Genomic DNA, 56,702 nt, shown 5'->3' with positions numbered 1-56,702 from the left:
CCAGACACAGATCCAGAATTTAAAGATGCTGATTCCCGCAAACTGTTAACGCATATTTGGGAATATGTGAAAGAACAAGGCTATGAGCTCGGCAATATTGATTGCACAGTTATTGCGCAAAAGCCGAAATTGGCCCCTTACATTGAGCAAATGCGTGAATCGATTGCGACCTTATTAGAAGCTGATGTTTCGCAGGTAAACGTCAAAGCCACGACTTCAGAGCATCTTGGATTTACTGGACGTGAAGAAGGAATTGCTTCATTAGCAGTGATTTTGTTAACAAAACGTCCGGTTTCACTTGATGTCCCGGAGTGATAGAATAGCAGAAGGATAAGACATTTTAGGAGGAAATTAAATGACACAAGAAGTACGCGTACGTTATGCACCGAGTCCTACAGGTCACCTGCATATTGGAGGCGCCCGTACAGCTCTATTTAACTATTTATTTGCACGCCACAATAATGGTAAATTCATTATCCGTATTGAAGATACAGATACGGCTCGTAACATTGAAACCGGGATCATGTCGCAGTTGGATAATTTAAAATGGTTAGGTATTGAACACGATGAATCAATTGATATTGGCGGAGAATATGGTCCTTACCGTCAAATGGAACGGTTGGATACGTATCAAGAGCATTCTGAGAAAATGCTTGAAAAAGGATTGGCTTATAAATGTTTCTGTACGCCTGAAGAGTTGGAAACAGAACGCGATGCACAAAAAGCATCTGGTATTGCAGCACCACAATACAGTGGCACTTGTCGCAATTTAACAGCCGAAGAAGTTGCTGAAAAAGAAACAGCAGGAAAAACATTCACTCTTCGTGCAAAAGTTCCGGCTAATACTACGTATGAGTTTAATGACTTAGTGCGTGGGCAAATTTCATTTGAGTCAAAAGATGTTGGCGACTGGGTCATGGTTAAAACGAACGGTATTCCTACGTATAACTTTGCAGTTGTTATCGATGATTATTTGATGAAAATCTCACATGTCTTCCGAGGCGAAGAGCATTTGTCGAACACACCAAGACAAATGATGATTTACGATGCATTTGGCTGGGACTACCCGAGTTATGGTCATATGACGTTAATCATCAACGAAGACCGCAAGAAATTATCGAAGCGTGACGAGTCGATCTTGCAGTTTATTTCGCAGTACAAAGATTTAGGGTACATTCCAGAAGCCTTATTTAATTTCTTTGGGCTACTTGGTTGGTCTCCAGAAGGTGAAGAAGAGATTTTCTCGAAAGAAGAATTTATTCGGATCTTTGATGTGGAGCGCTTATCTAAATCACCATCAATGTTTGATAAACAGAAATTAATGTGGATGAACAACCAATACATCAAGCAATTGCCGCTTGAAGAAGTCGTGAAATTGTCTCTACCGCATTTGCAAAAAGCAGGCAAACTGCCAGAAGAAATGACGGATGAGCAAACAGAATGGGCTAATAAGCTAGTTGCTTTGTACCACGATCAAATGAGCTATGGTGCAGAAATCACTGAGCTGTCTGAACAGTTTTTCACTGACGAATTGACGTATGGCGAAGCGGAAAAAGAAATTTTGGCTGCTGAGCAAGTGCCAGAAGTGATGACGGCTTTTAAAGAACAGCTAGCTGCACTTGAAAATTTTGAGCCAGCTGAAATCAAAGCAGCAATCAAAGCCGTTCAAAAAGCAACAGGGCATAAGGGCAAAAACCTATTCATGCCGATTCGTGTAGTGATCACCGGACAAATGCACGGACCTGAATTGCCAGACTCTATTTCTTTATTAGGTAAAGACAAAGCCATCGCCCGTGTTTCACAATATGCAGGTGCCTAACATTGACTTATTAGGCTGACGGTGTAAAATAGATTTACCATCTATAAAACGTTGACGAGAAGAAGTACATGCAGCAAGCTCTCAAGAGAAGATCCTCATCGGCTGAAAGGGATCCGAGCCGCTGCCGCATCGAAATGCCTCTCCGAGTGCTGAGTCGAATCAAGTAGACCAGACGTTTTGCCTGCGTTATAGGCTTTCGAGAGAAAAGGACGAGCTGTTCTTTTAATCAGAGTGGAACCGCGCAACTAAGCGTCTCTGTCATGTATATGACAGGGGCGCTTTTTATTTTGGATCAGAAAGGAAGCGAGACAAATGTTTAAGTTATTGAAAGATGATGTGGATGTCATTTTTGAACAAGACCCGGCGGCGCGTAATTATTGGGAAGTTATGTTAACTTATTCCGGTCTCCATGCTATTTGGGCACATCGATTAGCACATTTCTTTTTTAAGAATAAATTGTTTTTTATTGCCCGTGTGATCTCGCAAATTAGCCGCTTTTTTACAGGCATCGAAATTCATCCAGGTGCCGTTATTGGCCGCAGGTTTTTTATTGACCATGGTATGGGTGTTGTTATTGGAGAAACTTGTGAAATCGGTGATAATGTTACTTTGTATCAAGGTGTCACATTAGGTGGTACAGGTAAAGAACGTGGTAAACGTCATCCGACATTAGAAGATAATGTTTTAGTTGCGACAGGCGCCAAAGTGTTAGGTTCTATTATTATTGGTGCTAATTCCAAAGTTGGAGCCGGATCGGTCGTTTTAAAAAATGTTCCGATGAATTCTACGGTAGTCGGAATTCCAGGCAAAGTGGTCATTCAAAATGGTATGAAAGTAAAACAAGATTTAAACCATCAACATATGCCAGACCCTGTTATGGATAAATGTGATGGGATGGAAGCAAAAATTGCTAAATTGCAACAGGAAATCGAACAACTAAAACAAGTAACACAGGAAGAAGGGCGTCGTTTATGACAATCCAAATTTTTAATTCATTATCCAGACAAAAAGAAACCTTTATTCCATTAGAAGAGGGTAAAGTGAAAATGTATGTCTGCGGACCGACTGTTTATAATTATATTCACATTGGTAACGCGCGTCCGGTCATCGTTTATGACACCGTTCGTCGTCATTTAGAATACCGCGGTTATGACGTGAAGTATGTATCCAATTTTACAGATATAGACGACAAATTAATCAAAGCAGCAAATGAACTGGGTCAGGAAGTTCCTGAAATTGCAGAGCGTTTCATCGCTGCTTATTTTGAAGATACACAGGCACTGGGGTGTGCAGAAGCAGATGTTCATCCGCGAGTAACCGATCACATGGTGCAAATTATTGAGTTTATCGAGGCATTGATTGAAAAAGGCTATGCTTATGAGTCTCAAGGCGACGTTTACTATAGAACGCGCAAATTTGAAGGTTATGGCAAGTTGTCTCATCAATCAGTTGATGAGTTGAAGATTGGTGCTCGTATTGAAACAGGGGATAAAAAAGAAGATGAGCTAGATTTCGTGCTATGGAAAGCGGCCAAACCAAAAGAAATTTCATGGGATAGCCCATGGGGGAAAGGTCGTCCAGGTTGGCATATCGAATGTTCTGTGATGGCACGCGAACATTTGGGTGATACGATTGATATTCACGCAGGTGGACAAGATTTAACGTTCCCGCATCACGAAAATGAAATTGCTCAATCTGAAGCGTTCACTGGCAAGCCATTTGCGCGTTATTGGATGCACAACGGGTATATCAATATTGATAATGAAAAAATGTCGAAGTCGCTGAATAATTTTGTGTTGGTAACCGATATATTAAAAGAGATGGACCCACAAGTGCTACGTTTCTTTATGTTGTCGGTTCATTACCGTCACCCAATCAACTACTCGCAGCAATTAGTAGAAGATGCAGTTGCTGGACTAGAGCGACTGCGTACAGCTTATGCTAACTTAAATCACCGATTGAGTGTGTCTGCTGACCTCGGCGACCATTCAGATAGTTGGATTAACAAAATCGACACGATTAAAGCGGCGTTTATTGAAACAATGGATGATGACTTTAATACAGCAAATGCGATTTCTAGTCTTTTCGACTTATCTCGCTTATCCAATACGTATTTATTGGAAAAACAAACAGCAACAACGGTTTTGGAAACATTCCTCGCAGTGTTTGATGAGTTGGCTGGTGTTTTAGGCTTACCGTTCAGTCAGAAAAAAGAACTGCTAGACGAAGAAGTAGAAGCTTTGATGATCGAACGCATTGAAGCGCGTAAAAATCGTGACTTTGCACGGGCAGATGAAATCCGTGATTTATTCAAAGCAAAAAATATCATTTTAGAAGATACAGCGCAAGGGACACGCTGGAAACGAGGGCAATAAATTGACTATTTTACGAAAAAACGATGTAGATCAACTCAATGCACTTGCACTTGCCTATATGGGAGATGCGGTTTATGAGCAAGCAGTACGTGAGCATTTATTGCGCTCTGGCCGTTCAAAACCGAATATTTTGCATCGCCAATCAACTACTTTCGTTTCTGCTAAAGCGCAAGCAGTGGTGTTAAAGCGGCTGACAGAAGAAGGGTTTTTAACAGAAGCCGAATTGGCGATCATGAGAAGAGGACGCAACGCCAAGTCTGGGTCCGTACCAAAAAATACCGATGTACAAACTTATAATTTCAGTACCGCTTTTGAAGCGGTACTGGGCTGGTTGTATTTAAAAGAAGAACAAGCGCGTGTGGACGAAATCATTTCCTATGCGATTGAGATCATTGAAGAGCTGGGAGGCGGATTGAAATGACTGAAGAAGAGTTGGCACCGGAAATAATTGGCGGTAAGAACCCCGTACTCGAAGCGTTACGAGCAGACCGGGATATTAATAAAATCTGGATTGCTGAAGGTGTCCAGAAAAAAGGCATTACTGAATTATTGCAGTTGGCAAAAGACAGAGGCGTCATTGTCCAGTCAGTTCCAAAGAAAAAAATTGACGGTTTGACGGATACTAATCATCAAGGAATCGCAGCAGCAGTAGCTGCTTATAATTACGCAAGTCTGGATGATTTGTTTGACGCAGCTTCGGCAAAGAGTGAAGATCCATTTTTCTTGATCTTAGATGAGCTAGAAGATCCGCATAATTTAGGGTCTATCATGAGAACAGCGGATGCAATTGGCGTTCATGGTTTGATTATTCCAAAGCGTCGTGCAGTTGGTTTGACTGGGGTTGTGGCAAAAGCTTCAACGGGCGCGATTGAGCATGTGCCAGTCGTGCGCATTAATAACTTGTCACAAACTGTAGATGAACTAAAAAAGCGGGGGGTATGGATTGCCGGTACTGATGCAAAAGAGTCGGTTGATTACCGAAAAATGGATGCATCTTTGCCACTAGCCGTTATTATTGGCAGCGAAGGCAAAGGCATGAGTCGGATTTTGCGTGAAAAATGTGATTTTCTTTATCAATTGCCTATGGTAGGTCATGTCACGTCGCTTAATGCGTCAGTAGCAGCAAGCTTGTTGATGTACGAAGTTTATAGAAAGCGCAATCCATTGGATTAATGCCATGAATATTCTGCTGGTTGATGGATACAATATCATTGGAGACTGGGTCGAACTGCAGGAACTGAAAAAAGATAAATTGGCGAATGCCAGAGATCGTCTTATTGAGCGGATGGCTGAATACCGGAGCTATAAGGGATGGCGTGTTATCATCGTTTTTGACGCTCATCTTGTTCCGGGAATTGAAGCCAAAAATCTGCACCACGATGTTGAAGTCATTTACACAAAAGAAAGCGAAACGGCAGATGAACGGATCGAAAAATTGGCGACAAGCTTGCATACTCGCCGCGACCAAGTTTATGTAGCGACTTCGGATTTAACGGAGCAATGGGTTATTTTTGGTAAAGGAGCTCTACGAATTTCAGCAAGAGAACTAGAAATTGAAATGACTGAAATACAGGAGAACATCACTAAAAAAGTAAAAGAAATCCAGGAGCAGCGCGGGATTTCAAAAATACCGCTGTCTGGAGAAGTAGCGGAAATTTTCGAAAAATGGCGAAGAGGCTTGAAATGAACGGTTGACGCTCATTTTTTTCTTCCTGTATACTGAAGATATCGAGGCTCACGCAATCGGAGGGATCACCCGTGGAAAATCATGATCAAGTTCAGCCCCAACGATTCACCGGTATGACAGATGAGGAACTTGTCAGTTTAGTCCACAGTGGAAATACGGAAGCACTGGATTTTTTGATTACAAAGTTCCGTCCTTTTGTTCGAATGAAAGCCCGCTCGTATTTTCTGATCGGCGCTGACAAAGAAGACATTATTCAAGAAGGCATGATTGGTTTATACAAGGCGATTCGGGATTTTAAAAGTGATAAATTATCTTCGTTTCGTGCATTTGCGGAATTATGTATTATTCGTCAAATCATCACCGCTATTAAAACAGCAACTCGACAGAAGCATATTCCGTTAAATTCGTATATCTCGTTGGACAAGCCAATTTACGATGAAGAGTCTGACCGGACTTTAATGGATGTACTGACGGGCAATGGCGTAGACGATCCGGAAGATTTGGTCATTCATAACGAAGAGTTTCAGTATATGGAAGAAAAAATGGGAGAAGTACTAAGTGAACTGGAACGTGAAGTGTTAGCCCTTTATTTAGATGGTCAATCTTATCAAGAAATTTCAGAAAAGCTTGAACGCCATGTAAAATCAATTGATAACGCATTGCAGCGAGTCAAGAGAAAACTTGAGCGTCACTTACAGATCAATGAGATGCCAAGCTCCTGAAGTGCGGTTGACAGGGCTGTTTTAAGGTGATAACCTTGAAAAAGCTTTAAATATAAATAAGGTGATACTGTGGTCAAAAAAATTGTATTAAGCTGCTCAAAATGTGCATCTCGTAATTATACGGTTCCTGCGAAAGCAGAAGCTAGCACACGTTTGGAACTCAAAAAATTCTGTGCTCATTGCAATGAGCATACCGTGCATAAACAAACGATATGAATTTAACTGAATGCCGGGCGATATAGAGTGATTTTGAAATTCGGAGGTTTTTAAAATAATGGGTAACATTAGCGGTTTCTTTAAAAATGTCGTTTCGGAAATGCGGAAAGTAAGCTGGCCGAAACGAAAAGAACTAACTCGTTATACAATCGTTGTTCTTTCTACTTGTATTTTTATGGCTCTCTTTTTCACAATAGTCGATGCAGGCATCTCGGAATTATTCCGTTGGTTCGTAGCATTATAAGTTGTTCGATAAGAATAACGCATAAAAAATAGCCCGTCATTCTATGAGAACGGGTTTTTTCATTTGGTTAAAAAGGAGGGATGGACGTTTAGTCCGCACGATTATGGAAAAAAATTGGTATGTAGTCCACACGTATTCCGGGTATGAAAACAAAGTTAAAGCAAATTTAGAAAAGCGTGTCGAAACAATGGGTATGGAAGATCTGATCTTTCGCGTCATCATTCCCGAAGAACAAGAAACAGATTTTAAAGATGGTAAAAAGCGTACAGTAATGCGTAAGACCTTCCCAGGATATGTTTTGGTTGAATTGATCATGACAGATGAGTCTTGGTATGTCGTTCGAAATACACCAGGTGTTACTGGATTTATCGGTTCATCAGGTGGAGGAGCAAAACCAACGCCGTTATTAGATGAAGAAGTTGAATTTATCTTGAAACAAATGGGCATGACAGAACGCAAAGTGGACATTGACTTTGCGGTTGCGGATACAGTTGAAGTAATGGAAGGGCCATTTGCTAATTTCCAAGGAAAAGTCGAGGAAATTGATGATACAAAAGGCAAAGTAAAAGTAGCGATTGACATCTTCGGTCGCGAAACCAAAATGGAACTGGATTTCGAGCAAGTTCAAAAAGTATAAAAGTCCCTTGCTATTCTGAATTATTAATGGTATTATTTCAAAGGTCAGACTGTCATAGGACACTCTGTACAATTTAGCTAATTCTATCAACATCGTTGACAGACAGATATTGAGTGGGAGGGGCAACCCTATTACCACATCACGGACTTAAGGAGGTGTGTTTCGTGGCTAAAAAAGTTGTTAAAGTTGTAAAATTGCAGATACCTGCAGCAAAAGCTAATCCAGCGCCACCAGTTGGTCCAGCATTGGGTCAAGCAGGTGTTAACATCATGGGATTCTGTAAAGAGTTTAACGCGCGTACGGCAGATCAAGCAGGACTGATCATTCCAGTTGAGATTTCAGTATTTGAAGATCGTTCATTTACATTCATTACGAAAACTCCGCCCGCAGCTGTTCTATTAAAAGTAGCAGCCGGTATTGAATCAGGTTCAGGCGAACCGAACCGCAATAAAGTAGCGACTGTGAAACGCGACAAAGTTCGCGAAATAGCAGAAACTAAAATGCCAGATCTAAATGCTGCTTCAGTAGAAGCTGCAATGTTGATGGTTGAAGGTACTGCTCGCAGTATGGGCATTACAATCGAAGACTAATTCTAGTAGTTGTTTTTGGATGGGTTGCGCAGTTCATCATGAACCGCGCAGCCTTTAATCGTGGGAGGTTCATTCCGTTATACCACAACAAGGAGGACGTTTAAAATGGCTAAAACAGGCAAAAAATTGCAAGACGCACAAAAATTAATCGACCGTTCAAAACAATACGAAGCAAAAGAAGCAATCGAACTTGCGAAAAAAGCAAGCACGGTAAACTTTGACGCTACAGTGGAAGTGGCTTTCCGTCTAGGAATCGACACGCGTAAGAACGATCAGCAAATCCGTGGGGCAGTAGTACTTCCAAACGGAACTGGTAAAACTCAAAGCGTATTGGTTTTTGCTAAAGGCGAAAAACTTAAAGAAGCTGAAGCAGCTGGTGCTGATTTCGTAGGCGACGCTGAATATATCCAAAAAATCCAACAAGGATGGTTTGAATTCGACGTGATCGTTGCAACTCCTGACATGATGGGTGAAGTTGGTAAACTTGGACGCGTTTTAGGACCAAAAGGCTTAATGCCAAACCCTAAAACAGGTACAGTTACTTTTGACGTAACGAAAGCTGTTCAAGAAATCAAAGCGGGTAAAGTGGAATACCGTGCAGACAAAACAGGTATTATCCATGCGCCAATCGGGAAAGTTTCTTTTGATGACAGCAAACTTGCTGAAAACTTAGAAGCGATCTATGACGTAGTATTAAAAGCGAAGCCATCTTCTGCTAAAGGTACGTACATCAAATCATTAAACGTTACTACTACAATGGGGCCTGCTGTTAAAGTGGATCCATCTAAAGTAGTTGCTAAATAATATATTGACATCGTATTTCTGCTCTGCTATACTAGCGGAGTTGTGAAATACCCATTTGTACCGCAGACAGTAGGGGCGCTAGTCGCTTAATTTATCCCTGCCGAGGACATGATGAATTCAGTAAACATCTTTTTGATGCTGATTTTATGCCTCTGTGTCTGTAATGGACCAGAGGCTTTTCTTATGGACGGTATAAATGAAAAATCTATAGGAGGTGCCAAAATGAGCAAAGCAGTTGAAACGAAAAAAGTTGTCGTGCAAACAATCGCTGATAAATTCAATGCTGCAGCGTCAGTTGTAGTTGTTGATTACCGTGGATTGAACGTTGCACAATTAACAGAACTTCGTAAACAGCTTCGTGAAGCAGGCGTTGAGTTTAAAGTTTACAAAAACTCAATGACTCGTCGTGCGACTGAAATGCACGGACTTGAAGCAATCAACGAACACTTTACAGGACCAAACGCAATTGCATTTTCTAACGAAGATGTAGTAGCACCAGCAAGAATCATCAATAACTTCGCTAAAGCGAATGAAGCGCTTGAAATCAAAGCGGGCGTTATTGAAGGTGTAGTCGCATCTGCTGACGATATGAAAGCATTGGCAGAACTTCCATCACGTGATGGCTTACTATCTATGCTACTCAGCGTACTACAAGCTCCAATCCGCAACTTTGCAGCTACAACAAAAGCAGTTGCAGATCAAAAAGAAGAACAAGGCGCTTAATAAGTTAGCCGGCTAAGCAAGACAAAAAATATTACCTATCAATAGGAGGAAACTATAATGACACAAGAACAAATCTTAGACGCAATCAAAGAAATGACAGTTCTTCAACTAAACGACCTAGTAAAAGCAATCGAAGAAGAGTTCGGCGTAACTGCTGCTGCTCCTGTTGCTGCTGCTGGTGCTGGCGCTGCTGCTGAAGAAGAACAAACTGAATTTGACGTTATTCTTACTTCTGCAGGCGATTCAAAAATCAAAGTAATCAAAGCAGTACGCGAAATCACTGGTCTTGGTCTTAAAGAAGCGAAAGCACTTGTAGACGAAGCTCCTAAAGCAATCAAAGAAGGCGTATCTAAAGAAGACGCTGAAGAAATGAAGGGCAAACTTGAAGAAGTTGGCGCTTCAGTAGAAGTTAAGTAATTTCATGAATTCATAAAAAAGAAAGGAAAGCTCGTCAGTGTATACCGACGGGCTTTTCTTCTTTTTAAATTTATTTGCAGGGCGGACATTGTCCGTAATAAGGTGAATGCAAGGAGGACGTTATATGTCTCAACATTATTATTCTAAAAATCCTCAAATAAAAAGCAATCCTCGAGAGTGGACAGATGTGTTACGCGGCGAAAAATTCCGATTCCAAACCGATACAGGAGTTTTCAGTAAAAGTGAAGTCGATTTTGGTTCGCGTTTATTAATCGAGACATTCAGAGAAGCTGATATTGATGGACCTATGCTGGATGTGGGTTGTGGTTACGGGCCGATCGGGATGGCAATCGCAAAAGCATTTCCTCAAAAACAAGTTCATATGATAGATGTGAATACACGAGCTATTGAACTAGCGAAAACAAATGTTGAAAAAAATGAGATCTCCAATGTCCAGATTTATGAAAGTGACGGATTAGCTGCGGTTGAAATTGATGATTTCTCAGCTATCCTAACAAATCCGCCAATTAGGGCTGGAAAAGAAACTATTTTCCGTTTTTATGAAGAAGCAGCTGCAAAGTTAATGGATGGTGGATCATTGTGGGTAGTTATTCAGAAAAAGCAGGGTGCTCCTTCTACACAAGTGAAATTAGAAGAACTTTTCGGAGAAGTAAGAGTGGTTGATAAGAAGAAAGGTTACTTTATTTTTGAAGCCAGAAAAATTTGACTTGACAAAACGCCTGTGTTATTATAATGAAATGCAAAATTTATTATTTTGAGGTCGTTTGCCCTTTTTCGGGCTTGGCATGGCGACAGAGCTAATCACGTGTAAACCGAAAATGAGCTATTTTAGCCTCGTTTTCTTTTTGTCTTTTCGATATCATACACTATTTTGTAGAAATCGCAAAGACCTATAATCGTTTTATTGAGGGGTGAATAAGTTGGTAGGTCAACTAGTTCAGTACGGTCAACATCGTCAACGCAGAAGTTTTTCGAGAATCAGTGAAGTGCTGGATCTTCCGAACTTGATCGAAATTCAATCATCATCTTATGAATGGTTTCTCGAAGAAGGGCTTCGCGAAATGTTCCGAGATATTTCACCGATTGAAGATTTCACAGGGAATCTATCACTCGAGTTTGTTGATTACAGTCTCGCGGAACCGAAGTATCCAGTCGATGAATCGAAAGAGCGCGACGTTACTTACGCAGCACCTTTGCGTGTTAAAGTGCGTCTGCACAACAAAGAAACAGATGAAGTAAAAGAGCAGGATGTCTTCATGGGAGATTTCCCATTAATGACAGAAACGGGTACTTTCGTCATCAATGGCGCAGAACGCGTTATCGTTTCCCAGTTAGTTCGTTCGCCAAGTGTTTATTTCCACGACAAGACAGATAAAAATGGTAAAAAAGGCTTTGGAGCAACTGTTATACCTAACCGTGGAGCATGGTTGGAGTACGAAACAGATGCGAAAGATGTCGTGTATGTCAGAATTGATCGTACACGTAAATTGCCAGTAACAGTTCTTTTAAGAGCTCTTGGATTTGGATCAGACCAAGAAATCATTGATTTGCTTGGAGATAACGAATTCCTTCAAAACACACTTGAAAAAGATAATACAGAGAGCACAGAAAAGGCGCTTCTTGAAATTTATGAACGCTTGCGCCCTGGTGAGCCACCAACGGTTGAAAGTGCGAAGAGCTTACTATATTCACGCTTTTTCGATCCAAAACGCTATGACTTAGCAAATGTTGGTCGCTACAAAATGAACAAAAAGCTCCATATTAAAAACCGTCTTTTCAACCAAACAATTGCCGAAACATTGGCAGATCCTGAAACAGGTGAAATTTTAGTTGAAGCAGGGACATTAATTGATCGTCGTGTACTGGATCGTTTAATTCCAAACTTAGAAAACGGTGTTGGTTTCCATACGGTTTCTCAAGTAGGTGGCGTTCTAGAAGGTGAAGTTACTTTACAGTCGATTAAAATTTATGCGCCGAACAACGAAGATCAAAAAGAAATCACTGTGATTAGTAATGCTTATATAGAAGATAAGATTAAAAATGTAACGCCAGCGGATATTATTTCTTCTATTAGTTACTTCTTTAACCTTCTTTACGGTGTTGGAAACACAGATGACATTGATCATCTTGGTAACCGCCGTTTGCGTTCAGTAGGTGAGCTTTTACAAAACCAATTCCGTATTGGTTTGTCTCGTATGGAGCGCGTCGTACGTGAGCGTATGTCGATTAACGATACACAAGCCATCGTACCTCAGCAATTGATCAATATCCGCCCGGTTATTGCATCAATTAAAGAGTTCTTCGGTAGTTCTCAGCTTTCTCAGTTTATGGATCAAACGAATCCACTTGCTGAATTGACACACAAACGCCGTCTATCGGCTCTTGGGCCCGGTGGTTTAACGCGTGAACGTGCAGGTTTTGAAGTGCGTGACGTTCACTATTCACATTATGGCCGTATGTGTCCAATTGAAACCCCTGAGGGCCCGAACATTGGATTGATCAATACACTTTCAACATTTGCGAAAGTGAATAAGTTCGGTTTCATTGAAACTCCTTATCGTCGTGTAGATGGTGAAACTGGCTTAGTTACACAGCATATTGATTACTTGACTGCGGATGAAGAAGATAACTATGTAGTCGCTCAAGCCAACTCGAAATTAAATGACGATGGATCATTTGTTGAAGAAGGCATTGTGGCACGTTTCCGCGGGGAAAACACAATTTACAAACGCGGCAGCATTGACTATATGGATGTTTCTCCGAAGCAGGTCGTTTCCGTAGCAACAGCTTGTATTCCGTTCCTAGAAAACGATGACTCCAACCGAGCATTAATGGGAGCGAACATGCAACGTCAAGCAGTTCCTTTGTTAAATCCGGAAGCTCCTTTTGTAGGAACTGGAATGGAACATTTGGCTGCACGTGATTCTGGTGCAGCTGTGGTGGCAAAAAATGACGGTATTGTAGAGTTTGTGGAAGCAAAAGAAATTTCAGTTCGCCGCATCGAAGTTGTGGATGGCAATGAAGTTAAGGGTGACTTGGATGTCTACAGATTGCAGAAATTCGTTCGTTCGAACCAAGGGACAAGTTATAACCAACGCCCAATCGTTAAAGTTGGAGACCGTATTTCTAAACGTGATATTCTAGCCGATGGACCTTCAATGGAGCGCGGAGAGATGGCATTGGGAAGAAACGTACTGGTAGCCTTCATGACGTGGGACGGCTTTAACTACGAAGATGCGATCATCATGAGTGAACGTTTAGTGAAAGACGATGTTTACACATCTGTCCACATAGAAGAGTACGAATCTGATTCACGTGATACAAAACTTGGACCAGAAGAAATTACGCGCGATATTCCGAACGTAGGGGAAGACGCATTACGTAACTTGGATGACCGTGGAATTATCCGTGTCGGAGCTGAAGTAAAAGATGGAGATATTCTAGTTGGTAAAGTAACACCTAAAGGCGTTACTGAATTAACTGCTGAAGAACGTCTTCTTCATGCTATTTTTGGTGAAAAAGCACGCGAAGTTCGCGATACATCGTTGCGAGTTCCTCACGGTGCTGGCGGTATTGTATTAGACGTTAAAATCTTCAACCGTGAAGATGGAGATGAGTTACCACCGGGTGTTAATCAGCTAGTCCGCGCATACATCGTTCAGAAACGTAAAATTTCTGTGGGTGATAAAATGGCCGGTCGTCACGGAAACAAAGGTGTTATTTCAAGGATTTTACCTGAAGAAGATATGCCATTCATGCCTGATGGCACGCCAGTCGACATTATGTTGAACCCACTGGGTGTACCGTCTCGTATGAATATCGGTCAGGTGCTTGAATTGCATCTTGGAATGGCTTCTCGTTCACTTGGAATTCATATGGCTTCATCTGTATTTGATGGAGCGAATGAAGAAGATGTGTTGGAAACAATGGAAGAGTCAGGTATGCCACTTGATGGTAAGACGATTCTCTATGATGGCCGTTCTGGGGAAGCGTTCGATAACCGTGTGTCTGTAGGGATCATGTACATGATCAAACTTGCTCACATGGTTGACGATAAATTGCATGCCCGTTCAACTGGACCTTACTCATTGGTTACTCAACAACCACTGGGTGGTAAAGCACAATTCGGTGGACAGCGTTTTGGTGAGATGGAAGTATGGGCACTAGAAGCATATGGTGCTGCACATACATTACAAGAAATCTTAACAGTCAAGTCGGATGATGTTGTAGGTCGTGTGAAAACGTATGAAGCAATTGTTAAGGGCGAAAGTGTACCGGAACCAAGTGTACCGGAATCATTTAAAGTTCTAATCAAAGAGCTTCAAAGTTTAGGTATGGACGTTAAGATGTTGACGATTGATGATGAAGAAATTGAATTACGCGATTTGGATGAAGAAGAAGATCTTCAGCCTGCGGATTCATTAAATATCCTACCAATCGCAGATAAAGAAGCACCGGTTGGAACAATTGATTAATAACGATTGGATTCGAACGGCTGTAACCGGCCGTTCTCCATTTATTCGCTTAGCCATTACCGAGGAAGAGCCGTACAGAAACTCGAGACAAAAGGGAGGTAGGCTCCTTGATAGATGTTAATAATTTTGAGTATATGAAGATCGGATTAGCGTCACCCGATAAAATTCGCTCATGGTCTTATGGAGAAGTCAAAAAGCCAGAAACAATCAATTACCGTACACTAAAACCTGAAAAAGATGGTTTGTTCTGCGAACGTATTTTCGGTCCTACGAAGGATTGGGAATGTCATTGTGGTAAATACAAACGTGTTCGTTATAAAGGTGTTGTCTGTGATCGTTGTGGCGTTGAAGTTACACGTTCAAAAGTTCGCCGCGAGCGCATGGGGCATATTGAATTAGCTGCTCCAGTTTCACATATTTGGTATTTCAAAGGAATTCCGAGCCGCATGGGACTTATCTTAGATATGTCACCGCGTTCACTTGAAGAAGTAATTTACTTTGCTTCTTATGTAGTAATCGATCCTGCAGATACACCACTTGAAAAGAAACAGCTTTTATCTGAAAAAGAATACCGCGCTTACCGTGATAAGTTTGGCAAGAAATTCCAAGCGGCTATGGGAGCAGAAGCAATCAAACGTCTGTTACAAGAAATTGACCTTGAGCGCGAAACGGATTCTTTAAAAGAAGAGTTAAAAACGGCACAAGGTCAACGTCGTACTCGTGCGATTAAACGTCTTGAAGTCGTTGAGTCATTCCGTAACTCAGGAAACAACCCTGATTGGATGATTTTAGATGTGCTTCCTGTTATTCCACCTGAACTTCGTCCGATGGTTCAATTAGATGGAGGCCGCTTTGCGACTTCCGATTTAAATGACCTTTATCGTCGTGTAATCAACCGGAACAACCGTTTGAAACGTCTTTTGGATCTTGGTGCACCAAGCATTATCGTTCAAAACGAAAAACGCATGCTTCAAGAAGCTGTTGATGCATTAATTGATAATGGTCGTCGTGGCCGTCCGGTTACTGGACCTGGTAACCGTCCATTGAAATCTCTTTCTCATATGTTAAAAGGTAAACAAGGACGCTTCCGTCAAAACCTTCTTGGTAAACGAGTAGATTATTCAGGCCGTTCAGTAATCGTAGTTGGACCTAACTTGAAAATGTACCAATGTGGTTTGCCAAAAGGAATGGCAATTGAATTGTTTAAACCTTTTGTGATGAAGGAATTGGTTGAACGTGGATTGGCTCATAACATTAAGAGCGCAAAACGTAAAATCGAACGTCTTCATTCTGAAGTTTGGGATGTACTGGAAGATGTTATCAAGGAGCATCCGGTTCTATTGAACCGAGCACCAACTCTTCACAGACTAGGTATTCAGGCATTTGAACCAACGTTAGTTGAAGGAAAAGCAATTCGCCTTCACCCGCTTGTATGTACTGCATACAATGCCGATTTCGACGGTGACCAAATGGCTGTTCACGTACCTTTATCATCTGAAGCACAAGCGGAAGCAAGACTACTAATGCTTGCAGCCCAAAACATTTTGAATCCAAAAGACGGAAAACCTGTTGTAACACCATCTCAGGATATGGTTTTAGGAAACTATTACTTAACACTTGAGCGTAAAGGTGCTACAGGAGAAGGCGCTACTTTCTCAGGACCTGAAGAAGTCATGATCGCTTATCAAACAGGCCATGTGCATTTGCATACACGTATTGCGATTCAAGCTGGAGCTGTTAACAACCCGACGTTCACAGAAGAACAAAACAAAATGCTTTTATTGACATCTGTTGGTAAAATTATTTTCAATGAAATTCTGCCGAAGTCATTCCCATATATCAATGAACCGACTGACTTTAACTTGCAGGTGGAAACGCCAGCGAAATACTTTGTTGCTACAACAACGGATATTCGCAAGCATATTGAAGAAGCCGAACTTGTAACGCCATTTAAAAAGAAAATTCTCGGAGAAATTATTGCTGAAGTATTTAAACGTTTCCATATTACGGAAACTTCAAAAATGCTAGATCGCATGAAGAGTCTTGGATTTAAGTATTCGACACAAGCCGGCATTACTGTTGGTGTGTCAGATATTGTAGTTCTTCCAGACAAGGGAGAAATTTTAATTAGCGCACAAGAAAATGTAGACAAAGTAATGAAACAATTCCGTCGTGGATTGATTACAGAAGAAGAACGCTATGCACGTGTCATTTCGTATTGGAGTAATGCAAAAGATATCATTCAGGGCAAACTGATGGCATCTCTTGATAACTTAAACCCAATCTTTATGATGAGTGATTCCGGAGCTCGTGGTAATGCTTCCAACTTTACACAGCTTGCTGGTATGCGCGGATTGATGGCCAACCCGGCTGGGCGTATTATCGAACTTCCGATCAAATCATCCTTCCGTGAAGGATTGACAGTACTTGAATATTTCATCTCAACTCACGGTGCTCGTAAAGGTCTTGCCGATACAGCACTTAAAACAGCAGATTCTGGTTACTTAACTCGTCGTTTAGTAGATGTTGCACAAGATGCAATTGTTCGCGAAAATGACTGTGGAACTGATAGAGGCTTGTTGGTAGGGGCGTTAATGGAAGGCACAGAAGTGATTGAAGAGCTGCACGAGCGTATCGTTGGTCGTCATGCTAAGAAAACAATTCGTCATCCGGAAACTAAAGAGATTATTGTAGCGAAAGATGAACTGATCACACAAGACTTGACTCGTCTCATTCTTGAGGCAGGCATTAAAGAAGTGACAATTCGTTCTGCGTTTACATGTAACACAAAACACGGTATTTGTAAGAAATGTTACGGAACGAACTTGGCAACTGGAGACGAAGTTGAAGTGGGCGAAGCAGTTGGTATTATTGCGGCTCAATCAATCGGAGAACCAGGAACTCAGCTTACGATGCGTACATTCCATACAGGCGGTGTTGCAGGAGACGATATTACACAAGGTCTTCCGCGTATCCAAGAAATATTTGAATCGCGTAATCCGAAAGGTCAAGCCGTTATTTCTGAAATTACAGGTACCGTTACTGAAATTGACGAAATTCGCGAAGGCCAAAAAGAAGTAACGATTCAAGGTGACGTTGAAACGCGTAAATACTTAGCACCTTATAATGCTCGTATCAAAGTTCAAGTAGACGATGCTATTGTTCGAGGCGAAGTATTGACAGATGGTTCAATTGATCCGAAACAATTGCTACAAGTAAAAGACGTTCAAGCTGTTCAAGTTTATCTATTGAAAGAAGTTCAAAAAGTATACCGTATGCAGGGTGTTGAAATCGGCGATAAGCACGTAGAAGTTATGGTTCGTCAAATGTTCCGTAAAGTTCGCGTAATTGAAGCCGGTGATACTGAATTGCTACCAGGTTCACTTTTGGATATTCATCAATTTACTGAAGCTAATGTTAAAGCGGTTCTAGAAGGTAACTTACCAGCGACAAGCCGTCCCGTAATTCTAGGGATTACAAAAGCTTCTCTTGAAACAGAATCATTCTTATCAGCCGCATCTTTCCAAGAAACGACTCGCGTCTTAACAGATGCAGCGATTAAAGGGAAACGTGATGAGCTTCTAGGATTGAAAGAGAACGTTATTATCGGTAAACTTGTTCCAGCTGGAACAGGAATGCAGCGTTACCGTCAAATCAGAATTGCTCAAAGCGAAAAAGCGGCGAAGCAAGAAAGTGTCGGTACAGAGTCATAAAATGAATGTATTAGATTCCGGGGAGGTTCTAAATAATCTCCTCGGGATTTTTTAAGAATTCAGTTGACAGCATTAGCATAGAATGATAATATGTTAAGGGTTGATGGTTAACGGTCTAACGCTTTGGAGGATATGTGAATGTCTAATGAAAAAGTAAAACAGACAAGTGAAATAATCATCGGTACAAAGCAGACAGTAAAAGCAATAAAAAGCGGTATTGTCCAAGAGATAATAGTGGCAAAAGACGCAGACGATCGAATGACCGAACAGATTATCCAACTAGCTTTAGAAAAAGGTATTCGGGTCGGATTTGCAGATTCACGATTGAAGCTTGGCAAAGCATATGGCATTAATGTCGGTGCAGCTGCTGTGGCGATTACTGGATAACAGTTTTTGTGTAAATCACAAAGACTTTGTTTTTTACCCAAAAATGAACCACCTGGATATGTGGTATTAGAACACCTTTTGAGAGGAGGAAAAAATCGATGCCTACAATTAACCAATTAGTTAACAAGCCTCGTAAACCGAAGACTACTAAATCGGGTTCACCAGCGCTAAACAAAGGGTATAACAGCTTCAAAAAGGCTCAAACTAACGTGACATCACCACAGAAACGTGGAGTATGTACTCGTGTTGGTACAATGACACCGAAAAAACCAAACTCCGCATTGCGTAAATATGCGCGTGTACGTTTGACAAACCAAATTGAGGTTAATGCTTACATCCCTGGAGAAGGTCACAACCTTCAAGAGCACAGTGTAGTTCTTCTTCGCGGCGGACGCGTAAAAGATTTACCGGGTGTACGTTACCATATCGTACGTGGAGCACTTGATACAGCTGGAGTAAACGGCCGTATGCAAAGCCGTTCTAAATACGGAACTAAACGTCCTAAAGTAAAAAAATAATATCTTAAATTAACGAAGAGAATTCGTTGAAAGGAGGAACATACATGCCTCGTAAAGGTCCTGTAGCAAAACGTGATGTGTTGCCAGATCCAATTTATAATTCAAAATTGGTGACACGCTTAATTAATAAAATGATGGTTGACGGAAAAAGAGGTACTTCACAAAAAATCTTATACGGAGCGTTTGAGTTAGTTAAAGAACGCAGCGGTAAAGATCCAATTGAAGTATACGAACAAGCTTTGGCTAACGTTATGCCAGTTCTTGAAGTACGCGCTCGCCGTGTTGGTGGTGCAAACTACCAGGTGCCGGTTGAAGTTCGTCCAGAACGTCGTTCAACTCTAGGTCTTCGCTACCTTGTAAACTATTCACGTCTTCGTGGAGAGAAAACAATGGAAGAGCGTTTGGCTAATGAAATTTTAGATGCTGCTAACAACACTGGTGCAGCTGTTAAGAAACGCGAAGATATTCATAAAATGGCGGAAGCAAATAAAGCATTTGCTCACTATCGCTGGTAATTTCTTTCGAGATGTTTACATCTTAATCCGAAACGGAAGGAGAAAAACAACATGGCTAGAGAGTTCTCCTTAGACAAAACACGTAATATCGGGATCATGGCACACATCGATGCTGGTAAAACGACTACTACGGAGCGTATTTTATACTACACTGGTAAAATCCACAAAATTGGGGAAACGCATGAAGGTGCTTCTCAAATGGACTGGATGGAGCAAGAGCAGGAGCGCGGAATTACAATTACGTCTGCTGCTACAACGGCTTCATGGAAAGAACACCGTGTTAACATTATTGATACTCCAGGACACGTAGACTTCACTGTTGAAGTTGAACGTTCGTTGCGCGTACTTGATGGTGCGGTTACAGTTCTTGATGCTCAATCAGGTGTTGAGCCTCAAACTGAAACTGTTTGGCGTCAAGCTACAACTTACGGAGTTCCACGCATCGTATTTATCAACAAAATGGATAAAATCGGCGCGGACTTCTTATACTCTGTAGGTACGTTGCATGAGCGTCTACAAGCTAATGCTCACCCGATTCAGTTGCCAATCGGCGCAGAAGATAACTTTTCAGCAATCATTGATTTAGTTGAAATGAAAACACATTTCTACGCTAACGATTTAGGAACTGAAATTACTGAAGGTGAGATTCCTGAAGATCACAAAGAACTTGCTGAGGAATGGCACACTAAATTAGTGGAAGCTGTTGCTGAGCTTGACGAAGACTTGATGGAAAAATACCTTAGTGGCGAAGAAATTACTGTTGAAGAACTTAAAGCTGGTATCCGTAAAGGAACACTAGACGTTGAGTTTTATCCAGTAGTTTGCGGAACTGCATTTAAAAACAAAGGGGTTCAATTAATGCTTGATGCAGTAATTGATTACCTACCATCTCCATTAGACGTACCACCAATGACTGGTGTTCTTCCGGACTCAGACGAAGAAGTATTACGTAAACCTAGCGAAGACGAGCCATTCTCAGCGCTTGCGTTTAAAGTAATGACAGATCCATATGTTGGAAAGTTAACTTTCTTCCGTGTGTATTCTGGTTCTCTTAAATCTGGTTCATATGTTCAGAACTCTTCTAAAGGTAAGCGTGAGCGCGTTGGACGTATCCTACAAATGCATGCAAACTCTCGTGAAGAAATCGCTGAAGTATATTGCGGAGATATTGCTGCTGCTATCGGCCTTAAAGATACATCAACAGGTGATACGTTAAGTGACGAGAAACAACAAGTAATTCTTGAGCGTATGGTATTCCCAGAACCAGTTATTTCACTTTCTGTGGAGCCTAAATCTAAAGCCGATCAAGATAAAATGGGTCAAGCCCTTGCTAAATTGCAAGAAGAAGATCCAACTTTCCGTGCGCATACTGACCAGGAAACTGGCCAAACAATCATCGCGGGTATGGGTGAACTTCACCTTGATATCCTAGTTGACCGTATGCGTCGTGAATTCAACGTAGAAGCTAACGTGGGTGCACCTCAGGTATCTTACCGTGAGACATTCCGTCAGTCTGCTAAAGTTGAAGGTAAATTCGTGCGCCAGTCAGGTGGACGTGGACAATTCGGACACGTTTGGATTGAGTTCTCTCCAAACGAAGAAGGAGCAGGTTTTGAATTTGAAAATGGTATCGTTGGTGGTGTTGTTCCGCGTGAATACATCCCAGCAGTTGAAGCGGGTCTTCGCGACTCTCTAGACAACGGTGTTATTGCCGGATATCCTTTGATCGATATCAAAGCTCGTTTGTTCGACGGATCTTACCATGATGTTGACTCGAATGAAATGGCATTTAAAGTAGCTGCTTCTATGGCACTTAAAAATGCAATTTCTAAAGTTAATCCAGTTCTTCTTGAGCCTATCATGCGCGTTGAGGTTGTTATTCCTGAGGAATACCTTGGGGATATCATGGGTGACATTACGTCACGCCGAGGCCGCGTAGAAGGTATGGACGCTCGCGGAAACGCACAAGTTGTTCGTTCTATGGTACCTCTTGCACAGATGTTCGGTTATGCAACTTCATTGCGTTCAAATACGCAAGGCCGTGGTGTGTTCTCAATGCACTTCGATCACTATGAAGAAGTACCGAAATCAATTTCTGAAGAAATCATCAAAAAAAATAAAGGTCAATAATTGAATTTTGATCTTTAATCACGTATAAATAGTTTGTATGCTGAGAATAATAGGGCCCTATTATTCCGGCACTTCAAACAAACATTCACTTACATTTCGAGGAGGATTTTTCTAATGGGAAAAGCTAAATTTGATCGCTCTAAAACACACGCAAATATTGGTACAATTGGTCACGTCGATCACGGTAAAACAACTTTGACTGCAGCAATCGCTACAGTTCTTGCTAAAAAATCAGGCGGAGAAGCTCGTTCTTACGCTCAAATCGATAACGCACCTGAAGAAAAAGAGCGCGGTATCACAATCAATACTTCACACGTTGAGTATGAAACTGAATCTCGCCACTACGCACACGTAGATTGCCCTGGACACGCCGATTATGTTAAAAACATGATTACTGGTGCTGCTCAAATGGACGGCGGAATCTTAGTAGTATCTGCTGCTGACGGCCCAATGCCACAAACTCGTGAGCACATCCTTCTTTCACGTCAAGTTGGTGTTCCTTACCTAGTTGTATTCATGAACAAATGCGATATGGTAGATGACGAAGAACTTCTTGAACTAGTTGAAATGGAAGTCCGCGATCTTCTTTCTGAATATGACTTCCCTGGCGATGACATTCCTGTCATCAAAGGATCTGCTCTTAAAGCTCTTGAAGGAGAAGCTGAGTGGGAAGACAAAATCGTTGAATTAATGAACGCGGTTGATGAGTATATCCCTACTCCACCACGTGATACTGAAAAACCATTCATGATGCCTGTTGAGGATGTATTCTCAATCACTGGCCGTGGAACTGTTGCTACTGGACGCGTTGAACGCGGACAAATCAAAATCGGTGATAACGTTGATATCATTGGTCTTACTGAAGAACCAAAATCTACAACTGTAACTGGTGTAGAAATGTTCCGTAAATTACTTGACTATGCTGAAGCTGGCGACAACATTGGCGCACTTCTTCGCGGAGTTTCTCGTGATGACGTTCAACGTGGACAAGTATTGGCTAAACCAGGCACAATTACTCCACATACTGAATTCAGAGCTGAAGTTTACGTTCTTTCAAAAGAAGAGGGTGGACGTCACACTCCATTCTTCACAAACTACCGTCCACAGTTCTACTTCCGTACAACTGATGTAACTGGTGTTTGTAACCTTCCTGAAGGTGTAGAAATGGTTATGCCTGGAGATAACATCGAAATGATCGTTTCTCTAATCTCTCCTATCGCACTTGAAGAAGGAACTAAGTTCTCTATCCGTGAGGGTGGACGTACTGTAGGCGCTGGCGTTGTTGCTACAATTACTAAGTAATAACTGCTAAGTGTTAAAAAAGACCCTATCTCATTACTAATGAGATAGGGTCTTTTTTGCGTTGTCACCATGAATAATAGAGATTTATTGCTTAAATAGCTAGTTGTTCGTAAAATATTCAAACTTTTTAATTAATGTTACAAATGCAGTATTAGCAACAATGAAAACGGATACATTTATTGTTAATATTCAAAATTGGCTAAAAACTTCAATTAAGCTCATTGACACGCTTCTTAATAGACGATATGATAGCAACAATTTACAAAACACATACAGAATTCGATATATTGCATATTATAAAATTTCTGAGAAAGAAGTGGACATCATGAGTGAACAAGTAATTTATATGAATGGCGAATTCGTAAAAAAGGAAGACGCTAAAATTTCAGTTTATGATCATGGATTTTTGTACGGTGATGGAGTATTCGAAGGAATCCGTTCTTACAATGGAAATGTTTTCCGGCTGGAAGAACATCTGGAACGACTCTTTGATTCTGCAAAATCAGTAATGCTTGAGATTCCACACACTTTCGAAGAAATGACCAATATTGTTGTTCAAACACTTAGAGAGAATAAGTTTAAAGACGCTTATATTAGACTCATCGTTTCAAGAGGGGTGGGCAACCTTGGGTTAGATCCTTACAGTTGTTCTCATCCAAGTGTAATTGCAATAGCTGAACCCCTATCCCTGTTTCCGAAATCAATGTATGAAACAGGAATCGAAATTGTTTCAGTGGCTACACGAAGAAGTCGTTCAGACGTACTGAGTCCAAAAGTTAAGTCCTTGAATTACATGAATAATATTTTAGTAAAACTTGAAGCTAACCTTGCAGGCGTTTCTGAAGCGCTTATGTTAAATGACCAAGGTTATGTAGCTGAAGGTTCAGCTGATAACATCTTTATTGTTCGAAAGGGAAAAATAATCACTCCTCCGGGTTATGTAGGAGCGCTTGAAGGAATTACACGAAATGCAATTATGGATGTAGCTGCTCAAAAGGGCTATGACATGCAAGAAGGTGTTTTCACAAGACATGATGTGTATGTTGCAGATGAAGTATTTTTAACAGGAACTGCTGCTGAAGTCATTTCTGTCATCAAAGTAGATGGTCGAGTAATCGGTGAAGGAAAACCAGGTCCAATCACGAATGATTTGTTGGAATCATTCAGAGAACTTGTTCAGAACGACGGCGTGAAAGTTTATGAAGATCATCTAAACGTAGTTTAAACAGAATTTCTAGAATCAAATATACGTTCAACTCAATGACGAGGTTAAAGCAAATGGAATCCGTATTTACAGAGAGCCGGTACAGGTGGAAGCCGGTAATACAACCATTTGCGACATCCCCTCTGAGTGGATTGCTGAAAAGCTTCGGCTGTTTAGGTAGTCCCGGTGACTTGCAAGTGAAAAGTCATCGTTATCAATGGATAAGCATTGCTTATCCATGAGGCTGCGGTTGCGCAGTGAAATAGGGTGGTACCATGAAACTTTTTCATCCCTATACGAAGAACATGTTTCTTTGTGTAGGGATGAAAAAGTTTTTTTATTTCACAAGAAACTTAAAAAAGGAGGCGGAAAGATTGGGAGTAAACGTACAGGTTAGAGAAGAAGTTAAACAGGAATTGACAGGCAGTGGTGCAGACATACTGATTCAGTCTTTAAAAAATCAAGGCGTAGAAATCATATTCGGCTATCCTGGAGGCGCGGTGCTACCGATTTACGATGCCTTACACAAAAATCCGATACGCCACATCTTAGCAAGGCATGAACAAGGCGCTATTCACGCAGCTGAAGGATATGCAAGGGTATCAGGTAAAACAGGCGTTGTACTTGCAACATCTGGTCCCGGTGCTACGAATTTAGTGACAGGAATTGCAGATGCTATGCTGGATTCCTTGCCGTTAGTCATTTTTACGGGTCAGGTGGCGACTTCAGTCATCGGAACCGATGCTTTTCAGGAAGCTGATATCATCGGCATCACACAACCGATTACAAAGCATAATTATCAAGTGAAAAAAGTAACGGATCTACCAAGAATTATTAAAGAAGCTTTCTACATTGCTTCTACTGGACGTCCAGGGCCGGTTCTAGTAGATATACCGAAAAACATTGCGACGGAATTGTTCTTATCTACTAAAGAAGAAGAGGCAGTCTATCTGCCGGGATATCAGCCGACGACTAGCCCTAATTTTTTACAAATTCAAAAAGCTGCGCAAGTGTTGTCACAATCAAAAAAACCTTTGATCTTAGCGGGGGCTGGCATACTTGCTGCTAAAGCGACAGAAGAGCTAAAGAAATTCTCAGAAAAACATCAAATTCCAATTACTAATACGTTACTCGGGCTAGGAAGTATTGGAGGCGAACACGAATTATTCCTCGGAATGGCGGGGATGCACGGTACCTATACAGCCAATACAGCAATTTGTGATTGTGATGTGTTATTAAACATTGGCGCCAGATTTGATGACCGGCTAACTGGTAACCTGGCTAACTTTGCACCAAATGCTCAAGTTATTCATATCGACATTGATCCAGCAGAAATCGGCAAAAATGTACCGACCGCAATTCCGATTGTTGCAGATGCAAAAGAGGCGTTGGTCCAGTTGCTCAATCAATCATTTGAAAGTCCGAATACTACGGAGTGGCTAGGGGAATTATTCGAGAATAAAGCAGAATATCCACTTCAGTATCATGTAAAAGGTCGGGAAGGTATCCTTCCTCAACAAGCGGTAGAGCTGATTCATCGTTTGACTAGAGGCGATGCAGTGGTAACGACTGATGTTGGTCAGCATCAAATGTGGGCAGCTCAATATTATCGTTTCAATAATCCACATAACTGGGTAACTTCAGGTGGCTTAGGTACAATGGGCTTCGGTTTTCCGGCAGCGATTGGTGCGCAACTAGCAAAACCCGATGAGCAAGTAATTTCTATTGTTGGAGATGCTGGATTCCAAATGACTTTGCAAGAACTGTCCTTGCTTCAAGAGCTTCGTCTTCCGGTGAAGATTGTCATTTTAAACAATCAAAGCTTAGGAATGGTAAGACAATGGCAGGAAACGTTTTATGAGAGTCGCTATTCTCAATCGTTGATGCCCGTTCAACCTGATTTTGTGAAACTGGCTGAAGCGTATGACGTTAAAGGTTACAAAGTAGAAACGATGGAAGAAGCAGAAGTGGTGTTTGCAGAAGCAATTAATTCAAACGAGCCGGTTTTGATCGATTGTCGGGTGGTGCAACTAGAATGTGTTTATCCTATGGTAGCGCCAGGCAAAGGCTTGAATGAAATGATCGGAGTGAAAGGTGAATGAAACGAGTCATTACAACGACGGTAATCAACCAAAGTGGTGTGTTAAATCGCGTCACGGGTTTGCTTATGAAGCGGCAGTTTAATATCGAAAGCATCTCTGTTGGTCATACAGAACAGCCTGGCATATCAAAAATGACTTTTGTCGTCAATGTAGAAGATAGAGGGAAATTAGAACAATTACTAAAACAACTACAAAAACAAATTGATGTACTTAAAGTGAATGATATTACAGATAAAGCTATGGTCATGAGAGAGCTTGCACTAGTAAAAGTAGTTGTACCACCAGCAGTCAGAAATGAAGTGCTCAGTATCGTTGAGCCGTTTCGAGCAACAGTGGTTGATATGAGCAAAAATGTAACAACATTTCAAGTGACAGGCGACCCGGAAAAGATTGAAGCATTTATTGATCTGATGAGACCTTATGGTGTCAAAGAGCTGACCCGAACCGGTGTATCAGCTTTTGTCAGAGAAACACAAAAAACGCAGGCACCCCAATTAAACATCCTATAAAAAACCAAACTCGAGGAGGAAATTAAAAATGGCAAAAATGTATTATAACCAAGACGTAAACGAACAGGTACTTAAAGGCAAGACAATCGCGGTAATTGGCTATGGTTCACAAGGTCACGCACACGCACAAAACTTAAAAGAATCTGGTTTTGACGTAGTAGTTGGCGTGCGTCCTGGTAAATCATTCGAGCAAGCAGAAAATGACGGCATGAAAGTAATGGCAGTAAAAGACGCGGCAGACGCGGCAGACGTGATCATGGTCTTAGTACCAGATGAAAAACAAACACAAATCTACAATGCAGACATTAAGCCTTCACTAAAAGCAGGCAAGTCACTTGTTTTTGCTCATGGCTTCAATGTTCACTTTAACCAAATTGTTGCACCTACAGATGTAGATGTATTCCTAGTAGCTCCTAAAGGACCGGGACATCTTGTGCGTCGTACATACGAAGCGGGTGCTGGTGTACCAGGGTTAATTGCGATTCACCAAGATGTGTCAGGTCAAGCTAAAGAAGTGGCGCTTGCTTATGCAAAAGGAATCGGAGCTACGCGTGCAGGTGTTTTAGAAACAACATTTAAAGAAGAAACGGAAACGGATCTATTCGGAGAACAGGCTGTTCTTTGCGGCGGTGTAACGTCTCTAGTAAAAGCTGGATTTGAAACACTTGTTGAAGCGGGATACCAACCGGAACTTGCGTATTTCGAATGCATGCACGAATTAAAACTAATCGTTGACCTAATGTATGAAGGTGGCTTGTCTGGAATGCGTTACTCAATTTCAGATACTGCGCAGTGGGGAGATTTTGTATCAGGACCACGTATTGTCGATGCAGATACAAAAGCGCGTATGAAAGATGTTCTGACAGATATCCAAACAGGGAAATTCGCAAAAGGGTGGTTGCTTGAAAATCAACTAAACCGTCCAGAATTTACGGCAATTGAAAAAGCAGAAGAATCGCATCAAATCGAGCAAGTTGGACGTGAATTACGTGCCATGATGCCATTTGTCAATGAAGGTAAGAAAACTAAACAAAAAGAGGTGGTCGCCAATGTCACAAATTGATATTTTCGATACGACATTACGAGACGGAGAACAGTCAGCCGGGATCAACTTGAATACAGCAGAGAAAATCGAAATCGCCCGTCAACTTGAACGTCTGGGAGTGACGATTATCGAATCAGGGTTTCCAGCTTCATCTCCAGGAGACTTTGATGCTGTGCAGCGAATTGCAGGCACGGTAAAGAATTCAATTGTGACGGGTTTGGCCCGTTCGATACAAAGTGATATTGACCGCACGTGGGATGCGTTAAAAGGAGCGGAACAGCCGCATATTCATATCTTTTTAGCTACCTCGCCTATTCATATGGAAACAAAGTTATTTAAAACACCTGAGCAAGTGGTTGAACTTGCTGTAGAATCCGTGAAATACGCGCGTAAGTTCTTTCCGCTAGTTCAGTGGTCAGCGGAAGATGCTTCTCGTTCAGATCCGGAATTTCTGGCGCATATTATCCGTAAAGTAATTGAAGCGGGAGCCACAACTATTAACCTTCCGGATACAGTTGGTTATGCAACACCTCATGAGTACGGTGCGATGTTCAAATACATGACGGACAACGTAGCGGGAATTGAAAAAGTGAAACTGTCTGCACATTGCCATAACGACTTGGGGATGGCAACTGCTAATACACTAGCCGCAATCGAGAATGGTGCGACACAAATCGAAGGAACTATAAATGGTATCGGAGAACGCGCTGGTAACGTTGCACTAGAAGAAATTGCAGTTGCTTTGCATATTCGAAAACAAATTTTTAATGTTGAAACGGGTATTAAATTGAACGAAATTAAGCGCACTAGCCAATTGGTGAGTCAATTGACAGGTAGCTTGATTCAACCGAATAAAGCGGTCGTCGGTAAAAATGCTTTTGCCCACGAATCGGGAATTCACCAAGACGGTATGCTGAAGAATCCGTTGACTTATGAAATCATTACTCCGGAATTGATTGGTGATGTAGCAACAGAATTGGTACTAGGTAAACATTCTGGGCGTCACGCCTTTAAAGACCGTGCTATCAAAATGGGCTTTGACTTATCTGAAGAAAAGTTGAACAATGCATTTGTTGAATTTAAAAAGCTAGCTGACCGTAAAAAAGAAATTGTGGAAGACGATCTTTATGTATTACTAACAGATCAGCAAATTCACGATGATGAAACGCCAGTCTACAAGTTGGAAAGTGTCCAAGTACAGTACGGTACGGCGAACATTCCGACGGCTACTGCTTCTGCCTATCACCCGAGTGGTGAGCTAATTAGTGAAGCAGCTACTGGAGCAGGATCTGTTGAGGCGATTTTTAATACATTGGAGCGGATTGTGGAAGGCAAAGTTCACATTTTAGATTACCGTGTGACTTCTATTGGTAAAGGGCGTGACGCATTAGGCGAAGCGGTTATCAATATGAGTTATAACGGTGAGACGGTAACGGGGCGCGACGTTGCACAAGACGTTTTGGAAGCGACGGCAAAAGCCTATTTGAATGCAGTTAATCGTCAACTTGTTCAAGTAGGAAAGAAAGTTAGGATGTCAGCGGTATAGAAGAACAATTCAAACGAGGAGGAATTTAAAATGAAAAAAACAATAGCGGTATTGCCAGGGGACGGAATTGGACCGGAAGTGACAGATGCAGCGGTAAAGGTGTTGCAATCCATCGCAATGCGTTATGGACATACTTTTCATTTAAAGCACGCGGTAATCGGAGGCGCGGCGGTTGATCAATTTGATAACCCGCTACCTCAGCAAACCATTGATGTTTGTGATGCGAGTGACGCGATTCTCCTCGGTGCGGTCGGAGGAACGAAATGGGATAACAACCCCGCTCATTTGCGTCCTGAAAAAGGACTTTTGAACATCCGGAAGCATTTCGATTTGTTTGCAAACATTCGTCCAGTTAAAGCAATCCCCGCATTGCTGACTTCTTCTCCATTAAAAGAAGAAGTGGCGAAAGAAGTCGATATGGTCATTGTTCGCGAATTGACGAGTGGGTTGTATTTCGGTGAACCGAAACGTCGGTCAGAAAAATCAGCGGTTGATACGTTGGTTTATACGAGAGAGGAAATTGAACGCATTGTAAATCAGGCGTTTGAAATTGCTCGTACGCGAAGAGGCAAAGTAACGTCGGTTGATAAAGCCAATGTATTAGAAACGAGTAAGCTATGGCGTGAAGTTGTAGAAGAACGTAAAGCAGCCTATCCAGATATTGAAGTAGAACATATGCTAGTTGATTCGGCAGCGATGAAGCTGATCACGAATCCACGCACTTTCGATGTTGTCGTAACTGAGAATATGTTTGGAGATATCTTGAGTGACGAAGCATCCGTTATTACTGGGTCACTTGGCATGCTGCCATCTGCTAGCATCCGTTCAGACGGCTTCGGTCTTTACGAGCCCGTACATGGTTCGGCGCCTGATATCGCGGGGCAAAACAAAGCCAACCCATCTGCTGCTATTTTGTCGGTTGCCATGATGTTTAAGCATTCATTTGGTCTCCACACAGAAGCGGCAGCCGTTGAACAAGCTGTAATGAGCGTTTTGGAAGATGGTTACTGCACAGGAGACTTAGCTGGTAGTGGGAAGCGTGTGGTTTCAACAGAACAATATGTAACGAAAGTGATAGAAGAACTAGAACGAGAATTTGTATCAGAACATATCATGTATTCTTATGTGTAAGTAAAAGGAGCGGTTGGCATGGCAAAAACCATCATAGAAAAAATTTGGGAACAACATATTGTCTTCGAAGAGCAAGGAAAGCCGGACCTGCTGTATATTGATCTTCACTTACTGCATGAGGTGACTTCTCCGCAAGCATTTGAAGGACTTCGGTTAAACGGGCGTAAAGTCCGTCGACCGGATTTGTGTTTTGCGACTATGGATCATAATGTCCCAACAAGAAACCGAGATACCATCACAGATCCCGTCTCGCGTAAGCAAATCAAAACCTTACAAGACAATTGCGATGAATTTGGTGTGCCGCTTGCGGGTATTAATCATCCCGACCAAGGAATTGTGCACGTTATTGGACCGGAACTTGGATTGACGCAACCAGGTAAGACGATTGTTTGCGGGGACAGTCATACTTCGACACATGGTGCATTTGGTGCTTTGGCGTTTGGTATTGGTACAAGTGAAGTTGAACACGTTCTATCTACGCAAACATTGTGGCAATCAAAACCCAAAACAATGGAAGTTCGAATTGATGGCAAGTTGGGCTTTGGCGTTACCGCTAAAGATGTCATCCTTGCGATTATTTCGAAATTTGGTATCGATATGGGAACCGGATATGTTATGGAGTATACGGGCGAAGCGGTTCGTAACTTAACGATGGAAGAGCGTATGACCATTTGCAATATGTCCATTGAAGCTGGTGCACGTGCAGGTTTAATTAGCCCAGATCAAACGACAATCGAGTATTTGAGAGGACGTAGACATGTCCCTGAAGGAGACGCGTTTGAACAAGAAGCTGATCGTTGGCTAGCTCTTGCAACAGAAGAAGGTGCAGAGTATGATGCGACCGTTTCGATTCATGCAGATGAAATCTCTCCATTCGTTACGTGGGGAACGAATCCATCAATGGGTTCAGGTATTGCTGAACATGTTCCGTCTGCTGCAGATTACGAGAAACAGTCAGATAAAGACGCATTAAAACAAGCTTTAGCTTATATGCACTTAGAAGAAGGAATGCCGCTTTCTTCCATTGCGATCCAACATGTGTTTATCGGTTCTTGTACCAATGCACGTCTAGGCGATTTACGTGCGGCAAGTAAAATCATTAGAGGGAAGAAAGTGCATCCGTCCGTAACGGCAATTGTCGTTCCTGGATCTGAAACGGTTAAACGTGCAGCTGAACAAGAAGGCTTAGATCAAGTGTTTCTCAAAGCGGGCTTTGAATGGCGTGAGACAGGTTGCAGTATGTGCTTAGCGATGAACGAAGACTCGGTACCTGCAGGTGAACGTTGTGCATCTACTTCTAACCGGAATTTTGAAGGTCGACAAGGAGCGGGCTCAATGACGCACCTAGTAAGTCCTGTCATGGCAGCAGCGGCTGCGATTGAAGGTCATTTAACAGATGTCCGTAACTACATGGAAGAGGCTGTAGCGTCTGTATGACAAACGAAAGTGAGGAGACCCTTCGATGAAACCGATAAATAAAATTTCAAGCGTACTGACGCCACTAGAACGAAAAAACGTCGATACGGACCAAATCATTTCAAAAGAATTTCTAAAGCGTATTGAACGAACGGGATTCGGCAAATATTTATTTTATCATTGGCGTTTTCATGCAGATGGTACACCCATAGAAGACTTTGTTTTGAATGATCCTCGATTCGAAAACTCCGAAATTCTAGTCGCACAAGAAAATTTTGGCTGCGGTTCTTCTCGTGAACATGCTCCGTGGGCTATTTTAGATTACGGATTTCGTGTAGTCATTGCACCTAGCTATGCAGACATCTTCTATAACAACTGCGTGAAAAACGGCATTTTGCCAATTCGCTTGAAAGACCAAGAAGTAGATGAGTTGATTAGTAAAGGTCAACAACAAGATTTTAAGTTAGAAATCAACTTAGAAGACCAATCTGTTACCGGACAAGACGGTACGCGTTATGAATTTGAAATCGATCCTTATTGGAAAGAAATGCTGCTGAAGGGCTGGGATGAAATTGCGTTAACCTTCCAGTACGATTCGTATATTGCAGCTTATGAAGAAAAACAACGTGCTTAATCTGTGTGGAAGACCTTTTACTTAACCGTAAAAGGTCTTTTTTTCGTTTTGAAATAAAAGAGTAATCGTCTGTTGACAACTATTTTTTATTTTGTTAATTTTAAATATGTACTTTAACACTTTAGCAAACTAAAGGAGAGTTTATTATATGAATGCAGTTATTATCGCTGTCTTGGTCATGCTCGTATTGAGCTTATTGCGTGTTAACGTCGTCTTTGCTTTATTGCTTGGCGCACTTGCAGGCGGATTAAGTGGTGGATTATCATTTTCAGATACAGTTACATCATTTACAGGAGGTTTAGGGGCAGGGGCGACCATTGCGCTTAGCTACGCCATGCTGGGTGGATTTGCTGTAGCGATCTCTCGAACGGGAATTCCAGAGTTACTGGTTGCGGGTGTATTAAAGTTAGTGACTAAAGACGGTGAAGCAACACGGAAAAATTTAGCGAAAGCGCTCATCATTACCGCGTTGTTAGCGATGGCGATCTTCTCACAAAATTTGATTCCAATCCATATCGCTTTTATTCCTTTATTAGTGCCACCGATTTTGCACATTTTAAACGAACTTCGAATTGACCGTCGTTTGATCGCGGCAGTATTGACGTTCGGCCTGACAGCTCCTTATATTTTATTGCCGTATGGCTTTGGCTTGATCTTCCATGAGATTGTTTACAAGCAAATGGAGCTAGCGGGATTATCGATTGACATGGCAGATATTCCGAAAGCGATGGCGATTCCAGTTTCCGGCTTACTAGTCGGCTTGATCATTGCGGTGTTCTTTTCTTATCGTAAGCCGCGTGATTACCATACAAATGTTTCTTCTATAGAAGAAACTGTGAAAAAGAAAGCATCAACTAAAGATGTGTTGGTGACAATTGTTGCGTTGGTTGCAGCGTTGTACGGGCAAGTCCAAACAGATTCCATGATCATTGGAGCACTAGCTGGTATCTTGGTGCTGTACGTTTTTGGCGCGATGAAGTGGCGCGAGGCTGACGCAGTCTTAACAGAAGGCATGCAAATGATGGCGTTCATCGGTTTTGTGATGATCACAGCGAACGGTTTTGCGGCTGTGATCCAAGCAACAGGAGCTATCGAGCCGTTAGTTGCCAGCGTATCAGATCTTTTCGCAGGCAATAAAGCAATCGCGGCACTAGCGATGCTGATCGTTGGATTGTTTGTGACGATGGGCATTGGTTCATCGTTTGCCACAATCCCAATCATTGCTGCTATTTTTGTGCCACTGAGTCTGGAGTTCGGATTTTCCACCATGGCGATTATTGCATTGATCGGAACTGCAGGAGCACTCGGTGACGCCGGTTCACCAGCTTCTGACTCAACACTTGGACCAACTGCCGGACTGAACGTTGACGGACAGCACAATCACATCTGGGATACGTGTGTGCCAACCTTCCTTCACTACAATATTCCGTTGGTGATATTCGGTTGGGTTGCAGCGATGTTCTTGAGCTAGGCTTGAAATGTTCGGACTATTTTCATCTCGCTTGAAGTTCTGAAATATCCTGTTATACTAATAAAAGCGAATTAAAAAGAATTTCGTGGAAACACTTGCGGAATTCTTTTTTATTCTGTATAATATCTAATGTTGGTCTTTTGACTGCGATGAAGCGAGAGGTTACCGATACACCCGGCCGCTTTGCCATGGCGAGTGATTGGAAAATTTTCGTGGAGAATGTCTATCAAAAATAGGCGAAAAGGAGGGAAAATAATGGCAAAACAAAAAATTCGTATCCGTTTAAAAGCGTATGATCATAGAATTCTTGATCAGTCTGCTGAGAAAATTGTTGAAACTGCAAAACGTTCAGGTGCAAGTGTATCGGGTCCGATACCGTTGCCAACTGAAAGATCGGTTTACACAATCTTGCGTGCTGTTCATAAATACAAAGATGCTCGTGAGCAATTTGAAATGCGCACACACAAACGTCTAATCGATATCGTTAACCCAACACCACAAACTGTTGATGCGTTAATGAAACTTGATTTACCGTCAGGCGTTGACATTGAAATTAAACTTTAATCGGCAACGAAATAGAAAACACAAATAATCACAGGAGGTGTGACAACATGACCAAAGGAATCTTAGGTAGAAAAATCGGTATGACGCAAGTTTTTGCTGAGAACGGTGATTTAATCCCTGTAACTGTTATTGAAGCTTCTCCAAACGTAGTGCTTCAAAAGAAAACAGTTGAGGTTGACGGCTACGAAGCAATCCAATTAGGTTTTGAAGACAAGCGCGATAAGCTTTCAAACAAACCTTCTAAAGGACACGTAGCAAAAGCAAACACTGCTCCTAAGCGCTTCATTCGCGAACTTCGCAATGTAAACTTAGCTGATTACGAGATTGGTCAAGAAGTCAAAGTAGATGTATTCGCAGAAGGCGATGTAGTAGATGTAACAGGAACAACAAAAGGTAAAGGTTTCCAAGGTGTTATTAAACGCCACGGACAATCTCGCGGACCAATGACACACGGTTCACGTTACCACCGTCGTCCTGGTTCAATGGGTCCGGTTGCTCCTAACCGCGTATTCAAACAGAAGAAATTACCTGGTCAAATGGGTGGCACAACAATTACGATTCAAAACCTTTCGATCGTGAAAGTAGATCTTGAGCGTAACTTGCTTCTTGTTAAAGGTAATGTTCCTGGTTCTCGCAAAGCATTGATCCGTGTTAAAACGGCAACTAAAGCGAAATAATATATTTTTAGAGAAAGGAGGAAACAAGAATGCCTAAAGTAGCTTTATTAAATCAAACAGGTTCACAAGTGGGCGACATCGAATTGAACGACTATGTATTCGGTATCGAGCCAAATGAATCAGTACTATTTGACGCAGTAGTGTCTCAACGCGCTTCACTACGTCAAGGTAACCATAAAGTAAAAAACCGTTCTGAAGTAGCTGGTGGTGGTAAAAAGCCATGGCGTCAAAAAGGAACTGGACGTGCTCGTCAAGGGTCGATCCGTTCACCACAATGGCGCGGAGGCGGTATCGTATTCGGTCCAACTCCACGTAGCTATAGCTACAAGCTTCCTAAGAAAGTCCGTCGCTTAGCTTTACGCTCTGCACTTTCATCTACAGTAGTAGGAGAAAACTTGATGGTACTTGAAGGATTGACATTTGATGCACCAAAAACAAAAGCATTTAACCAGTTGATCGCTGATCTTTCAATTGGCAAAAAAGCATTGTTCGTAACTGCTGACCTTGATGAGAACGTTGCAAAATCTGCACGTAACCTTAAAGGTATGACAGTAGTAGCAGCAGATGGTATTAACGTATTAGACTTGCTTGGACATGACAAAATTGTTATGACAAAAGCAGCGATTGAGAAAATTGAGGAGGTGCTTAGTTAATGGAAGCACGTGATGTAATAAAACGTCCGGTCATTACTGAGCAATCATCTGAAGTAATGGCAGAGAAAAAGTACACTTTTGAAGTGGACACTCGCGCAAATAAAACACAAGTTAAACAAGCTATACAAGAAATCTTTGGCGTGAAGGTTGAGAAAGTCAACATCATGAACTACAAAGGCAAATTCAAACGTATGGGCAAACATGCAGGATATACAAACAAGCGCCGTAAAGCGATTGTTAAATTGACTGCTGAATCTAAAGACATCGAGTTATTCGAAATTTAATTTTCTATAAGTTCTTATAGGACTATTAAAGAAGGAGGGAAATAACGTGGGGATCAGAAAATACAAACCTACCACTAACGGTCGTCGTAACATGACGAGTTCAGATTTCGCTGAAATCACTACGAACAAGCCTGAAAAATCGCTTCTACAACCTGTAAAGCGCAAAGGCGGCCGTAATAACCAAGGTAAAATTACTGTACGCCATCACGGTGGTGGACATAAACGTCAATACCGTGTGATCGATTTCAAGCGTAACAAAGACGGCATTCCAGGACGCGTTGCTACAATCGAGTACGATCCTAACCGTTCTGCGAACATCGCATTGATTCATTATGCTGATGGTGAAAAACGTTACATCCTAGCTCCTAAAGGAGTCGAAGTTGGAACTCAAATCATGTCAGGTATTGAAGCAGACATCAAACCAGGTAACGCTTTGCCGTTATCAAACATCCCAATGGGTTCTACAATCCACAACATTGAATTGAAAACAGGCGGCGGCGGACAATTAGTTCGTTCAGCAGGAACTTCAGCTCAAGTATTGGGTAAAGAAGGAAAATACGTAACAGTTCGTTTGCAATCAGGCGAAGTTCGCATGATTCTTGCTACTTGCCGCGCAACTATTGGCGCTGTAGGAAATGAGCAACACGAATTAATCAACATTGGTAAAGCAGGTCGTAACCGCTGGAAGGGCAATCGCCCAACTGTACGTGGATCTGTAATGAACCCTAACGATCACCCACACGGTGGTGGTGAAGGACGTTCGCCAATCGGACGTAAATCACCAATGTCTCCTTGGGGTAAACCAACTCTTGGATACAAGACACGTAAGAAAACGAACAAGTCAGATAAATTTATCGTGCGTCGTCGTAAAAAATAATTTGATTCCGCTACGGTTCACTAAAAGAACCGTGGTGCGATCACGAAGGGAGGATCCCACATGGGCCGCAGCTTGAAAAAAGGACCTTTTGTTGATGATCATCTTATGAAAAAAGTTGAAGCACAAAAGGATTCTGAGAAAAAACAAGTGATCAAAACTTGGTCTCGCCGTTCTACAATTTTCCCGACATTCATCGGACAAACAATCGCAGTATACGATGGTCGTAAGCACATCCCTGTATACGTGACTGAAGACATGGTGGGCCATAAACTAGGCGAATTCGCTCCAACGCGTAAATACGCTAGTCATGGTGCAGACGATAAGAAAACAAGACGTTAAATGAGAGGAGGATTTCCCTATGCAAGCAAAAGCTGTCGCTAGAACAGTACGTATTGCTCCTCGTAAAGTCCGTTTAGTAGTAGATTTAATCCGAGGCAAGCAAATTGGCGAAGCTGTTGCGATTTTGAACCATACTCCAAAAGCAGCATCTGTTGTTGTTGAGAAGTTATTGAAATCTGCAGCTGCTAACGCTGAACACAACTACGAAATGGACCTGAATGACCTAGTCATCAGCGAAGTATTCGTTGACGAAGGACCAACACTTAAACGTTTCCGTCCACGTGCAATGGGACGCGCAAGCGCAATTAATAAACGCACAAGCCACATTACATTAGTGGTATCTGACCAGAAGGAGGGATAATTCGTGGGACAAAAAATACATCCAATTGGGATGCGTATCGGAATCATTCGTGATTGGGAGTCTAAATGGTACGCTGAGAAAGATTATGCGACACTTCTTCACGAAGATATTAAAATCCGTGAATATGTTGAAGCACGTTTGAAAGAAGCTTCAGTTTCTAAAATCGAAATTGAGCGCGCTGCAAACCGTGTTAACGTAACTATTCATACTGCGAAACCAGGTATGGTAATTGGTAAAGGTGGATCTGAAGTAGAAGTACTTCGCACACAACTTAATTCTATGACTGGCAAGCGTGTACACATCAACATCATTGAAATTAAACGAGCTGACCTTGATGCAAGATTGGTTGCTGAAAGTGTTGCACGTCAATTGGAAAACCGAGTATCATTCCGTCGTGCACAAAAACAAGCGATCCAACGCACTATGCGTTCTGGCGCTAAAGGAATCAAAACTCAAGTATCTGGACGTCTAGGCGGCGCTGACATAGCGCGTGCTGAACACTACAGTGAAGGTACTGTTCCGCTCCATACGCTCCGCGCTGACATTGATTATGCGCATGCTGAAGCAGACACAACTTATGGTAAGCTTGGCGTAAAAGTATGGATCTACCGCGGTGAAGTCCTTCCAACTAAGAAGAAATCTGAGGAAGGAGGCAAATAATATGTTAATGCCTAAACGCGTTAAATATCGTAGAGAGCACCGAGGCAAGATGCGCGGAGAAGCTAAAGGCGGTAAAGAAATTGCATTCGGCGAATTTGGTCTCCAAGCACTAGAATCATCTTGGATCACTAACCGTCAAATCGAAGCAGCACGTATTTCCATGACTCGTTACATGAAACGTGGCGGTAAAGTCTGGATTAAAATTTTCCCTCATAAGCCATATACGAAAAAGCCTCTAGAGGTACGTATGGGATCTGGTAAAGGTTCACCTGAAGGCTGGGTAGCCGTTGTCAAAACTGGTAAAATCATGTTCGAACTTGGTGGAGTAACTGAAGAAGTGGCACGCGAAGCATTACGCCTTGCATCTCACAAACTTCCAATCAAAACGAAGTTCGTAAAACGCGAAGAAATTGGTGGTGAATCGAATGAAAGCTAATGAAATCCGTGACCTAACCACTGCTGAGATTGAACAAAAAGTGAAATCACTGAAAGAAGAGCTTTTCAACCTTCGCTTCCAATTGGCTACTGGTCAATTAGAAAACACTGCTCGCATCCGCGAAGTACGTAAAGCGATTGCCCGTATGAAAACTGTGATTCACGAAAGAGTACTCAGTGGCAATAACTGATAAATCGAGAGGAGGTTTGCAAGTATGACTGAGCGTAACCAACGCAAAGTATACACAGGCCGTGTTGTGTCTGACAAAATGGACAAAACCGTTACAGTAATGGTTGAAACTCAAAAGAAGCATGCATTCTATGGCAAACGTGTAAAATACTCTAAGAAATATAAAGCTCATGATGAGCTAAACGAAGCGAAAATGGGCGACGTAGTTCGCATCATGGAAACTCGTCCGTTATCAGCTACAAAACGTTTCCGCGTATTGGAAATTGTAGAAAAAGCGGTTATCATTTAATTTAAATAATTTCGGAACCTAAGAAATTCCGGAGGGAGGTTACCTAAGTGATCCAACAGGAAAGTCGTTTAAAAGTTGCAGACAACTCGGGTGCTCGTGAAGTACTAACGATTAAAGTACTTGGTGGTTCTGGTCGTAAGACTGCAAACATCGGAGACGTAATCGTTTGTACCGTGAAAAAAGCAACACCAGGTGGCGTTGTTAAGAAGGGTGAAGTCGTTAAGGCTGTCATCGTTCGCACGAAAAGCGGAGCTCGCCGTAAAGACGGTACTTATATCAAATTTGATGAAAACGCATGTGTCATTATCCGTGACGACAAAGGTCCACGCGGAACTCGTATTTTCGGACCTGTTGCCCGCGAACTTCGCGATAACAGCTTCATGAAAATCGTATCACTTGCTCCTGAAGTTCTTTAATAAATCAATGTGCCATACCAAGGAGGTGCGACAGAATGCATGTTAAAAAAGGCGATACAGTTAAGGTAATCTCAGGCAAAGACAAAGGCAAAACAGGTGTTGTTTTGACTGCTTTACCTAAGAAAGACCGTGTGCTTGTTGAAGGTGTAAACATCATTAAAAAGCATACAAAACCGAACCAGGCAAATCCACAAGGTGGAATTGTCAGCCAAGAAGCAGCAATTCACGTTTCTAACGTAATGTTACTTGACCCTAAATCCGGCGAGCCGACTCGTGTAGGATATAAGGTTGAAGATGGTAAAAAAGTTCGTGTTGCAAAAAAATCCGGCGAAAAATTAGATAAATAAAATTCCTGAATGAAGGGAGGTACACACATGAACCGCCTAAAAGAAAAATATGTCAATGAAATCACTCCTGCTCTAGTGAGCAAGTTTGAATATAAATCGGTAATGCAGGCACCTGAAGTAAACAAAATCGTCATCAACATGGGTGTAGGCGAAGCTGTTCAAAACACTAAGTCACTTGACTCTGCTGTTGAAGAATTACAAACGATCACTGGTCAAAAACCAGTTATTACTAAAGCTAAGAAATCTATCGCTGGCTTCCGTCTACGTGAAGGTATGCCAATCGGATGTAAAGTTACACTACGCGGAGAGCGTATGTATGACTTCCTGGACAAATTAATTGCTATCTCACTTCCACGTGTTCGTGATTTCCGTGGCGTATCGAACAAATCGTTCGACGGCCGTGGTAACTACACACTTGGCGTGAAAGAACAGTTAATCTTCCCAGAAATCGATTATGATAAAGTTTCAAAAGTACGCGGTATGGACATCGTAATTGTAACGACTGCGAACTCTGATGAAGAAGCTCGTGAGTTATTAACACAATTCGGAATGCCGTTCCAAAAGTAAACGTGAGGGAGGCGTAAACGTGGCTAAAAAATCTATGATCGCAAAACAAAAACGCACGCCAAAGTTTAAAGTACAAGAGTACACACGCTGTGAACGATGCGGACGTCCGCATTCAGTATTACGCAAATTTAAACTTTGCCGTATTTGTTTCCGTGAACTTGCATATGTGGGACAAATTCCTGGCGTCAAAAAAGCCAGCTGGTAATCCCCTAATTTGGGAAGGAGGTAAAAGTAATGACAATGACAGATCCGATTGCAGATATGCTGACACGCATTCGTAACGCAAACATGGTTCGTCACGAGAAATTAGAGCTTCCAGCTTCTAATGTGAAAAAAGACATCGCTGAAATCCTTAAGCGTGAAGGTTTCGTTCGTGACGTAGAATACGTTGAAGATGATAAACAAGGCATGATCCGAATTTTCCTTAAATACGGAGCTAACAATGAGCGCGTTATTACTGGATTGAAACGCATTTCAAAACCAGGACTACGTGTTTATGCAAAAACTAATGAGGTGCCACGTGTACTAAACGGTCTTGGAATCGCTTTAGTCTCAACATCACAAGGTTTAGTAACTGATAAAGAAGCCCGCGCGAAACAAATCGGCGGAGAAATCATAGCATACGTTTGGTAATAAGCAACAAACGAATGGAGGTGCAAAAGAATGTCACGTGTAGGTAAAAAACCAATCGAGGTTCCTGCTAACGTTACAATCACTCTTGGAGACAAGAATGCTGTAACTGTTAAAGGACCTAAAGGCGAGTTAACTCGCGAATTCCACAAAGATATTACAATCGCTCTTGAAGATAACGTGCTAACATTGACACGTCCTTCGGATTCTAAAGATCACCGCACAAACCACGGTACAACTCGTGCTTTGCTTGCAAACATGGTTACTGGAGTTTCAGAAGGATTCCAACGCACACTAGAACTAGTAGGTGTTGGTTACCGTGCTCAATTACAAGGTGAAAAATTGGTTCTTAACGTAGGTTACTCTCACCCGGTTGAATTCACACCGGAAAACGGAGTATCAGTTGAAGTTCCAGCAAACACAAAAGTTATTGTAAAAGGTATTGATAAAGAACGTGTTGGAGCTCTTGCTTCGAACATTCGCCAAGTACGTCCACCAGAGCCATATAAAGGCAAAGGGATCCGTTACGAAGGAGAAGTCGTTCGCCGCAAAGAAGGTAAAACAGGTAAATAATGCTGCTTAGGCAGGCTGAAAGGAGTGACCTCAGTGATTACGAAACTCGACAAAAACGCATCTCGTAAAAAACGTCATGCTCGCGTACGTTCTAAAATTACGGGTACAGCACAACGCCCACGTTTAAACGTATTCCGTTCAAATAAATACATCTACGCTCAATTGATCGACGATATGAATGGCGTTACACTTGCAAGTGCATCATCTATGGAGAAAGATTTCTCAGTAGAATCTACTGGCAACGTGGAAGCAGCAACTAAAGTCGGCGAAACAATCGCAAAACGCGCTACTGAAAATGGCTTAAAATCAGTTGTTTTCGACCGCGGTGGTTATTTATATCATGGACGTGTAAAAGCATTAGCAGAAGCTGCACGTGAAAATGGTTTACAATTTTAAAAAGAAGGAGGGACACATTTCATGCGTCGTATTGATCCAAACAAACTTGAACTTGAAGAACGCGTAGTTACGATTAACCGCGTAGCGAAAGTTGTAAAAGGTGGACGTCGTTTCCGTTTCTCTGCATTAGTTGTTGTAGGCGACAAAAATGGTAATGTTGGTTTTGGTACTGGTAAAGCTCAAGAAGTTCCAGATGCTATCCGCAAAGCTATTGAAGATGCGAAGAAAAACCTAATCGAAGTACCAATGGTTAAGGGTACAACTCCACACTTAGTAATCGGTCGTTTTGGTGCAGGCCAAATTCTTATTAAACCTGCTTCTCCGGGTACTGGTGTAATTGCTGGCGGACCTGTTCGTGCGGTACTTGAATTAGCTGGAGTACAAGATATTTTATCTAAATCTCTAGGTTCAAGCACACCAATCAACATGGTACGTGCAACTATTAACGGTTTAACTCAATTGAAAAGTGCTGACCAAGTTGCAAAACTTCGCGGCAAATCAATAGAAGAACTGTTAGGATAGGAGGGAAAATCACATGGCAACTAAATTGGAAATTACCCTCACAAAATCTGTGATCGGTACTAAACCGACACAACGTAAAACTGTTCAATCATTGGGATTGCGCAAAATGCATCAAACTGTTGAGCACCAAGATAATGCAGCCGTTCGCGGAATGCTCGTTAAAGTCGCTCACTTAGTAACGATTAAAGAAGTTTAATTACGGATTTCTATAGAAGGAGGTGCCAACTAAATGAAACTTCATGAATTAAAACCGGCAGAAGGTTCACGCAGCTCAAGAAAGCGCATCGGACGCGGTATCGGTTCAGGTACTGGTAAAACAGCAGGTAAAGGTCATAAAGGTCAAAACGCACGTTCAGGCGGCGGTGTTCGTCCTGGATTTGAGGGTGGTCAAAACCCATTATTCCGTCGTTTGCCAAAACGTGGATTTACCAACATTAACCGTAAAGACTATGCAGTTGTAAATATTGAAGTGCTAAACCGTTTCGACGAAGGCACAGAAGTAACACCTGCATTGTTGATTGAAACAGGTGTTGTGAGCAATGAACGTTCTGGAATCAAAATTCTGGGCAATGGTAGCTTAGAAAAGAAATTGACAGTAAAAGCTCACAAATTCTCTGGATCAGCTAAAAAAGCGATTGAAGCTGCTGGCGGACAAACCGAGGTGGTTTAATGTTTCAGACAATCTCTAATTTTATGCGCGTGACTGATATTCGAAATAAAATATTCTTTACATTATTGATGCTCATCATTTTCCGTATTGGAACTTTTGTTCCAGTACCGAATGTTGATGCTTCAGTTTTGCAAGCTACTGACCAGATGGGTCTGGTTGGATTCTTAAATACTTTCGGTGGAGGTGCCCTTGCTAACTTTTCGATTTTAGCGATGGGAATTATGCCATACATTACAGCATCAATCATCGTGCAATTATTGCAGATGGATGTTGTACCGAAATTTGCAGAGTGGGCGAAACAAGGGGAAGTCGGAAGACGGAAACTTGCTCAATTCACTCGCTACTTCACAATCGTTCTTGCCTTTATTCAAGCAATCGGTATGTCTTACGGATTTAACCAAATGTACGGCGGTTCTTTAATCCAGAATGACACGATTTCAACTTACGTTGTCATCGCTATTGTCTTGACTGCTGGTACGGCGTTTCTACTGTGGCTTGGTGAGCAGATTACGGCAAAAGGTGTGGGGAACGGTATTTCGATTATCATCTTCGCAGGGATTGTCGCTGCAGTACCAGGTGCTATTAATCAACTATATGCACAGCAGATCCAAGGAGCTGGAGATCAGCTGCCGATCAACATTGCCATTATGGCATTGCTTGCATTAGCTGTTGTTGCCATTACGGTTTTGGTTATTTATGTTCAACAAGCGTTGCGTAAAATACCGATTCAGTATGCAAAACGAGTTGCTGGCCGTGGTCAGACAACAAGTGGGCAGCAAACGCATTTACCTTTGAAAGTAAACGCGGCCGGAGTTATCCCGGTAATCTTTGCAGTAGCGTTTATTATTACGCCACAAACCATTGCTTCTTTCTTTGGTGCCAACGCGTTTACAGAAGCGATTCAGAGTACGTTTGATTATACGCGTCCGGTCGGCATGATCATTTATGTCGCTTTGATCGTAGCATTTACGTATTTCTACGCTTTCATTCAGGTTAATCCTGAGAACGTGTCGGATAACTTAAAAAAACAAGGTGCATACATTCCGGGAATCCGTCCGGGTAAAAATACGCAAGATTACTTAACAAGTGTGTTATACCGATTGACATTCGTTGGTGCCATTTTCTTAGCAGTTATTGCTGTTCTACCGATTTTCTTCATTAACATTGCGAATTTACCGCAATCGGCGCAAATCGGCGGAACAAGTCTTTTAATTGTTGTAGGGGTAGCACTAGAGACGATGAAGCAATTAGAATCTCAACTTGTGAAACGTCATTATAAAGGCTTTATGAAATAATCAGTAGGATATAAAGAGACGTGAAAGCGTCTCTTGTCCAATTGTTTGAGGGGGACAACGTATGAATATCGTATTAATGGGTCTACCGGGTGCCGGAAAAGGTACTCAAGCAGACGAAATTGTTAAGAAGTACGACATCCCTCATATTTCTACAGGTGACATGTTCCGTGCTGCTATAAAAGGTGGAACGGAACTGGGCTTGAAAGCTAAATCATTCATGGATCAAGGTGCTCTAGTGCCTGATGAAGTGACAATCGGCATTGTCCGAGAACGACTAAGTGCGAAGGATTGTGAAGAAGGCTTCTTATTAGATGGCTTTCCACGTACTGTCCCTCAAGCTGAAGCGTTGGAATCTCTTCTGGCCGATCTTGATAAGCGAATCGAGCATGTCGTAAATATTCAAGTCGAACAAGACGAATTGATTGCACGTTTAACAGGCCGATGGATCTGTAAAGTTTGTGGAACTGCTTACCATACTGTGTTTAACCCACCGGCTAAAGCTGGCGTGTGCGACAAAGATGGCGGAGAACTCTATCAGCGTGAAGATGATAAGCCTGAAACCGTCACGAAGCGTCTAGAAGTAAATATGCAACAAACACAGCCGCTTCTTGATTTCTATGAAAGCAAAAACGTGCTGCAAAATATAGATGGACAGCAGGACATCAAAAAAGTATTTGCTGACATTGATGCTCTTCTAAAGGGCGACCGAGGCTAAATCCCCGGCGCCGGGCGCAGTTAGTTGCCTCCATGTGGCTTTAAAGGGGCACCGGAGATATGAATTTTCGAGAGCTGCAAAAGCAAACAAGGCTCAGGATACAAATATTGTTGCAAATGCACTTTAGTGCAATTATGCACCGATGCTAGTATAATGAGTTTCGTGGAAGCATCTGTGTAACGGGTTTGGAACTCATCCAAGGCAGTCCGGGCAGTCGAGGATACATGAGACAGACTGGCTTTGCCGGATTAACCCCGGCCCGCTAGACTGCGGGGCTCGGAGAATATCTTCGAATGTCACTCATGCATTTCTCGTGAATGAATGTACTACACTATTCAATCAGCAAATACTGTTTGAAGATGAGAACCTGATTTGTATACAGAAGGGAGACTGGGTCGATGGCGAAAGACGATGTAATTGAAATCGAAGGAACTGTCGTTGAGACTTTGCCTAACGCGATGTTTAAAGTAGAATTGGAAAACGGTCACACGATTCTCGCGCACGTATCTGGCAAGATTCGCATGCATTTTATCCGCATTCTGCCAGGAGATAAAGTGACAGTAGAACTTTCTCCTTATGATTTAACACGCGGTCGTATCACATACCGTTTTAAATAATCTTTTGCACTCCGGACCACTAAGGAGGTTGGGTTAGATGAAAGTGAGACCATCTGTAAAACCGATCTGTGAAAAATGTAAAGTTATTCGCAGAAGCGGTAAAGTAATGGTAATCTGTGAAAATCCGAAACACAAACAAAGACAAGGCTAATTTGAAGGAGGTGCATCGCACACATGGCACGTATTGCTGGTGTTGACATTCCGCGCGACAAACGCGTTGTTATTTCATTAACATATATTTTCGGTGTTGGTAAAACAACTGCACAGAAAGTTCTTTCTGCTGCTGGTATCTCTGAAGAGACACGCGTTCGTGATCTTACAGAAGACGAGTTGAACAATATCCGTGAACAATTAGATCAATACAAAATCGAAGGTGACCTTCGCCGTGAAGTTTCAATGAACATCAAACGCTTGATGGAAATTGCTAGCTTCCGAGGGATTCGCCATCGTCGTGGACTACCTGTTCGCGGTCAAAATACGAAGAACAATGCGCGTACGCGTAAAGGTCCTCGTAAAACTGTAGCTAACAAGAAAAAATAATCAGTAAAGGAGGTTTCTTCTTAACATGGCACGTAAACAACAAACTCGTAAGCGTCGTGTGAAAAAGAATATCGAATCTGGTATTGCTCACATCCGCTCAACATTTAATAACACAATCGTTACTATCACTGATATGCAGGGTAACGCTGTTTCATGGTCAAGTGCAGGGGCTCTAGGATTTAGAGGTTCACGTAAATCTACTCCTTTCGCTGCGCAAATGGCTGCTGAAACTGCTGCTAAAACATCAATCGAACACGGTCTTAAAACTCTAGAAGTTACAGTTAAAGGTCCTGGTTCAGGTCGTGAAGCTGCTATCCGTGCGCTTCAAGCTGCCGGACTAGAAGTTACAGCGATTAAAGATGTAACTCCAGTACCTCATAACGGTTGCCGTCCGCCAAAACGCCGTCGCGTATAATCGTTAATCTGAATAGGATTTTTGAACATCACGACTTACTGGATGGGTTCTGAATCGTAGCGAAAGTCTGTGACTATCGAATTCTTGATGACACGAAAAAAAACCGACGTTTTGAAGGAGGGTAAACTGAATGCTCGAAATAGAAAAACCAAAGATTGAAACGGTTGAGATCGATAACAATTCCAAATTCGGAAAATTTGTTATTGAACCTCTTGAGCGTGGATATGGAACCACTTTAGGAAACTCCTTACGTCGAATCTTACTTTCATCTTTACCTGGCGCAGCTGTTACTTCAATTCAAATTGATGGCGTACTGCATGAATTCTCCACTGTCGAAGGTGTAGAAGAAGATGTAGCAACAATCATTTTGAATATTAAGAAGCTGGCTTTGAAAATTTACTCTGACGAAGAAAAAGTCATTGAAATTGATATAAAAGGTGATGGAACGGTTACGGCTGCAGATATCACGCACGATAGTGACGTGGAAATTCTGAATCCGGATCTATATATTGCAACAATCGCTAAAAATGGTCACCTACGTATGCGTATGTATGCGAACAGAGGCCGTGGATACGCTCGTGCAGATCAGAACAAACGTGAAGATCTTCCGATTGGTGTTATCCCGATTGACTCTATTTACACTCCAGTTTCACGCGTTAACTTCCAAGTGGAAAATACTCGTGTGGGCCAACTGGCTCATTTCGATAAATTATCTCTTGATGTTTGGACAGATGGCAGCATTGGTCCAAAAGAGGCAATTGCGCTTGGAGCTAAAATTTTTACTGAGCATTTAAATATCTTCGTAGGATTAACAGATGAGGCACAAACGGCTGAAATCATGGTTGAAAAAGAAGAAGACCAAAAAGAAAAAGTATTAGAGATGACTATCGAAGAACTTGATCTTTCGGTTCGATCTTACAACTGCTTAAAGCGTGCGGGTATCAACACGGTACACGAACTGGCAAGCAAGTCGGAAGACGACATGATGAAAGTACGCAACCTTGGACGCAAATCACTTGAAGAAGTTAAAGTGAAGTTGGAAGATTTAGGTCTTGGACTTCGTAAAGAAGACTGAGATTAAGATCGGATCCGAACTATTCAACAAAGGAGGGAAACTTCAATGAGAAAGCTTCAACGTACAAGTTCTCAACGTAAAGCACTATTACGTGACCTTACAACAGACTTAATCGTACATGAACGCATTCAAACGACTGAAGCTCGTGCGAAAGAAGTGCGTTCGACTGTAGAAAAAATGATTACGCTTGGTAAACGTGGAGATCTTCACGCTCGCCGTAAAGCAGCAGCATGGATGCGCCGTGAGTTGGTTACAACTGCAGACGCTGAAGGCAACGAAACGACAACTTATGCATTGCAGAAATTGTTTGATGACGTTGCACCACGTTACGCTGACCGTCAAGGCGGTTACACTCGTATTATGAAAATGGGGCCTCGTCGCGGAGATGGCGCACCTATCGTTATTATCGAATTGGTTTAATTTGAATCAATAGATTCAAATTAAAGCCTCCGGCGGATGTCACGGATTTTGAAAGGAATTAATTGCGCTAGCGCAATTCAAAATCCGGACGCAATTATGCCGAGGCATAATTGATTTACTTGAAGGGGGTCAATAGCCCTCTTCTTTTAGCATTATGATTTATACGACAATATGAAAAGCTGAGTGTTATGATGAGCGAGCCGAAAGGCGGCGTCTCGTCTAGCTCTACGCACCTCATTCAACCCTGGCTTAAGCAACCGGGGAAGCCATAGAGACAGAAAAGCGCATTTCTCTGAATGAGGTGCGCGCTTTTTTTATTTATTTTAGGTTTTACAAACGCGCATAAAAACCAGTAGAGTAGAGAAGAGTTAAGCAAGTGTTAGAGGAGGTTAGCTGAGATGAATTCGACTATCTTGTCATTCGAAAATGTGACATTTACATATACGCAAGAAGACGAGTCGGTAAAACCCGCTGTAGCAGATTTGTCATTCTCCATTCAAGATGGGGAGTGGATTGCCTTAGTGGGTCACAATGGCTCTGGAAAATCGACAATTGCTAAATTGATGAACGGCTTATTATTTCCGCAAACCGGTCAAGTATCAGCCATGGGCAAATTGATGGCTGAGGAGAGTTTGTGGGACATCCGTTCCCAAATGGGCATGGTTTTTCAAAACCCAGATAATCAGTTTGTCGGAGCAACGGTTCAAGATGATGTTGCTTTTGCATTGGAGAACAACGGTGTGCCACATAAAGAAATGGTGGTTCGTGTCAAAGAGGCTTTGCACCAAGTGAAGATGGACGATTATCTTGATCATGAACCTCATCATTTGTCGGGTGGCCAAAAACAGCGTGTGGCGATTGCGGGTGCACTGGCGCTCCGTCCACGTTTATTGATTTTGGATGAAGCAACTTCGATGCTCGATCCGCAAGGGCGTATGGAAGTGATTGAAACCATTCGTGAACTTCGGGAAGCAACAGGTTTGACGGTAATATCCATTACGCACGACCTGGAAGAAGCAGCACTTGCTGATCGTATTCTTGTAATGAACGCAGGCCATAAGCAGTTAGAAGGAATACCAGAATCTGTGTTCCTTTCGGGTAATGAATTAACAACTTTGGGTTTAGATTTGCCGTTTTCGATGCGCATGACGCATTTGTTGCGAGAAGCGGGTCTGGCGTTACAAGGAGAACATATGACAGAAGAAGAATTGGTGGATGAGTTATGGACATTTTACTCCAGGAAGTAGGATATAGTTACGCGAAAGATACGCCCTTTGAAAAGAGAGCACTGACGGATGTATCGCTGCATATTCCTTCTGGTTCCTATACGGCTATTATTGGCCATACTGGGTCTGGCAAATCAACTGTTCTTCAACATCTCAATGCGCTCTTAAAACCAACTGAAGGGTCCGTTACGATTGGTGACCGTAAAATCGAAGCTGGTGTAAAAGCAAAGAATTTGCGTGATGTTCGGCGACAAGTAGGGATTGTCTTTCAGTTTCCTGAGCAACAACTGTTTGATGAGACGGTCTTAAAGGATATTATGTTCGGACCTTTAAATTATGGTGTGCCAGAAGAAGAAGCGAGCCGCCGGGCGCATGAATTAGTCGAACAGCTTGGGTTGCCTGCAGAAGTTTTGACAAAATCGCCGTTTGACTTGTCCGGTGGGCAAATGCGTCGCGTGGCTATCGCTGGCGTGTTGGCGATGGAACCAGATGTATTGGTGTTAGATGAACCGACAGCAGGCCTTGACCCACGTGGTCGCCGTGAGATTATGGACTTGTTTTACCGTTTGCATATTGAAAAAGGACTAACAACGGTGCTGGTGACGCACAGCATGGAAGATGCGGCGCGTTACGCAGATAATGTGGCGATTATGCACAATGGTCGCTGTGTGGTCACAGGAGAGCCAACAGCAATCTTTTCAAATGAAGAGCAACTGAGAGATTACCGTTTGGAACCACCGCGGACCATTCGGTTGCAACGAAAATTTGAAGCCAAAACAGGAATTCAACTGGGTGTTGTTTCATTGACAGAAGAAGCGTTGGCTCAAAACATTGCATCCGCATTATTGGAAGGGCGTGATTCCGAATGATGGAGAAAATGATTTTTGGTCGATTTATTCCTGGTGATTCTGTTATTCACCGAATGGATCCACGGGCGAAAATTTCATTTGTTTTTGTGTTTATTGCCATCGTGTTTATTGCGAATAGCGCAGTGACTTATGGGATTTTGCTAGGATTTACTTTGCTGGTAGTATTCTTATCCAAAATTCGTTTGTATTTCTTGATAAATGGATTGAAACCAGTCTTTATATTGTTGATATTCACTTTTTTATTGCATATTTTCTTTACGCGTGAAGGTGATATATTAGTGGATTTTGGTTTTATTGAAATTTATGAAGAAGGTTTGCGGCAGGGGATATTCATTTCGATTCGCTTTTTAGTACTGGTGTTTATTACTAGTATTTTAACCTTGACGACTTCACCGATTTCTATTACAGACGGGATTGAAGTACTGCTTGGTCCATTTAAACGAATCAAGTTGCCGGTCCATGAACTGGCGTTGATGATGTCGATTTCGTTGCGGTTTATCCCGACGCTTATGGACGAGACTGGGAAGATTCTCAAGGCGCAAATGGCCAGAGGTTCTGACATTGGCTCAGGGCCGATTAAAGAGCGCATTAAGGCGGTTGTGCCCTTGCTGATTCCGCTGTTCGTCAGTGCCTTTAAACGGGCAGAGGACTTGGCTACAGCGATGGAAGTTCGTGGCTACCGCGGTGGCGAAGGGAGAACGCGCTATCGCCAACTCAATTGGCGTTCTATCGATAGCTTGAGCCTGCTTGTGCTAGCGGGGCTCGCGGGAATGCTTTGGTATTTCCGGGTATAAGGAGAGAAATTATGAAACGATTAAAAGCGACCATTGCGTATGATGGTTCTGGATTTGCAGGTTATCAAGTGCAGCCAGACAAGCGCACGGTCCAGCTCGAATTAATGAACGTGTTAAAAACCATTCATAAAGGAAAAGTTGTGCAAGTCGTGGCAAGCGGACGGACAGATGCCAAAGTCCATGCTACCGGACAAGTCGTTCATTTTGATACAGCGTTTTCCATCCCGATGACGGGTTGGTTAAAGGCTTTGAATGTGCTATTGCCAGAAGACATCCGCGTGAACGCGATTGAAGAAGTCGATGCGTCTTTTCATGCGCGGTATCATACGACAGGTAAAACTTATCGTTATAAATGGAATCGCAGTCAAATCATCAGTCCGTTCACGCGCAATTTGATGGTTCACATCAAGCAACCACTCGATGTAGAAGCAATGACCATAGCGGCACAGGCATTGATTGGCACTTACGATTTCTCCAGTTTTTGTGCGGCGAATACCGCAGTAGTCGATAAAGTGCGAACAGTTCGACGCCTGGAGTTTGAAGAACATGGTGACGAATTGCATATGATTATTGAAGGATCTGGCTTTTTATACAATATGGTTCGCATTATTGCAGGGACCTTAACGGAAGTCGGTACCGGCAAAAGAGCAGCTGACGAACTTAGTCGAATTGTGGCTGCAACGGACCGGGACGCCGCTGGAAAAACAGCGGCAGCACATGGGCTTTACTTGGAAAGCGTGATGTACGAGAGCTGAAGCAACTTTTCCTGGTGTTTTTAGAAAACCCCTTGACTTTTTAGCACTTTCGTTATAACATGATGTATGGTATTTTCATTACCCCCACGATATGCCCCGGAAGGTTATTTGTGTTAAGGGATAACGAAAAAACGGAACAGCGGAACACTGTAAAAGAACTTAAAAGAGACGATATATTAGGAGGACAATATACATGCGTACAACATTCATGGCTAAGGGTCACGAAGTAGAGCGTAAATGGTTAGTTGTCGATGCAGAAGGGCAAACTCTTGGACGTTTAGCTTCTGAAGTCGCTTCAATCTTACGTGGAAAATATAAACCAACATTTACACCAAACGTTGACACTGGTGATCACGTGATCATTATCAACGCTGAAAAAATTCACCTTACAGGTAACAAACTTGCAGACAAGATCTATTACCGTCACACACAATACACGGGTGGACTTAAACAACGTACTGCACTTGAAATGCGCACAAAATACCCAACGAGAATGCTTGAATTGGCTATTAAAGGGATGCTTCCAAAAAACTCTTTAGGTCGTCAAACGTTTAGAAAGCTGCATGTCTATGCTGGCCCTGAACACAACCACCAAGCACAACAACCAGAAATCTATCAACTACGCGGTTAATAATTAGTAAATTAGAGGAGGATACACCTTTGGCACAAGTTCAATATATTGGGACAGGTCGTCGTAAAAACTCAACAGCTCGCGTACGTTTAGTACCGGGTGACGGCACAATTACAATCAACAAACGTGACGTAGCGGACTACGTTCCTTACGAAACACTACAACAAATTATCAAACAGCCACTAGTTGCTACGGATACTCTAGGAAGCTACGACATCCTAGTAAACGTAAACGGCGGTGGATTCACAGGCCAAGCCGGAGCAATCCGTCACGGTATCGCACGCGCTCTACTAACTGTAGACCCTGCATTCCGTCCTGCGTTGAAATCTGCTGGGTTGTTAACACGTGACCCACGTATGAAAGAACGTAAGAAACCAGGTCTTAAATCAGCACGTCGTGCACCTCAGTTCTCAAAACGTTAATTTCGATTTTCGTTTACAAAGCACTTTCCGAAGAAATTCGGAAAGTGCTTTTTTTATGTTCAAATGGAGGTTCGAACAGGTAAAATAGAAGGAAATGGGGGGGATGCCGAAATGAACCGGATCAATTTAATTTGCCTGGGTGTGAAAGACATGGGAACATCCGTAAAGTTTTACAGAGATGGCCTCGGCTTTAAAACGACGGAAAAAGGGAACAATCCTGAAATCGTGTTTTTCAATTCGGCTGGTACGAAACTGGAGTTGTATCCATTGGAGGACTTAGCGAAAGATATCGATGAAAAGAACCCGCCAAGTGGCAGCGGATTTTCAGGCATTACGCTGGCCTATAACGCAAAGTCTAAAGAAGAAGTGGATAGAGTGATGGCTCTTGCGGAAGCGGCTGGAGGAAGGATTATCAAAGAACCAAAAGAAGTTTTCTGGGGAGGTTATTCAGGTTACTTCACCGATCCCGACGGCTATTACTGGGAAGTAGCATGGGGTCCGGACTTTACGTTCGATGAAAACGATATGCTGGAAATTGATTCGTAAGTTGGGCTCTTGGCCACGCCAGTTATTCTGTTGAAGAAACACCACTTCGCCCGAGCTCTCATAGCCACCGGAGCGCAGTGGCTTTTTTCATTTTTCTTATAAGACCGAATAGATTAAAAATAAGATTTGCTGTGCTATACTTTATGGTGAGCAAAATTGATAGGGAGTGTATCGATATGTTAACTGAAGTACAAGTACGCGAATTACTCGGAGCGTTAGAAGATCCGTTTTTACATAGATCGTTAACTGAAACAGATGGCATTACGTCTGTAACGATTAAGGAAGAGAAAAAACACGTCAGTGTCAAATTGGCAATTGCTAAAACAAATACACCTGAACAAATGCAGTTACAGATGAAAGTTGTCGATGTATTAAAAGGAGCGGGAGCGGGTTCTGTCGGAATTCGTTTTGAAGAGCTCTCAACAGAAGCTTTAGCAAAATTCCGTGGCACAGCTGATGAATCAGAAGCGCAGGATTTGTTATCTCCATTGAACAAAGTTGAATTTATTTCAATTGCCAGCGGTAAAGGTGGGGTTGGTAAATCGACGGTATCTGTTAACTTAGCAATTGCATTGGCGCGTTTAGGCAAAAAAGTGGGCTTAATCGATGCAGATATCTACGGTTTTAGTGTGCCAGACATGATGGGCATTGATAAATCGCCAGTCGTTCGTGGTCAAACAATCATTCCAGTAGAGCGCTTCGGCGTAAAAGTAATTTCGATGGGCTTTTTCGTAGAAGACAATATGCCAGTCGTTTGGCGTGGCCCGATGCTCGGCAAAGTACTTGATCAATTTTTCCGCGATGTAGAATGGGGAGATTTGGATTACCTTCTATTGGACTTGCCACCAGGTACAGGGGACGTTGCACTCGACATTCACCAAATGCTACCGGCATCTAAAGAAATCGTTATCACCACACCACACCCGACTGCAGCGTTTGTTGCGGCACGTGCTGGAGCGATGGCGCTTCAAACCAATCACGAGGTGTTGGGTGTTATTGAAAACATGTCATGGTTTGAAAGCCAAGAAACGGGTAAGAAAGAATTTCTTTTCGGACAAGGTGGCGGACCGAAACTTGCAGAAGAGTTGCAAGCGCCGCTACTTGGACAAATTCCACTGGGTCAGCCTGACTGGAACGAAGCTGACTTTGCACCGTCTGTTTACTTGGCGGATCATCCGACAGGGAAAATCTACGAAGACATTGCGCAGCAAGTACTTAAACAATTTGCTGACAAAAAATAAGATAGTGAGCAGTCCGGAAGCCATAATCGGTTTCCGGGCTTTTATTTTGTGCAATCCTCAGGAGGATATGGCGATTCAGTAACAAAGATTCGACTTTCAAGCTTTGTTCACAATCTATCGTGTACAGTGAATGGATTTTTTAATAGCCGGTTGGTACAATCGTAAAAGAACTTTAAATAACGGAGGCATTCAATTGACAATACGAAATTGGGTTAAGTTTTTCTTGAAAGCTTTATTAATTGGTGGAGCGGTAACCGGCGTACTCGGTTTATTCGTTCGCTGGGATGATATATTTTCACAACCGTTTCATGCAGGACACTGGGGCGAATTCTTGGCAGGATTTGTCTGGCTCGTTATTATTGGCTTAACGATGAGCATTATTAGCCAATTGTGTTTCTTTGCTTACTTGACGGTGCATCAGATTGGGATGAACATATTCCGTACATTGCGTTTGTGGAATTGGATTCAACTTTTGATTATCGTCGTAGTCGTTACAGATTTGATTTTATTCCGCTTTGCGCCAAACGCAGAAACGACTGAACAGGTTTGGTTATATGGAATCTTATTAACAATCTTGATCGTTACCGGAGTGGTTACGGCATATGTGAAAGCAAAATGGACCAATAAAGAAACATTTATTTCTGCATTGTTCTTCATGATTGTTATTACGACGGTTGAATGGCTGCCGGCGTTGATGGTAGAAGAAGGGAATATCGACAGCTGGGTTACTTTATTGCTGTTCCCATTCTTAGCAGTAAATGCGTATCAGTTATTGGTGTTGCCGAAATACAACGCACAATCAGATATTGATCGCCAGAAATTAGAAGAACGACGTGCTGCAAGAAAAGCAAAAGCGTAAGCATTGTTTCGTAAGAAAAATCATTTAACCGCTTGTTTCAACAAAGTGGCTAAATGATTTTTTGTTTTAATAAAATCAATTGCACGATGAGCGAATGTAGGTGGCTGTAAGGGAGCGGGATACTTTTTCAAATTTTTAAAGAGAGAATACAGAAGGGAAAACAGGGTTTTAAGAAAAACTTTTGCGAAAGTGTTGACAGAAATGTAATCATGCTTTAATATAATAAAAGTCGCCAAGCAACAACGAACAACACAAACAAAACGGCGGCAACCAAACACAACAACTTGAACCTTGAAAACTGAACAGCAAAACGTCAATAAATAGCAACGGTCGCGCAAAACGGCCCGCGCAAAACTTACTGATCAGCATTACGCAGATCAAAGCGAATCGTGCGTCTTCGGACGGCGATACGCCAGCAGTATTGAGCAATCAACACTACTCTATAATGGAGAGTTTGATCCTGGCTCAGGACGAACGCT

Annotated in this window: 70 protein-coding genes and 2 other annotated features (1 of these 72 running past the window's edge); all 70 genes read left to right on the top strand. The window is 42.2% G+C overall.

Going from position 1 to position 56,702, the window contains the following annotated elements; translation table 11 throughout:
- A protein-coding gene (ispF, locus tag FQ085_RS17460) for a 2-C-methyl-D-erythritol 2,4-cyclodiphosphate synthase (RefSeq protein ID WP_058386754.1) crosses the window boundary here: on the top strand, positions 1–315 show its 3' portion. Its footprint begins 186 nt before the window's first position; 315 of the gene's 501 nt are visible here — the last part of the coding sequence; the start codon falls outside the window, past its left edge; it ends in the stop codon at positions 313–315.
- 40 nt (positions 316–355) lie between these two features.
- Positions 356–1,819, top strand: a complete 1,464-nt coding sequence (gene gltX / locus FQ085_RS17455; RefSeq protein WP_058386753.1) for a glutamate--tRNA ligase — start codon at positions 356–358, stop codon at positions 1,817–1,819.
- Positions 1,820–1,861: 42 nt separating this feature from the next.
- Positions 1,862–2,079 (top strand) — a binding site (T-box leader).
- A 52-nt stretch (positions 2,080–2,131) separates the two neighbouring features.
- Positions 2,132–2,794: a serine O-acetyltransferase EpsC gene (epsC, locus tag FQ085_RS17450; RefSeq protein WP_058386752.1), complete on the top strand. Its 663-nt coding sequence runs from the start codon at positions 2,132–2,134 to the stop codon at positions 2,792–2,794.
- Positions 2,791–4,194: a cysteine--tRNA ligase gene (gene cysS / locus FQ085_RS17445; RefSeq protein WP_149457259.1), complete on the top strand. Its 1,404-nt coding sequence runs from the start codon at positions 2,791–2,793 to the stop codon at positions 4,192–4,194. Before epsC ends, cysS begins: the two co-directional genes overlap by 4 nt.
- 1 nt (position 4,195) lies before the next feature.
- Positions 4,196–4,615 carry a Mini-ribonuclease 3 gene (locus tag FQ085_RS17440; protein ID WP_058386750.1) on the top strand — a complete coding sequence of 140 codons (420 nt, stop codon included), beginning with the start codon at positions 4,196–4,198 and terminating at the stop codon, positions 4,613–4,615.
- Positions 4,612–5,367 (top strand): 23S rRNA (guanosine(2251)-2'-O)-methyltransferase RlmB, encoded by a 756-nt coding sequence (gene rlmB, locus FQ085_RS17435; protein WP_058386749.1) that lies wholly within the window; start codon positions 4,612–4,614, stop codon positions 5,365–5,367. Before FQ085_RS17440 ends, rlmB begins: the two co-directional genes overlap by 4 nt.
- Before the next feature lie 4 nt (positions 5,368–5,371).
- The gene (locus FQ085_RS17430; RefSeq protein WP_058386748.1) at positions 5,372–5,881 is read left to right on the top strand and encodes an NYN domain-containing protein; all 510 of its coding nucleotides are present in this window, start codon (positions 5,372–5,374) and stop codon (positions 5,879–5,881) included.
- Positions 5,882–5,952: 71 nt separating this feature from the next.
- Positions 5,953–6,603: an RNA polymerase sporulation sigma factor SigH gene (gene sigH, locus FQ085_RS17425; RefSeq protein WP_058386747.1), complete on the top strand. Its 651-nt coding sequence runs from the start codon at positions 5,953–5,955 to the stop codon at positions 6,601–6,603.
- A 69-nt stretch (positions 6,604–6,672) separates the two neighbouring features.
- Complete coding sequence (gene rpmG / locus FQ085_RS17420; RefSeq protein ID WP_078080010.1) at positions 6,673–6,819, top strand: 50S ribosomal protein L33; 147 nt, start codon at positions 6,673–6,675, stop codon at positions 6,817–6,819.
- Positions 6,820–6,877: 58 nt separating this feature from the next.
- Complete coding sequence (gene secE / locus FQ085_RS17415) at positions 6,878–7,063, top strand: preprotein translocase subunit SecE (RefSeq protein WP_058386746.1); 186 nt, start codon at positions 6,878–6,880, stop codon at positions 7,061–7,063.
- A 103-nt stretch (positions 7,064–7,166) separates the two neighbouring features.
- Positions 7,167–7,700, top strand: coding sequence for a transcription termination/antitermination protein NusG (gene nusG, locus FQ085_RS17410; protein ID WP_058386745.1), 534 nt, complete (start codon positions 7,167–7,169; stop codon positions 7,698–7,700).
- A gap of 164 nt (positions 7,701–7,864) precedes the next feature.
- Complete coding sequence (gene rplK / locus FQ085_RS17405; RefSeq protein ID WP_006828906.1) at positions 7,865–8,290, top strand: 50S ribosomal protein L11; 426 nt, start codon at positions 7,865–7,867, stop codon at positions 8,288–8,290.
- A 105-nt stretch (positions 8,291–8,395) separates the two neighbouring features.
- Positions 8,396–9,094, top strand: a complete 699-nt coding sequence (gene rplA, locus FQ085_RS17400) for a 50S ribosomal protein L1 (protein ID WP_149457258.1) — start codon at positions 8,396–8,398, stop codon at positions 9,092–9,094.
- Between the two features lie 42 nt (positions 9,095–9,136).
- Positions 9,137–9,285: a sequence feature (ribosomal protein L10 leader region), on the top strand.
- 31 nt (positions 9,286–9,316) lie between these two features.
- Positions 9,317–9,817, top strand: a complete 501-nt coding sequence (gene rplJ, locus FQ085_RS17395; protein WP_058386743.1) for a 50S ribosomal protein L10 — start codon at positions 9,317–9,319, stop codon at positions 9,815–9,817.
- Between the two features lie 57 nt (positions 9,818–9,874).
- Positions 9,875–10,234 carry a 50S ribosomal protein L7/L12 gene (gene rplL, locus FQ085_RS17390; RefSeq protein WP_058386742.1) on the top strand — a complete coding sequence of 120 codons (360 nt, stop codon included), beginning with the start codon at positions 9,875–9,877 and terminating at the stop codon, positions 10,232–10,234.
- Positions 10,235–10,358: 124 nt separating this feature from the next.
- A complete protein-coding gene (locus tag FQ085_RS17385; protein ID WP_149457257.1) occupies positions 10,359–10,961 on the top strand; it encodes a class I SAM-dependent methyltransferase in 603 nt (200 codons plus the stop codon).
- A gap of 214 nt (positions 10,962–11,175) precedes the next feature.
- Entirely contained in the window at positions 11,176–14,730 is a 3,555-nt protein-coding gene (rpoB, locus tag FQ085_RS17380; RefSeq protein ID WP_058386740.1) for a DNA-directed RNA polymerase subunit beta, read from the top strand.
- A gap of 107 nt (positions 14,731–14,837) precedes the next feature.
- Complete coding sequence (gene rpoC / locus FQ085_RS17375) at positions 14,838–18,443, top strand: DNA-directed RNA polymerase subunit beta' (protein WP_058386739.1); 3,606 nt, start codon at positions 14,838–14,840, stop codon at positions 18,441–18,443.
- 138 nt (positions 18,444–18,581) lie between these two features.
- The gene (locus FQ085_RS17370) at positions 18,582–18,830 is read left to right on the top strand and encodes a ribosomal L7Ae/L30e/S12e/Gadd45 family protein (protein ID WP_149457256.1); all 249 of its coding nucleotides are present in this window, start codon (positions 18,582–18,584) and stop codon (positions 18,828–18,830) included.
- Positions 18,831–18,928: 98 nt separating this feature from the next.
- Positions 18,929–19,348 (top strand): 30S ribosomal protein S12, encoded by a 420-nt coding sequence (rpsL, locus tag FQ085_RS17365; protein ID WP_058386737.1) that lies wholly within the window; start codon positions 18,929–18,931, stop codon positions 19,346–19,348.
- 44 nt (positions 19,349–19,392) lie between these two features.
- Entirely contained in the window at positions 19,393–19,863 is a 471-nt protein-coding gene (rpsG, locus tag FQ085_RS17360; protein ID WP_058386736.1) for a 30S ribosomal protein S7, read from the top strand.
- A 51-nt stretch (positions 19,864–19,914) separates the two neighbouring features.
- Positions 19,915–21,993: an elongation factor G gene (fusA, locus tag FQ085_RS17355; protein ID WP_058386735.1), complete on the top strand. Its 2,079-nt coding sequence runs from the start codon at positions 19,915–19,917 to the stop codon at positions 21,991–21,993.
- Positions 21,994–22,107: 114 nt separating this feature from the next.
- Positions 22,108–23,295, top strand: coding sequence for an elongation factor Tu (tuf, locus tag FQ085_RS17350; protein ID WP_058386734.1), 1,188 nt, complete (start codon positions 22,108–22,110; stop codon positions 23,293–23,295).
- A gap of 325 nt (positions 23,296–23,620) precedes the next feature.
- On the top strand, positions 23,621–24,520 hold the full coding sequence (gene ilvE, locus FQ085_RS17345) for a branched-chain-amino-acid transaminase (RefSeq protein ID WP_071153305.1): 900 nt from the start codon (positions 23,621–23,623) through the stop codon (positions 24,518–24,520).
- A 353-nt stretch (positions 24,521–24,873) separates the two neighbouring features.
- Entirely contained in the window at positions 24,874–26,601 is a 1,728-nt protein-coding gene (ilvB, locus tag FQ085_RS17340; protein WP_058386733.1) for a biosynthetic-type acetolactate synthase large subunit, read from the top strand.
- On the top strand, positions 26,598–27,110 hold the full coding sequence (gene ilvN, locus FQ085_RS17335) for an acetolactate synthase small subunit (RefSeq protein ID WP_058386732.1): 513 nt from the start codon (positions 26,598–26,600) through the stop codon (positions 27,108–27,110). Before ilvB ends, ilvN begins: the two co-directional genes overlap by 4 nt.
- Before the next feature lie 28 nt (positions 27,111–27,138).
- Complete coding sequence (ilvC, locus tag FQ085_RS17330; protein ID WP_058386731.1) at positions 27,139–28,173, top strand: ketol-acid reductoisomerase; 1,035 nt, start codon at positions 27,139–27,141, stop codon at positions 28,171–28,173.
- Positions 28,160–29,701, top strand: a complete 1,542-nt coding sequence (locus FQ085_RS17325; RefSeq protein WP_058386730.1) for a 2-isopropylmalate synthase — start codon at positions 28,160–28,162, stop codon at positions 29,699–29,701. The genes ilvC and FQ085_RS17325 overlap by 14 nt, the downstream gene beginning before the upstream one ends.
- 30 nt (positions 29,702–29,731) lie before the next feature.
- Positions 29,732–30,832 carry a 3-isopropylmalate dehydrogenase gene (gene leuB / locus FQ085_RS17320; RefSeq protein WP_058386729.1) on the top strand — a complete coding sequence of 367 codons (1,101 nt, stop codon included), beginning with the start codon at positions 29,732–29,734 and terminating at the stop codon, positions 30,830–30,832.
- 18 nt (positions 30,833–30,850) lie between these two features.
- On the top strand, positions 30,851–32,269 hold the full coding sequence (gene leuC, locus FQ085_RS17315; protein WP_149457255.1) for a 3-isopropylmalate dehydratase large subunit: 1,419 nt from the start codon (positions 30,851–30,853) through the stop codon (positions 32,267–32,269).
- A gap of 25 nt (positions 32,270–32,294) precedes the next feature.
- Positions 32,295–32,882: a 3-isopropylmalate dehydratase small subunit gene (gene leuD / locus FQ085_RS17310; RefSeq protein ID WP_058386727.1), complete on the top strand. Its 588-nt coding sequence runs from the start codon at positions 32,295–32,297 to the stop codon at positions 32,880–32,882.
- Positions 32,883–33,030: 148 nt separating this feature from the next.
- Positions 33,031–34,353: a Na+/H+ antiporter family protein gene (locus FQ085_RS17305; RefSeq protein ID WP_149457254.1), complete on the top strand. Its 1,323-nt coding sequence runs from the start codon at positions 33,031–33,033 to the stop codon at positions 34,351–34,353.
- A 255-nt stretch (positions 34,354–34,608) separates the two neighbouring features.
- Positions 34,609–34,917, top strand: coding sequence for a 30S ribosomal protein S10 (gene rpsJ / locus FQ085_RS17300; RefSeq protein WP_006828927.1), 309 nt, complete (start codon positions 34,609–34,611; stop codon positions 34,915–34,917).
- Positions 34,918–34,964: 47 nt separating this feature from the next.
- The gene (gene rplC / locus FQ085_RS17295) at positions 34,965–35,594 is read left to right on the top strand and encodes a 50S ribosomal protein L3 (RefSeq protein ID WP_058386725.1); all 630 of its coding nucleotides are present in this window, start codon (positions 34,965–34,967) and stop codon (positions 35,592–35,594) included.
- Between the two features lie 29 nt (positions 35,595–35,623).
- Positions 35,624–36,247 (top strand): 50S ribosomal protein L4, encoded by a 624-nt coding sequence (rplD, locus tag FQ085_RS17290; RefSeq protein ID WP_058386724.1) that lies wholly within the window; start codon positions 35,624–35,626, stop codon positions 36,245–36,247.
- Positions 36,247–36,531, top strand: a complete 285-nt coding sequence (rplW, locus tag FQ085_RS17285; protein WP_058386723.1) for a 50S ribosomal protein L23 — start codon at positions 36,247–36,249, stop codon at positions 36,529–36,531. Before rplD ends, rplW begins: the two co-directional genes overlap by 1 nt.
- A gap of 46 nt (positions 36,532–36,577) precedes the next feature.
- Entirely contained in the window at positions 36,578–37,408 is an 831-nt protein-coding gene (gene rplB, locus FQ085_RS17280) for a 50S ribosomal protein L2 (RefSeq protein ID WP_058386722.1), read from the top strand.
- Between the two features lie 60 nt (positions 37,409–37,468).
- Positions 37,469–37,747 carry a 30S ribosomal protein S19 gene (gene rpsS, locus FQ085_RS17275; RefSeq protein ID WP_006828932.1) on the top strand — a complete coding sequence of 93 codons (279 nt, stop codon included), beginning with the start codon at positions 37,469–37,471 and terminating at the stop codon, positions 37,745–37,747.
- Positions 37,748–37,766: 19 nt separating this feature from the next.
- Complete coding sequence (gene rplV, locus FQ085_RS17270) at positions 37,767–38,108, top strand: 50S ribosomal protein L22 (RefSeq protein ID WP_008432509.1); 342 nt, start codon at positions 37,767–37,769, stop codon at positions 38,106–38,108.
- Positions 38,109–38,111: 3 nt separating this feature from the next.
- The gene (gene rpsC, locus FQ085_RS17265; protein ID WP_008497438.1) at positions 38,112–38,768 is read left to right on the top strand and encodes a 30S ribosomal protein S3; all 657 of its coding nucleotides are present in this window, start codon (positions 38,112–38,114) and stop codon (positions 38,766–38,768) included.
- Position 38,769: 1 nt separating this feature from the next.
- The gene (gene rplP, locus FQ085_RS17260) at positions 38,770–39,204 is read left to right on the top strand and encodes a 50S ribosomal protein L16 (RefSeq protein ID WP_006828935.1); all 435 of its coding nucleotides are present in this window, start codon (positions 38,770–38,772) and stop codon (positions 39,202–39,204) included.
- Positions 39,194–39,394, top strand: coding sequence for a 50S ribosomal protein L29 (gene rpmC / locus FQ085_RS17255; protein ID WP_006828936.1), 201 nt, complete (start codon positions 39,194–39,196; stop codon positions 39,392–39,394). The genes rplP and rpmC overlap by 11 nt, the downstream gene beginning before the upstream one ends.
- A 24-nt stretch (positions 39,395–39,418) precedes the next feature.
- Entirely contained in the window at positions 39,419–39,682 is a 264-nt protein-coding gene (gene rpsQ / locus FQ085_RS17250) for a 30S ribosomal protein S17 (RefSeq protein WP_008432511.1), read from the top strand.
- A gap of 47 nt (positions 39,683–39,729) precedes the next feature.
- Entirely contained in the window at positions 39,730–40,098 is a 369-nt protein-coding gene (rplN, locus tag FQ085_RS17245) for a 50S ribosomal protein L14 (protein ID WP_006828938.1), read from the top strand.
- A gap of 35 nt (positions 40,099–40,133) precedes the next feature.
- Complete coding sequence (gene rplX / locus FQ085_RS17240) at positions 40,134–40,445, top strand: 50S ribosomal protein L24 (protein WP_058386721.1); 312 nt, start codon at positions 40,134–40,136, stop codon at positions 40,443–40,445.
- A gap of 27 nt (positions 40,446–40,472) precedes the next feature.
- Positions 40,473–41,012, top strand: coding sequence for a 50S ribosomal protein L5 (rplE, locus tag FQ085_RS17235; protein WP_006828940.1), 540 nt, complete (start codon positions 40,473–40,475; stop codon positions 41,010–41,012).
- A 19-nt stretch (positions 41,013–41,031) separates the two neighbouring features.
- Positions 41,032–41,217 (top strand): 30S ribosomal protein S14, encoded by a 186-nt coding sequence (rpsN, locus tag FQ085_RS17230; RefSeq protein ID WP_006828941.1) that lies wholly within the window; start codon positions 41,032–41,034, stop codon positions 41,215–41,217.
- Between the two features lie 29 nt (positions 41,218–41,246).
- Entirely contained in the window at positions 41,247–41,645 is a 399-nt protein-coding gene (gene rpsH / locus FQ085_RS17225; RefSeq protein WP_006828942.1) for a 30S ribosomal protein S8, read from the top strand.
- A gap of 30 nt (positions 41,646–41,675) precedes the next feature.
- Positions 41,676–42,215, top strand: a complete 540-nt coding sequence (gene rplF, locus FQ085_RS17220; protein WP_058386720.1) for a 50S ribosomal protein L6 — start codon at positions 41,676–41,678, stop codon at positions 42,213–42,215.
- A gap of 33 nt (positions 42,216–42,248) precedes the next feature.
- The gene (gene rplR, locus FQ085_RS17215; protein ID WP_058386719.1) at positions 42,249–42,611 is read left to right on the top strand and encodes a 50S ribosomal protein L18; all 363 of its coding nucleotides are present in this window, start codon (positions 42,249–42,251) and stop codon (positions 42,609–42,611) included.
- Positions 42,612–42,632: 21 nt separating this feature from the next.
- Positions 42,633–43,133, top strand: a complete 501-nt coding sequence (gene rpsE, locus FQ085_RS17210) for a 30S ribosomal protein S5 (protein WP_008497444.1) — start codon at positions 42,633–42,635, stop codon at positions 43,131–43,133.
- A 13-nt stretch (positions 43,134–43,146) separates the two neighbouring features.
- Positions 43,147–43,329: a 50S ribosomal protein L30 gene (gene rpmD, locus FQ085_RS17205; protein ID WP_058386718.1), complete on the top strand. Its 183-nt coding sequence runs from the start codon at positions 43,147–43,149 to the stop codon at positions 43,327–43,329.
- 33 nt (positions 43,330–43,362) lie between these two features.
- Entirely contained in the window at positions 43,363–43,803 is a 441-nt protein-coding gene (gene rplO / locus FQ085_RS17200; RefSeq protein ID WP_058386717.1) for a 50S ribosomal protein L15, read from the top strand.
- Positions 43,803–45,098, top strand: coding sequence for a preprotein translocase subunit SecY (gene secY / locus FQ085_RS17195; RefSeq protein ID WP_058386716.1), 1,296 nt, complete (start codon positions 43,803–43,805; stop codon positions 45,096–45,098). The genes rplO and secY overlap by 1 nt, the downstream gene beginning before the upstream one ends.
- Before the next feature lie 61 nt (positions 45,099–45,159).
- The gene (locus FQ085_RS17190; protein WP_058386715.1) at positions 45,160–45,813 is read left to right on the top strand and encodes an adenylate kinase; all 654 of its coding nucleotides are present in this window, start codon (positions 45,160–45,162) and stop codon (positions 45,811–45,813) included.
- Positions 45,814–46,211: 398 nt separating this feature from the next.
- Positions 46,212–46,430, top strand: coding sequence for a translation initiation factor IF-1 (gene infA / locus FQ085_RS17185; RefSeq protein ID WP_006828950.1), 219 nt, complete (start codon positions 46,212–46,214; stop codon positions 46,428–46,430).
- 37 nt (positions 46,431–46,467) lie between these two features.
- Positions 46,468–46,581 (top strand): 50S ribosomal protein L36, encoded by a 114-nt coding sequence (gene rpmJ / locus FQ085_RS17180; RefSeq protein WP_058386714.1) that lies wholly within the window; start codon positions 46,468–46,470, stop codon positions 46,579–46,581.
- Between the two features lie 23 nt (positions 46,582–46,604).
- Positions 46,605–46,970 carry a 30S ribosomal protein S13 gene (gene rpsM, locus FQ085_RS17175; RefSeq protein ID WP_006828952.1) on the top strand — a complete coding sequence of 122 codons (366 nt, stop codon included), beginning with the start codon at positions 46,605–46,607 and terminating at the stop codon, positions 46,968–46,970.
- 25 nt (positions 46,971–46,995) lie between these two features.
- Positions 46,996–47,385 carry a 30S ribosomal protein S11 gene (gene rpsK / locus FQ085_RS17170; protein WP_006828953.1) on the top strand — a complete coding sequence of 130 codons (390 nt, stop codon included), beginning with the start codon at positions 46,996–46,998 and terminating at the stop codon, positions 47,383–47,385.
- A gap of 130 nt (positions 47,386–47,515) precedes the next feature.
- Entirely contained in the window at positions 47,516–48,460 is a 945-nt protein-coding gene (locus FQ085_RS17165) for a DNA-directed RNA polymerase subunit alpha (protein ID WP_058386713.1), read from the top strand.
- A 45-nt stretch (positions 48,461–48,505) separates the two neighbouring features.
- Entirely contained in the window at positions 48,506–48,880 is a 375-nt protein-coding gene (rplQ, locus tag FQ085_RS17160) for a 50S ribosomal protein L17 (RefSeq protein ID WP_008432531.1), read from the top strand.
- Between the two features lie 398 nt (positions 48,881–49,278).
- Positions 49,279–50,127: an energy-coupling factor ABC transporter ATP-binding protein gene (locus FQ085_RS17155; RefSeq protein ID WP_058386712.1), complete on the top strand. Its 849-nt coding sequence runs from the start codon at positions 49,279–49,281 to the stop codon at positions 50,125–50,127.
- Positions 50,103–50,975, top strand: coding sequence for an energy-coupling factor ABC transporter ATP-binding protein (locus tag FQ085_RS17150; protein WP_058386711.1), 873 nt, complete (start codon positions 50,103–50,105; stop codon positions 50,973–50,975). Before FQ085_RS17155 ends, FQ085_RS17150 begins: the two co-directional genes overlap by 25 nt.
- Positions 50,972–51,769 (top strand): energy-coupling factor transporter transmembrane component T family protein, encoded by a 798-nt coding sequence (locus FQ085_RS17145; RefSeq protein WP_058386710.1) that lies wholly within the window; start codon positions 50,972–50,974, stop codon positions 51,767–51,769. The genes FQ085_RS17150 and FQ085_RS17145 overlap by 4 nt, the downstream gene beginning before the upstream one ends.
- Before the next feature lie 11 nt (positions 51,770–51,780).
- Positions 51,781–52,524, top strand: coding sequence for a tRNA pseudouridine(38-40) synthase TruA (gene truA, locus FQ085_RS17140; protein ID WP_149457253.1), 744 nt, complete (start codon positions 51,781–51,783; stop codon positions 52,522–52,524).
- A 193-nt stretch (positions 52,525–52,717) separates the two neighbouring features.
- Positions 52,718–53,155 (top strand): 50S ribosomal protein L13, encoded by a 438-nt coding sequence (rplM, locus tag FQ085_RS17135; protein WP_058386708.1) that lies wholly within the window; start codon positions 52,718–52,720, stop codon positions 53,153–53,155.
- A gap of 29 nt (positions 53,156–53,184) precedes the next feature.
- A complete protein-coding gene (rpsI, locus tag FQ085_RS17130; RefSeq protein WP_058386707.1) occupies positions 53,185–53,577 on the top strand; it encodes a 30S ribosomal protein S9 in 393 nt (130 codons plus the stop codon).
- A 111-nt stretch (positions 53,578–53,688) separates the two neighbouring features.
- Positions 53,689–54,123: a VOC family protein gene (locus tag FQ085_RS17125; RefSeq protein WP_058386706.1), complete on the top strand. Its 435-nt coding sequence runs from the start codon at positions 53,689–53,691 to the stop codon at positions 54,121–54,123.
- Positions 54,124–54,299: 176 nt separating this feature from the next.
- Positions 54,300–55,364, top strand: a complete 1,065-nt coding sequence (locus FQ085_RS17120; protein ID WP_058386705.1) for an Mrp/NBP35 family ATP-binding protein — start codon at positions 54,300–54,302, stop codon at positions 55,362–55,364.
- Between the two features lie 193 nt (positions 55,365–55,557).
- Positions 55,558–56,223 carry a KinB-signaling pathway activation protein gene (locus FQ085_RS17115; RefSeq protein WP_058386704.1) on the top strand — a complete coding sequence of 222 codons (666 nt, stop codon included), beginning with the start codon at positions 55,558–55,560 and terminating at the stop codon, positions 56,221–56,223.
- Positions 56,224–56,702: the final 479 nt, after the last annotated feature.

It is taken from the genome of Planococcus sp. ANT_H30 (genome assembly GCF_008369335.1).
Lineage (GTDB): Bacteria > Bacillota > Bacilli > Bacillales_A > Planococcaceae > Planococcus > Planococcus kocurii.
This window is presented reverse-complemented; position numbering and strand designations above follow the sequence as displayed.

Coding starts and splice junctions, on each gene's coding strand:
- epsC (WP_058386752.1), top strand. CDS start 2,132: ATGTTTAAGTTATTGAAAGATGATGTGGATGTCATTTTTGAACAAGAC.
- rpsK (WP_006828953.1), top strand. CDS start 46,996: ATGGCACGTAAACAACAAACTCGTAAGCGTCGTGTGAAAAAGAATATC.
- FQ085_RS17370 (WP_149457256.1), top strand. CDS start 18,582: ATGTCTAATGAAAAAGTAAAACAGACAAGTGAAATAATCATCGGTACA.
- ilvC (WP_058386731.1), top strand. CDS start 27,139: ATGGCAAAAATGTATTATAACCAAGACGTAAACGAACAGGTACTTAAA.
- rplW (WP_058386723.1), top strand. CDS start 36,247: ATGGAAGCACGTGATGTAATAAAACGTCCGGTCATTACTGAGCAATCA.
- leuB (WP_058386729.1), top strand. CDS start 29,732: ATGAAAAAAACAATAGCGGTATTGCCAGGGGACGGAATTGGACCGGAA.
- cysS (WP_149457259.1), top strand. CDS start 2,791: ATGACAATCCAAATTTTTAATTCATTATCCAGACAAAAAGAAACCTTT.
- FQ085_RS17305 (WP_149457254.1), top strand. CDS start 33,031: ATGAATGCAGTTATTATCGCTGTCTTGGTCATGCTCGTATTGAGCTTA.
- ilvN (WP_058386732.1), top strand. CDS start 26,598: ATGAAACGAGTCATTACAACGACGGTAATCAACCAAAGTGGTGTGTTA.
- secE (WP_058386746.1), top strand. CDS start 6,878: ATGGGTAACATTAGCGGTTTCTTTAAAAATGTCGTTTCGGAAATGCGG.
- rplA (WP_149457258.1), top strand. CDS start 8,396: ATGGCTAAAACAGGCAAAAAATTGCAAGACGCACAAAAATTAATCGAC.
- FQ085_RS17190 (WP_058386715.1), top strand. CDS start 45,160: ATGAATATCGTATTAATGGGTCTACCGGGTGCCGGAAAAGGTACTCAA.
- leuD (WP_058386727.1), top strand. CDS start 32,295: ATGAAACCGATAAATAAAATTTCAAGCGTACTGACGCCACTAGAACGA.
- nusG (WP_058386745.1), top strand. CDS start 7,167: ATGGAAAAAAATTGGTATGTAGTCCACACGTATTCCGGGTATGAAAAC.
- leuC (WP_149457255.1), top strand. CDS start 30,851: ATGGCAAAAACCATCATAGAAAAAATTTGGGAACAACATATTGTCTTC.
- FQ085_RS17120 (WP_058386705.1), top strand. CDS start 54,300: ATGTTAACTGAAGTACAAGTACGCGAATTACTCGGAGCGTTAGAAGAT.
- rplJ (WP_058386743.1), top strand. CDS start 9,317: ATGAGCAAAGCAGTTGAAACGAAAAAAGTTGTCGTGCAAACAATCGCT.
- tuf (WP_058386734.1), top strand. CDS start 22,108: ATGGGAAAAGCTAAATTTGATCGCTCTAAAACACACGCAAATATTGGT.
- FQ085_RS17145 (WP_058386710.1), top strand. CDS start 50,972: ATGATGGAGAAAATGATTTTTGGTCGATTTATTCCTGGTGATTCTGTT.
- rplE (WP_006828940.1), top strand. CDS start 40,473: ATGAACCGCCTAAAAGAAAAATATGTCAATGAAATCACTCCTGCTCTA.
- rplQ (WP_008432531.1), top strand. CDS start 48,506: ATGAGAAAGCTTCAACGTACAAGTTCTCAACGTAAAGCACTATTACGT.
- rpsG (WP_058386736.1), top strand. CDS start 19,393: ATGCCTCGTAAAGGTCCTGTAGCAAAACGTGATGTGTTGCCAGATCCA.
- FQ085_RS17165 (WP_058386713.1), top strand. CDS start 47,516: ATGCTCGAAATAGAAAAACCAAAGATTGAAACGGTTGAGATCGATAAC.
- FQ085_RS17385 (WP_149457257.1), top strand. CDS start 10,359: ATGTCTCAACATTATTATTCTAAAAATCCTCAAATAAAAAGCAATCCT.
- rplF (WP_058386720.1), top strand. CDS start 41,676: ATGTCACGTGTAGGTAAAAAACCAATCGAGGTTCCTGCTAACGTTACA.
- ilvE (WP_071153305.1), top strand. CDS start 23,621: ATGAGTGAACAAGTAATTTATATGAATGGCGAATTCGTAAAAAAGGAA.
- FQ085_RS17325 (WP_058386730.1), top strand. CDS start 28,160: ATGTCACAAATTGATATTTTCGATACGACATTACGAGACGGAGAACAG.
- rplV (WP_008432509.1), top strand. CDS start 37,767: ATGCAAGCAAAAGCTGTCGCTAGAACAGTACGTATTGCTCCTCGTAAA.
- rpsJ (WP_006828927.1), top strand. CDS start 34,609: ATGGCAAAACAAAAAATTCGTATCCGTTTAAAAGCGTATGATCATAGA.
- rpsM (WP_006828952.1), top strand. CDS start 46,605: ATGGCACGTATTGCTGGTGTTGACATTCCGCGCGACAAACGCGTTGTT.
- rpsL (WP_058386737.1), top strand. CDS start 18,929: ATGCCTACAATTAACCAATTAGTTAACAAGCCTCGTAAACCGAAGACT.
- rpmD (WP_058386718.1), top strand. CDS start 43,147: ATGGCAACTAAATTGGAAATTACCCTCACAAAATCTGTGATCGGTACT.
- rpmJ (WP_058386714.1), top strand. CDS start 46,468: ATGAAAGTGAGACCATCTGTAAAACCGATCTGTGAAAAATGTAAAGTT.
- rpsE (WP_008497444.1), top strand. CDS start 42,633: ATGCGTCGTATTGATCCAAACAAACTTGAACTTGAAGAACGCGTAGTT.
- truA (WP_149457253.1), top strand. CDS start 51,781: ATGAAACGATTAAAAGCGACCATTGCGTATGATGGTTCTGGATTTGCA.
- rplC (WP_058386725.1), top strand. CDS start 34,965: ATGACCAAAGGAATCTTAGGTAGAAAAATCGGTATGACGCAAGTTTTT.
- infA (WP_006828950.1), top strand. CDS start 46,212: ATGGCGAAAGACGATGTAATTGAAATCGAAGGAACTGTCGTTGAGACT.
- rpsH (WP_006828942.1), top strand. CDS start 41,247: ATGACAATGACAGATCCGATTGCAGATATGCTGACACGCATTCGTAAC.
- rplP (WP_006828935.1), top strand. CDS start 38,770: ATGTTAATGCCTAAACGCGTTAAATATCGTAGAGAGCACCGAGGCAAG.
- rpmC (WP_006828936.1), top strand. CDS start 39,194: ATGAAAGCTAATGAAATCCGTGACCTAACCACTGCTGAGATTGAACAA.
- rplX (WP_058386721.1), top strand. CDS start 40,134: ATGCATGTTAAAAAAGGCGATACAGTTAAGGTAATCTCAGGCAAAGAC.
- rpsQ (WP_008432511.1), top strand. CDS start 39,419: ATGACTGAGCGTAACCAACGCAAAGTATACACAGGCCGTGTTGTGTCT.
- rlmB (WP_058386749.1), top strand. CDS start 4,612: ATGACTGAAGAAGAGTTGGCACCGGAAATAATTGGCGGTAAGAACCCC.
- secY (WP_058386716.1), top strand. CDS start 43,803: ATGTTTCAGACAATCTCTAATTTTATGCGCGTGACTGATATTCGAAAT.
- FQ085_RS17155 (WP_058386712.1), top strand. CDS start 49,279: ATGAATTCGACTATCTTGTCATTCGAAAATGTGACATTTACATATACG.
- rplM (WP_058386708.1), top strand. CDS start 52,718: ATGCGTACAACATTCATGGCTAAGGGTCACGAAGTAGAGCGTAAATGG.
- rplL (WP_058386742.1), top strand. CDS start 9,875: ATGACACAAGAACAAATCTTAGACGCAATCAAAGAAATGACAGTTCTT.
- rplO (WP_058386717.1), top strand. CDS start 43,363: ATGAAACTTCATGAATTAAAACCGGCAGAAGGTTCACGCAGCTCAAGA.
- FQ085_RS17430 (WP_058386748.1), top strand. CDS start 5,372: ATGAATATTCTGCTGGTTGATGGATACAATATCATTGGAGACTGGGTC.
- FQ085_RS17125 (WP_058386706.1), top strand. CDS start 53,689: ATGAACCGGATCAATTTAATTTGCCTGGGTGTGAAAGACATGGGAACA.
- rpsS (WP_006828932.1), top strand. CDS start 37,469: ATGGGCCGCAGCTTGAAAAAAGGACCTTTTGTTGATGATCATCTTATG.
- gltX (WP_058386753.1), top strand. CDS start 356: ATGACACAAGAAGTACGCGTACGTTATGCACCGAGTCCTACAGGTCAC.
- rplD (WP_058386724.1), top strand. CDS start 35,624: ATGCCTAAAGTAGCTTTATTAAATCAAACAGGTTCACAAGTGGGCGAC.
- fusA (WP_058386735.1), top strand. CDS start 19,915: ATGGCTAGAGAGTTCTCCTTAGACAAAACACGTAATATCGGGATCATG.
- FQ085_RS17150 (WP_058386711.1), top strand. CDS start 50,103: ATGGACATTTTACTCCAGGAAGTAGGATATAGTTACGCGAAAGATACG.